The following is a 56,961-nucleotide window of genomic DNA, read 5'->3' as shown; positions in this document are numbered from 1 at the left end:
TGAAAAGAATTGCCGCTTAAGTCGAACTCACGTTCCTTATAATCGGGTTCTACATGGATCAGTACCGATGCTATAGAGGGGATTTGCTCCTGTAGGGTATCCTTGAGCCTATGGGCAATATCATGACCTTCTTTTACTGTGATATTTCCATTGACAATCATGTGAATATCCACACAATAGGACATGCCTGTTTTCCTAATATGGCATTTTTCTATAGCCAATACACCTGTTACCTCCTTGGATAACAGCTTGATTTTCTGCAACAAATCGTCATACATATCCTCATCTAAAATCTCCCCAAGAGCAGGACGGAAAATAAGATAAGCATTGACCAATATAATACCCGAGGCAATCAATGCAGCCCAATCGTCCGCCGTTTCATATCCTTCTCCACAGAGTAAAGCAATACTAATCCCGATAAAGGCTGCTACAGAGGTAATAGCATCAGCCCTATGGTGCCAAGCATCCGCCTTGAGGGAGGTACTCCCCGTCTTCTTACTGTCTCTTAGGACAATACGAAAACTTATTTCTTTCCACAGAATAATCCCCCCTAAGAGCAGCAAGGTCCAAGCCTTGGGACTTTGGTGGGGGATAAGGATATTTTGGTAGCTTTGGTAAGCAATCAGTAGGGCAGAGGCGATCAGTAGTCCTACAACGAAAAAAGTAACCAAAGGCTCTATCTTTCCATGTCCGTAAGGATGGTTCTTATCGGCTGGTTTTTCTGCATATTTCAAGCCTATAAATACCAAGAAGGATGAAAATACATCGGAAATAGATTCTATCCCATCGGCAATCAAAGCATAAGAATTTCCCCATATTCCAGCACTGACCTTCACTCCTGCCAAAACCAAGTTGGCAAAAATGCTAAAAAAGGCAGTTTGGTGCGGTACCTTCTTCTCCATGACAGGTTTTTTAGAATTAAATTTACAGCTAAAAAGCAATACAAAGGTAGCGAAAAAAATCTACTTCTCTCATATATATTTTATTTTAATATTTAAATGATTGGTTTTCATATTATTATATATAGTTATATAAACTATATATTTCATTTATTTTAAAATTAATTTACAAATAATCGATTTTATAAATATGTATTAAACTACTTGTTTTCAGTAGGTTACATATATTTTTCTGTTTAAATATGATTTTTTTATTTATATTACATGATTTAAAAACATGATAACCATACAATTAATTGAATTTTTAAAGTAAAAAATAACAAATAATAAGGGAGAAGAGCGGGCTTGTATAGGCACCATATACAGAGGCATATGTTAGGCAATAAAGAAGTTTGGCACTATTTTTGATGTACAGTTATGGAAATTAAATAAGAATTCATGAAACAAATTTTTTCACTATTTTTCCTGTTGGTAGCAATGGTAAGTTCTGCACAGGAGATCAACTGGATGAGCATGAATGATGCTTTAGCAGCACAACAGAAGACACCAAAGAAGATATTCGTAGATGTATATACTACTTGGTGTGGCCCTTGTAGATTGTTGTCAGAGAGGACTTTCAAGAATAAAGATTTTGTAAAGTATATCAATGACAATTTCTATGCTGTAAAATTCAACGCTGAAGGCAATGAAGAGGTAAGCTACAAAGGAACTACTTATACCAACAGAGGTTATGATCCTGCCAAAGCTAATACCCGCAACTATCCTCATGATTTTGCAGGAGCCTTAGGGGTGAACTCCTATCCTACCATGCTTATTTTTGATGAAAAGGGAACTCCTATATTTCCTATTGTAGGTTATATGACAGCCACTCAGCTGGAACCTGTTATCAAATTTGTTGGTAACAATACTTATCTAACAGTAACCACTCAGGAGGCTTATGATAAGTATTTGAAGACATTCAAAGGAACTTTCAAGAATTGATTTCATATTTATTACATTTTTGATTTTTATCATCTCAAGGCCTGCCTTGAGATGATTTTTTTTAACCCTCAAAACTTTCTCTAAGAAAATTTGGTTAGTAATGAGAAAAAATGTACTTTTGGCAAAAAATTAAATTATGATACAACAAGCCTCTTTCATGGATTTTTTAGGGATGTTATTTACCATCTTTTTAGTGCTTGCTTGCTTATTTTGGATAGGTATGCTGCTGATTCCTTTTGCTTTGCGTTTTCTAATCAAAAGACATATGAATACAGTAGAAAAGGAGCTGTTCCGAGATGCTCCTTTCCAAGGACAAAGTAATACCCAACAAACTTACTATCAGAGTCCCAGAAATACCCAAGCTAAATATAGTACATCCGGAGGAAATCAGCAGAAAAAAGATAAGAAAATAGTCGGAGAATACATTGATTTTGAAGAAATAGAATAACAGATGAAAGAAAAAATCCAAAAATTACTTCCTCATATGGCTTGTATATTGCTATTTATGGGGATATCCTTGGCTTTCTTCTACCCCGTTCTACAAGGTAAGGAGATCCAACAGAGTGATATAGTGCAATATATAGGCATGTCCAAGGAGCGGAATGACTTTCGTGAAGTCAGGGAGAGCTATTGGACAAATAGTGCCTTCGGGGGGATGCCTACCTACCAACTGGGGGCTGAATATCCGTACAACTATATCAAACAATTGGATAGAGCGATTCGCTTTCTTCCACGCCCTGCTGACTACTTATTTCTTTATTTCTTAGGCTTCTATGTCTTCCTATTGGCCATGAAAGTGCGCTATCGATATGCCTTCTTGGGAGCACTGGCCTTTGGGCTTTCCACCTATCTTATTATTATCCTTACGGTGGGGCACAATGCTAAGGCACATGCTATAGGCTATTTCGGGTTCGTTTTGGCAGGAATTGTCTTAGCTTTCCAGCGGAAATACCTATGGGCATTTCTGCTCACAACTTTAGCTTTAGCCTTGGAGATTAGTGCCAACCACTTCCAGATGACCTACTACTTACTGCTATTGGTTTTGGTTTTGGGAGCCTATGAGCTTTACCAAACCATTCTTAGCAAGGAGTGGAGGCCTTTTGTAAAATCTCTTTTTACACTTGTGGCAGCAGCCTTACTCGCTGTACTGATGAATGCCACTTTGCTACTAACGACCAAGGAGTACGAGGCTTTTAGTACTCGAGGAAAGTCGGACTTGTTGCTCAATGCTGACGGGACTCCTAAAGGACATACACATGGACTAAGTAAGGACTATATCACCGAATATAGCTATGGCGTGTATGAAAGCCTGAACCTGGTTGTACCACGCCTTTTGGGAGGATCCAATCATGAAAATTTGGGAGAAAAATCAGCTGTGTATGAACGACTTATACACAGTTATCCCAGAGAACAGGTACTGGAGTTCACCCGACACTTACCCACCTATTGGGGTGATCAACCCATAGTGGCTGCACCGGCTTATGTAGGAATACTCACTTTCTTTTTCTTTGTCTTAGCCCTTTTTGTAGTAAGACAAAGGGCTAAATGGTGGCTCTTGGCTGGGGTTATACTCTCTTTACTGCTTTCATGGGGGAAGAATTTCAACCTGCTCACCGACCTAATGATAGACTATTTCCCGCTTTACAATAAGTTCCGAGCCGTATCCTCTGTACAGACTATTTTAGAGTTCTGTATGCCTGTCTTGGCTATATTGGGACTTTATACTTACTTGACAGACGAGAAAAGAGCGCATTACAAACAATATCTGTACTATACTGGAGGTATCGTAGCAGGCCTTCTATTGTTACTTTGGCTTGCCAAAGGAAGTCTTTCTTTTGTAGGGGCCAGTGATGCCTATTATGCCCAAGCCTATGGAGAAGAACTGATGCAACTCATCAGGCAGGATAGAGAGGCTATGTATACAACCGATATTTTCAGAAGTTTTGCCTATGTTGTCCTTGCTTTTGGAGTGTTATATCTGTTTACTATAACTAAAATCAAAGAAAAAGTAGCCTTTGTGCTTATTTCTATTCTTTTGGTAGCTGATATAGCAGGAGTAACTACGCGCTATCTCAGTGAAGAGAATTACGCTTTCCCTTCTGAAAAAGAAAACTATTTCACCCTATCCCCAGAGGAAGAAAAAATACGAGAGGACAAGAGTTATTATCGAGTTTTTTCAGTTCAAGAAGGGCTCAATGGAGCCAGAACTTCCTATAACTTCCACTCCGTAGGAGGGTATCATGCCGCTAAGCCTAGAAGGGTACAAGAGCTATTCGATTACCAACTTTACAAAAATAAAAATAACCAAGTTCTTAATTTACTCAATGTAAAGTATATTTTACAAACAGACAGATCAGGTGCTATTCAAGTAATACAAAACCCAGAGGCACTGGGTAATGCATGGTTTGTAAAGCAACTTTCCGTCCTTGAGAATGCCGATAAGCTCATGCAGTCCTTGGATACCCTTTCTCCTAAGACACAAGCTGTAACTATAGACCGTTCTCTTAAGGATACACGCTACCCTGTAGACAGCTTGGCTTCTATTACACTAAAGAAGTATGAACCCGATAGATTGGTATATACCACTGAAAATCAAGCAGAAGGATTGGCCGTCTTCTCAGAGATCTATTACCCACATGGCTGGACAGCTGTTTTGGATGATACCACACCGCTTCCTATCCATCAGGTAGATTATATCCTCAGAGCTGTAGTTGTCCCCGCAGGGAAACACACACTTACCTTCACCTTTGCCCCCAAAATTGTGCAAACAGGTGGGTATATTTCCTTGGCTTCTACGATTGCCTTCGTACTTATTGCCATGGGCATGATTTTGACAAATAAAAAGTTACGCACAAAGGAATGAAAATATTATCTATATGGGTTCTGATAGCTATTCTATTTTCAGCTTGTGATACCCCTATTTTTACCCCTGAGGAGGACTTTGTAACCCCTTTTGAACTCTCAGAAGGTACTCCCAAGGTCTCTTATCAAGAAACAATTGATTTTTATAAAAAACTGGCCACTAATTATGGCTCTATTTCCCTTAAAACGATGGGAAAAACCGATAGTGGGATTCCCTTGTATTTGGTTGTATATAACAATGAGGGTGTTTTTGATTTCAACCGTATCAAAAAGGACAAACTCATTATCCTGATTGCCAATGGAAGTACCTCCGACGATCAGGAGGGGATTGATGCCAGTATGCAGCTCATGCGAAACTTAGCACAAAAGCAAATAGAAATCCCTGAAAATACGGTCGTGGCCACCATTCCCATGATGAATTATTTGGCACAAATAGAACAAGATCCATTTTTTAAAAATAATATCAATACCTTTATAAATAGAGACTTATCAGAGGATTTTATAGAAAATAAAAGCCTAAATACCCAATCTTTTGTAGCTATTTTCCACCAATTGTCCCCTCATATATTTGTAGATACTCGTACCCTAAAGGCTAAGAAAAATGGGGAAGTTCTCTATTTCCAAAGTGCCCCTACAGAAAATATGGGGAAGATAAGGTATTACCTTAAAGAAAATCTCATTCCACAGCTCAATGACTCCTTGGGGGGGCTTAGTAGGAGCGTGGATAGTATCGCTCAAAAAAGACTACAATATGACCCCATAGCTCTTAAAATCCCTGATACCTCTATTGGTTATACTTCTTTGTGGAACACTTTAGGGCTTTATATCGCTACACACAAGGGAATTCCTTACAAAAAGCGTGTCGAAGAACTCCATAGTGCCCTCAAGAGTATTATCTTAATTGCCAATTCACATAGGGAACTGATTAAGAATTTGCAGGAATTAGATAGTAAAGAACTACTACAACAGCAGAAATATATACTCTCTGAATCCAAAGATACAATTCATATTCCAGAGGCCTATATTATTCCTCAACTTTTTACAGATATGATAGCACATTTCAAAGATAATGCCATAGAAATGACCTCTATAGAGAAAGATTCACTTATGGATGTACGCTCTTATGTGCTAAAGACCACTAAAGATAGCTTGCCGCTACTGGATCTTCAGAACATAAGAAAGAAGCTGCTATCACAAAGGCAAAAAGTAGCTGTAAGAAAGGGAGATATACTGATTCCTACCCAACAGAGGGGACGTAAGTATCTGTTGGAAACCTTAGAACCACATGCCAATAACCGCTTTATGCGTACAAATACATTTCCTTTCTTATCTACACCTAAGGATAGCCTGTGGGTATATCCTATTTTTAGAATAGAAAATAAAAACACTAATTAAGCTTGTTTGATGAGATTATTTTATATTTTTTTATTACCTTTGTTATTCTCTTGTACTGCGACACCTCCCAAAAAACCTATGGCCAAAAAGCCTCAACCAGACTTGAAGAAAGAGGTAGAGGAGGAGCTTATCTATACACAGATTTCTGTAAATTATTCTTTTATCAAAGACACCCTTACAGGGAAAATATCTCAAATAAAGGAGGATGAACAGCTATTGATCTATGATAGAGAAGGTTATTTGCGGGAAAATTATTATACAAACAAAGATTTTCAGGAACAATTCTTGTGGTATTATGACTCCGAACATCGGATTATTGCCGAAAACTACATCTGTAAATCTCTTAATAACAATCGTACTACAAGAAAACTTATCAATCATACCTATGATACCTTAGGCTATGAGGTCAATCGATACTCTTATGAATTCTTAGATAGCCTATCCTTATTCAGTCGATATGAGATAGACTATGATAAGCATGGAAATCTCTCCAATATAATCGAATATCAATATCAGCCCCAAGATAAAAAATGGCAACCCTTTTCCAAGGAAGTCTATAAGTATAATGAAAAGGGACTCAAGCAGGAAAAAGAAACTTATTACCACTATATGTCACTATGGCTACTGAAAGAAAAAGAGAGCTTCAAATATAACAAAGACAGCCTTATAGAGGAAAAATTTGCTTACAACTATAAGCAGAGCAATGCCCCGCGCCGCATACGTTACAGCTATGTAGGGCAGGAGCAACAGCTTACCTATATCAGCGAAAAGGATAGCATCACCACCACAGAGTCCTATCTCTATAATCACCGAGGCGCCCTCTCCAAATATACATTATACAATGCAGAAGGTATGGAGCAGCTTCGCCAATTTTTCCTATATACTCCCTACGACAAGCGCTTACAGGAGATCTCTTACCAAGGAGATACAGAGCAAGAAAGAACCATTTATCAGTATGATGTCAAGGGACAACTCATTCAAAAAACCACTTATGTACAGGGTGAAATAAAACGCCAAACTCAAGTGAAGTATTCTTACCATACCTCTAACGGATTATGAAAAAAATTCTATACCTACATGGCTTAGATAGCCATTTGCAAACCGATAGGGCAGCGGTACTTTTCCCTTATGGAGAAGTGATAGCCCCTACCTTTGATTATAAGAATAATCCAGAACTATTTGGCCAATTATGCCATGAGTATAAGGATATTAGCGCTATTATTGGCTCCAGTGCTGGAGGCTTAGTGGGTTATTTTTTAGCTCAAAAGCTACAAAAGCCTTGTCTTCTTTTCAATCCTGCACTGAACTACCAGCATCAGATGCCTTTTGCCCCTTTTTGGGACAAGCAGTATAAGCAATATATGCTCCTTGTAATGGGGGTGCAGGACATGGTGATTCCCTACAAAGAAAGCCTGCCCATAGCCTTAGCCAATAAAGTTCCCGAACAACAGATAGATATACACCTGATCCAAGCTATGGAACACAGTTTTCCCATTGAGATTTTCTCTCAAGAATTGAAATTTTTCTTTGACAAAATCAGTAGTCAGTAAGCAGCTGTCAGTAGTCAGCCCCTAAACTGGCGTGAGCTTACAGCTCTTTATCTATAAAAAGCTTAAACTCAAAAATAATGAACACAGAAATCATCATCCAAGAAATACTATCAAGGGTAACTGCTACCTTTGACCGATTAGATCTCCCTAAGAAGCCTTATGGAAGAAATGAACTCTGGGAAGGTATTACTGATTATTTCAAAATAAAACAGCGAAAGGATAAAATAACGTTTAATAATACGCCTAAAGAATATTCGGGTAGTCCTTCTATTACCATCAAAGACTTTGATCAGCTTCCTGATGATTTCATAGACAATGAGTTGCTTCCTGCTTTGGAAGAACAACTTACTCAAATGTTCTTTAATCCTGAGCTTTATTATTGCTTTGGGTACAAACTTACCTTAGTGTTTGATTTTCTTTCAGCCTCAGGGCATCACGCCCGCAAGCAACTGCGATTGGAACACCCTGAGCGCAAGGCAGAACTCAAAGAAAGATTAGATGCCTATATACAAAAGGTAATCTATGAAGCGACCGAAAAAATGAAAGAGAAGGAAGTGCATACTTTCTTTAATAAACTTTTTGATTTTGAACTCACTGGCTATAGTGAGGACAAGGTGATTGAGATTCTCAGCAAAGGGATTACCCTCATAGATCCTAAGTGGAAAAAGACTTTAGAAGAGTATCAATGGTGCTTGCTTTACCATACTAGAGTTTGGAAGGAAAAGGTTTTTATGAAGCTATATTACAAAGTAGAAGGAAGTGATTGGTCAAAGAAATATACGCTCAAGGAAGGTTTGCAAGCCAAAGATATAGATAACGCCAAACTAAACCTATTTGTGGCACAAGCCCTTTGGCAGATCAAATACAAAAAATATAGTTGGGATGTAAAGTTTGCTTGTGAGGATTTAGAACGTGCCGCTAAGGAATTAGGCTCTAAAAAAGCGGCTATGTACCTCAAAGAGGGGACAGGCATCTTGCCAAACAATCTTATCCATTACAAGGATAGTGAAGTGGAATGCGATGCCAATGATGTCTTTGCTCAAATTAGTGTGAAAATCAAGCAAGAATCGGCTACGGCTTACGACAAAGCGTTGGATTTTATCATCGCCCTGCTCAAGGCTGATTTCCCTGCCAGCTACCATATCAAGTTCAGTAGCAAAGCCCCTAAACAGTTTTTACCTATCAAAGGGATTGCCAAGTCACCAACCCATCACTTTTTTGCCCAAGCGCTACAATACAAGGAGTTGTGCCCTAAATTGGTAGCTTATGCCAAGGTAGCTATGAAAGAATTCCAGTGGTACAATGATGTAGAAGAAGGAGAGAAAAACTGTATGCCAGGTAGTTATGCTGTTTTTGGATTAGGCTTGATAGGGGAGGAGTATTTCCCCTTAGTTACCAAATATTTTGAACTATTAGACGACGAGCACCAAATGGTACACAAGTATTTCGTTAGTGCCCTTATCGACCGTTACGGAGTGAATGAAAAATCCTTACCACTTATCTGCCAAGGAATCACCTCGGCACAGTTTGATATGGTATTCAAGAATTTGGAAAAAGAAATGGAAAAGCCAGAGAATAAGGAGTTACTCGCAAAATTCCTCAAGGAAAAAGAAGCCTTCTTTATGGCTAACAAAGAACCAGGTTTTTACAAATATTACGAAGAAGATATCTATTACGCCATCTACGGCAAGCAGTGGAAGAAAAAGATAAAAAATTAACTCTAACAACCATTAATAAATTAATAATTAAAAATGAAAGTAAGTAAATTAATCCTCCTTTTCCTCATAGGAATTATGATAGGAAAAGCACAAACCAAAAAACAAATGAACGACCAAACGATTTACCAATTTGAAGTAGAGGACATTACAGGGAAAGCATTTCCACTGTCAAGTCTACAAGGCAAGAAAGTGATGATTGTCAATACCGCCTCCAAGTGCGGACTAACTCCTCAATACAAGGAGTTAGAAGCACTATACCAACAGTATAAGGACAAGGACTTTGTCATCATAGGATTTCCCGCCAATAATTTCCTCAAACAAGAACCAGGAACCAATGAAGAGATTGCCACATTCTGTCAGGTGAATTATGGGGTAAGTTTTCCTATGATGAGCAAGATTTCTGTCAAGGGTAAGGATATGCACCCTCTGTATCAGTTTCTTACCCAGAAAGCTAAGAATGGTGTCATGGACTCCAAGGTAAGCTGGAACTTCCAAAAATACCTTATTGGAAAGGACGGACACTTAGAGAAAGTCATCGATCCAAAAACCCTTCCTAATGATCCAGAAGTGATAGAATGGATTGGTGAGTAATGAATTGATATTCAATGCCAATAAGGATTAATAAAATTTCCATGATCCTTATTGGCATTAATCATTATATATTCTATTTTACATAATATAAATTATAGGAATTTCCTATATACTATAAAAAGAGAGGCTAAAGTCCATTGCCTTAGCCTCTGATTGTTGTTTTATAGTGCTTATTTCAATACCTCTTTTACTTTCTCACCAATTTTTGCTGGAGAATCTACCACATGGATTCCACATTCACGCATGATACGTTTTTTCGCTTCAGCGGTATCTTCACTACCACCAACGATGGCACCCGCATGCCCCATAGTACGTCCCTTAGGGGCTGTTTCTCCAGCGATAAAGCCTACTAGAGGTTTCTTGTTACCTGTTTCCTTGATCCAGCGAGCAGCTTCTACTTCTAGCTGACCACCGATTTCACCTATCATTACGATAATTTCAGTCTCTGGGTCATTCATAAAGAGTTCTACCGCTTCTTTGGTAGTGGTACCAATGATTGGATCACCTCCGATACCTATTGCGGTAGAGATACCCAAGCCTTGGCGTACTACTTGGTCAGCCGCTTCATAAGTAAGCGTACCTGATTTAGAAACAATACCTACCTTTCCTTTCTTGAACACAAAGCCAGGCATAATACCTACTTTCGCTTCTTCTGGAGTAATAACCCCTGGGCAGTTAGGCCCTATTAGGCGACAACCTTTGTCCTTGATATAGGCGGCTACCTTTACCATGTCAGCCACAGGAATTCCCTCTGTGATGGTGATAATGACTTTAATCCCTGCTTCAGCCGCTTCCATAATGGCATCTGCGGCAAATGCAGGTGGTACAAAGATGATAGAAGTATCCGCTCCTACTTTCTCTACCGCCTCTTTTACAGAGTTGAAAACGGGCTTTCCTAAGTGTGTTTGTCCTCCTTTGTTCGGAGTTACCCCTCCTACTACATTGGTTCCATATTGAATCATTTGCTCCGCATGGAAAGTTCCTTCACTCCCTGTAAAACCTTGTACAAGGATTTTTGAATTCTTATTTACTAATACACTCATTGGTTTGAATTTTTTAGAGTACAAAGTTAATCATTTATTTTCAATTTTCCAAAGAAAAAACGAAATAATGTTCAATGATTTGTAACATTAATCATTAGTGACTTGTCATTAGTCACTATTGAAAACTTTCTCTTCCCCAGAAGAAAGGTGGCTCTATCTGTAAGGCTCTAAGATAAGTATAGCCCTGTCCCCTATGGTGACTTTCATTTTCAATAAAGTACAATATCCATTGAGCAAAGCTAAAGGTCATTTGATAGATAGTCAGAGGTTGGGTAAAATCTCCTACTTCTTTCCATTCACGATCGAGAATTTCTGTTGCTCTGTCCCATAAAGCCAATACTTCAGCTTTGGTAGTAGGAAAATTGCCTTCCAAGAAAAGCGTATGTCTCTCTTGAAATCTCTCTTTAAAAAGATAGTCCATAACTCTTAGGAACTCCTCTACCATCCCTGAAAAAGGCCGTAGATTAGCAATGTTAAACTCAAAAAATTCCTTCTCTGGAAAAGCTTCAATGACCTTACGGGTCAAAGCGCGTACATCCTTGAAATTGGTCAGTAGTGCCTCTGGTGTAAGCAATTCTTTCATTGTTGTTATATTTAAAATTCGGTGCAAAGGTAGTACTTTTTATTTTTTTAGCAAATGTACATTTTGATAAAGTTTCCTAATCTCGTCCCTTACTTCCATGAGCGCAAATCCTAACAGGTTCTTGCCACGCCATGAGGCGATGTTATGTGCTTTCTCGTTGTCTTTGCCTAAGCCTATCCCCCAAATGGTATCGAGTGGACTCGCTTCTACTAATATTTTATCACCGGTAGAGAGCAAAAAGTCCATCATTTCCTTATTCTGAGTGAATTTGTAGTAATTTCCATTCAGTACAATACTGTATTTGACTTTGTCCCACACCTGAGGGTCAAAGTTGCGCACTTTCCTCCCCAAGGCCTTCATCAGTTTAGGATCGGGGGTGTTCATGATTTCTTCCTCCACCTCTTTATCACCAAACAAACGTGCTTTCTCAGCCATCATATACTGCTCAGCACAAGAATAGTCATAAGCATTCACTTGAAAAAGAGAAGGTTGCCATTGTGAAAAACAAGATTCATCTACTACCTCTGCATTGGGCTTCCAAAAGAAAACAAACTTAGGCTTCTTTGCCGAATTGATAAAGGTCGCTATAGAGTACTTATAAGCACCTTTGGGTTGCCAAAAGGGAATACGATTATTTCCATAATAGTAATCATTCTTCTCAGAACTTAATTCTTCTAGCGAAACTCTCGGTTTCCAAGTATTTAAATGCCAAAAACAAGGACGAGGATACAGAGCTTGGTACTCCTGTTGTTGTGCTGTAGTAAGTGCTCTATACCAATCCCAGAAATCATAACCATAGGCTTCGCCATAGCCCATACGCCAGCCTATGGTAAATTCTGAAAGCTCTGGATACTTAATCCAAGGAGGAGTCATAAGTTCAAATGTTGGTTTCATTATAAAGTATTTTTTGTAACTATATATTTCTTTGGAGTAGTTCCAAATTTCTTTTTAAAGGCAGCTATAAAGTGGCTGGGCATACTATAGCCCAGCTTGAGGGAGAGTTCATTGACATTGTACTGCTCGGTGGTGAGCCACTTACGTGCCAGCTCCATTTTGTAATCAAAGAGAAAACCATAGACAGACTCCCCATAGATCTGCTTAAAACCACTTTTGAGTTTTTTTAGGGAAATACCTACTTCAGCGGCAAGCTCTTGCAAGGAAGGCGGAGAGGTCATACGCCTAAGAACAATTTCCTTAGCTTTGCGAATCTTCTGTACATTTTCCTCATTGGAGAGAAATGGACAAGCCTCACTCTCTGCCTCTTGGTTTTTATTAAAATACAAGCTCAATAGCTCATATACCTTAGCTTTAAGATACAGCGGATAGACACTTGTATGCAAGTGTGTGCTACGTATCTGGTGTAAGATTACAGAAAGCTGTGGAGAAATGGCAGAAGAAGTATAGTATTTCTGATTTTTGCGTGTAGGAGAAAGAAAATCAATCACTCCCGACTCCTCCAAGAACAGCCTGTGGAACTTTCCTATGGTAATAAAAAGTGAGAAAAGAGCTGCCTCAGGAGCCAAGCGCACTTGTACAGGGAGTAATTCCTTAGGATTATAAAGCAAAAGGCTTTCCATCTCCTTCAGTGGCAAGGTGTAGTTTCCGTCATGAAAAACAAAGGTTACCGCTCCCCTATCACAGAAATGAAACTGAATAAAATACTGCTTGATATCCAGACTAACATTCTCATAATCATTACTTTCATTTTCTTTTTGAAAAACAAAAATTCCCTCTTCCACTTCATGGAGTATGGAGGTACTTTGAGCGATATTTTCTATAGACATCATAGACTACTTTTTAAGTTTTCTTATTTAGACTTTTTCTATATTTTTATGATTGAATAATACTAAAACACTGATTTACAGTTATTAATAATTCAAAACGCAGAGAGAGTCCTTTTAGAGTAAAAAAAAGAACTTCAAGCGCTATTTTTTTTCAGAATATAACCTTATTTTTGCATTCGGTTTTATGGATATACTAATGACTAAAAATACTACTCAAAAAGAAACTTATTTTTATACCATTGGAATTAGTTACAAGAAGGCAGATGCGGATATGCGCGGGCTTTTTAGTCTTGATGAAGAACACCAAGAACAGATCCTAAAGTGTGCCCAAGAAGAGGGGATGGAGGGACTGGCCATCATCTCCACTTGTAACCGTACAGAACTCTATGGCTTTGCTCAACACCCTTTCCAACTAATCCAAAAGCTATGCACTCACTGTAAGGCAAGCCTTGAGGATTTTGAAAAAGTAGGATACATCTACAAGAATAAAGAGGCTATTAACCATCTCTTCCATGTAGGAACGGGATTAGACAGTCAAATTTTGGGCGATTTCGAGGTGATCAGCCAACTGAAGAAGTCTTTCTCTTTAGCTAAAAAATACAACCTGATTAACGCCTATATGGAACGCTTGCTCAACTGTGTGATCCAAGCCAGTAAGCGTATCAAGAACGAAACTGAACTCTCCTCTGGGGCGACCTCCGTATCTTTTGCTTCTGTACAATATATCCTACAAAATGTAGCGGATATTTCCCAAAAGAATATACTGCTTTTTGGTACAGGAAAGATCGGTCGCAACACCTGTGAAAACCTCATCAAGCATACCCAAAATGAGCACATAACCCTCATTAACCGTACTAAGGAAAAAGCACAAGAAATAGCAGAAAGGTTCAATGTATTGGTTAAAGATTTTGATACTCTAAAGCAGGAACTTACCCAAACAGACGTTTTGGTAGTGGCTACCGGTAGCAAAACCCCTACTATTACCAAGGAAATGCTCCCTAAGGACAGAGAAATGCTCGTACTTGATCTTTCTATTCCTAAAAATGTAGCGCCAGAGGTGCAGGAATTGGATAAGGTAACTCTTATCCATATGGACTACCTCTCCCAAATGACCGATGACACCCTAGAACGTAGAAAGGAATTTGTACCTCAAGCGCAACAGATTATAGAGGAGATCAAGACAGAGTTCGACCAATGGCTACAAAACCGTCGTTTTGCTCCTATTATTCAGGCACTCAAGCAATCCTTAGAAACTATCAAAGAAGGAGAAATAGACTTCCAACGCAAGAAAATAGCCGATTTCAACCAGCCACAAGCCGATATCATAGGAGAACGAATTATCCAAAAAATCACGACCCGATTTATCAACCATCTCAAAGAAACTTCCGCTCCCGAGCAGAGCCTCTCTCTTATAAAAGAAGTATTTGAGTTGTAATAGACACTAGTAGTTAGTGGTTAGTGATTAGTCTTAGAAACTAATCACTAACCACTGCTTATTAACTACAGATTTTTTCTCTTTTGGTTCTTACTAATAATAGACACTACCACATAAGTAAGCATAAGGCATACCAAGGCAAAGAGAAGGATCATCATTGTCCCATTGGTATGATTGTACAATGGGAAAAAGGATAGAATGTTCATATCAATTATTTTTACAGTTCTTTAAATACAGTGTGTAACAGGCGCTTTTTGTCGCTAATACTCTCCTCCATAGAGATCATACTTTCTGTTCTATAAACCCCCTGAATATCATCTATCATAAAGATAATTTCCTTGGCATGCTTGGTATCACGAGCACGGATTTTGCACAAAATATTGTACTTTCCACTAATGATACTTGCTTGTGTAATATAAGGAATCTCTGTGAGTCGCTCTATTACAAATTGGGTTTGGTGATTTTTCTCCAAGAAAATACCCACATAAGCCACGAAGGTATACCCTATCTTATCATAATCTACCGTAAGGGTAGAACTCTTGATAATACCTGATTCTTCCATCTTTCTCACCCGAATATGTACCGTACCGGCCGATACATCCAAAGCTTTAGCTATATCTGTGAAAGGCATACGGGTATTCTCAATAAGCATGTCTAGAATTTTGTGGTCTATTTCATCTAACTTAAATCGTGCTGCCATACTTTTTATTTTTGCGCAAAGATAGGAATTTTTTTGATATAACGACAAAGGAAGTACAAAAAAATTATATATTCTCTACTTCTTTTCGGATATACGCCAATATATCAGGAATACAACTGCGAATATTGCAATTATTTCCCAAGCAAATCTCGGATAATTGATAGGTCTTATGTGCTAAAAAATCCTTCCCTTCACTCTCTGGCACTGGTTTAGGAATAAAAATAATTTTATTTCCTTCTAATACCTCCTCTAATTGAACAAAAATCTTATCGTCAGGGTTTTTATCATCTACGATACAATAGTCCCGAAAACACTTCTTATTTTCAGGAATTTCTAAATAGTGTTTCCATCCCTCTGTACCTACCTTATTATCATTGATGTAGGAAAGTCCTACATATAGAGCCTGGGCTATATACTTACGTGTTTGCTCTCTTTGATAGTCACCTGGGTAAAAACCTGACTCTATAAGTATAGTTGGAGTACCTAAAAGCGAATATTGATCACCTGTACAATTGGGATTAAAGCTGTCGTCAAATCGACCTACAAATCCATTAATTGACAATTGTAAATAATTATTCATTTTTGTAATTATAGTAGCTGCTTTCTTTCTTACTTCAGTAACATTTCTATCTTCATCTACCGCAGGTGCTAAGAAGGATACCGTAGCTGGCTTATCTCCTACCCCAAAAATAGTCCGTTGGTCATGCAGATTAAAACAAAAATGAGGGCGCATCCTATTATATACACTTCGAAGGAACTGGCTTTCTCTCTGAGAAAGGGCTACCGCATCTCGATTCAGGTCTACGCCATTACCATTTACACGTGTATACTGTATAGCTCCATCAGGATTAAGCATTGGAATAATGTAGAGTTGGCAATTATTGAAAGGGTAGCCTTCTTCTGCAAATAGCTTGAATAAATCCAATAGGGCTCGGGTAGTAGTACTTTCATTACCATGCATCTGTGACCATAAAAGAATACACTTCTTTCCTTCCCCTATACGATACAAAGGAATAGGATATAATTTCTCTGAAAAACCTTCTGAAATATTCCAATGCTCATAATCTTTAAGAACTGTCTCTAAAAGGCCGTAAGGAAGATACTTACCTTCAACACGAGTCTCTTTGTAATAAGGAACCTCCATAATATTTTTTTACAAAAGTAAAAATAATAATATTTACTATTGTGAAATACTTAGTTTTCATTTTTGTAAAATATAGTTTGTATATCTGAAAATAATATGTTACTTTTGTAATCCTATTTAAAATCTTTGTATCATGTTCTCACAACAAGACTTTATTGCTCGTTTACAGCGTATTATGAACTATTACGATCTCAATGCGTCCGCTTTAGCTGATGGATTGGGCGTGTTACGCTCCAGTATTTCGCATCTATTATCGGAAAGAAATAAGCCAAGCCTTGATTTTATACTTAAAATAGTTGACAAATATCCTGAAGTAGATCTCTACTGGCTACTTTACGGAAAAGGTAGCTTTCCGAAGGAAGAAAAGAACCCCTCCTCTACTCCACTGCCGACTGAAATTCCTTTCCCTAAAGCTAATGATTTGGAAAACAGTGTAAAAGATGCAGTAACGATGCCTGAAAATCCTATAAAAGAAGAGAAAAAACAAATTAAAAAAATAATTTTCTTTTACGAGGATAATTCTTTTGAAATATTTGAAAATTTGTAGTATATTTGCTTTATCTAAAAATACAATAATTCACATTTGTAAATTAAATTCATCTAATGATCGAACACTTATTCTCTGCTGATGCGCTTATTGCGCTCTTGACCCTTACCTTCTTAGAGATTGTATTGGGGATTGACAATGTCATTTTTATTTCTATAGTAACAGGTAAGCTTCCCGATGATCAGCGCAAACGTGCTACACGAGTAGGACTCTTCTTAGCCATGTTTATCCGCATCGGACTACTCTTCTGCATCTCTTGGTTAGTCCAGCTCAAGGAACCTTGGATTAGCTTTGATTATGGATGGTGCCGAGCCGACTTCAACGGACAGGCGTTGATACTACTTATAGGAGGTATCTTTCTCTTGTACAAATCTACCCATGAAATCCATGCTAAAGTGAATCATATAGAACATATTACCGATTCGGCTGAGGCAGAAAAATCTCAAAAAAGTTCTTTTTGGCCTACCATCGCCCAAATTCTTATGATTGATATTATTTTCTCCTTGGACAGTATCCTTACCGCTGTAGGAATGACCAATGGCTTGGAAGGGGCTTTATTAGTGATGATTATAGCGGTGATCCTTTCGGTAGGTATTATGATGCTCTTTGCGGTACCTGTAGGAAACTTTGTAAATCGCAATCCTTCTATCCAGATATTGGCACTCTCTTTTCTCATCCTTATAGGGTTTATGTTGCTCACCGAGAGCATGCACCTTTCTCATGCCGTTATCTTTGGTCAAGAGGTGGGAGCTATTCCTAAGGGATACCTATACTTTGCCATTGCTTTCTCTTTGGGTATAGAGTTCCTTAATATGCGTATGCGAAAAAAATCTTAACTAACTTAAAAACTTAAAATAATATGGATTCCAAGTATGCTTATACCCATGGGGCTTCGGCTATACCACTATTGGGTGAAACCATTGATGAAAATTTGAAAAAAACGGTAGCCAAATACCCTAACCAAGATGCGCTTATCTGTAGCCATCAGAACTATAGGGCTACCTATCAAGAATTTTACGATCAAGTTGTACAAGTAGCCAAAGGGCTTATGGCCTTGGGGGTGAAGCGCGGTGATCGTGTAGGAGTGTGGTCTCCCAATTGTTACCAATGGACACTCTTACAGTATGCTACGGCTAAAATAGGGGTCATCTTAGTCAATATCAACCCTGCTTACCGTACCAGTGAGCTTATTTATGTGATCAACCAATCGGGCTTATCGGTGATGTTCGCTGCGCTTCAGTTCAAGAGTAGTAACTATAAGAAGATGATGGACGATGCACGTGAGTTCACCGATACCATTCGCAAGGCGATCTTCTGGGATGAGAGCTGGGATCGCTTTCTCAAGGAAGGAGAACACATCTCCGATGAAGCTTTGCGCAAACGTGAGGAAAAGGTTCAGTTCGACGATCCTGTCAATATCCAATATACCTCTGGTACTACAGGGAACCCCAAGGGAGTTACCCTCTCACACCATAATATATTGAACAATGCCTACTTTATAGGACTAAGAATGAACTATACCCATGCTGATAGAGTATGTATTCCGGTGCCTTTTTATCATTGTTTTGGTATGGTCATAGGTAATTTGGCTTGTACTGTTCATGGGGCTACGATGGTGGTACCCAATGATAGTTTTGACCCAGTCAAGACCTTGGAAGCGGTTGAGCATGAACGTTGTACTTCCCTCTATGGGGTGCCTACCATGTTCATTGCCGAGCTACAGGAAATGGAACAGAAGTCCTACGACCTCAGTTCCCTACGTACGGGTGTTATGGCAGGTTCCTTGTGTCCGCCCGAAATTATGAAAAAGGTAAAGGAACAGATGAACATGCACGAGATCACCATCTGCTATGGTATGACAGAGACTTCTCCTGTTTCTACCCAAACAATCATAGGGGCTCCTTTCGAAAAACAAATTCACTCAGTGGGTACTATACATGACCACTTGGAAATCAAGATTATAGACCCAGATACCAAGGCCATTCTCAAGCGTGGCCAAAGTGGAGAGCTTTGTACTCGTGGTTATTCGGTAATGCTCAAGTACTGGAATAGCCCCGATGCTACCCGCCAAGTGATTGACGAACAGCGATGGATGCACTCAGGAGACTTAGCCATGATGGACGAAGACGGTTACTTGCATATCTCCGGCCGTATCAAAGACCTTATCATCCGTGGAGGGGAAAACATATCTCCTAAGGAAATCGAGGACTTCCTCTATACTTACAAAGGAGTGATGGATGCCCAGGTGATAGGTGTCCCCAGCGAGAAGTATGGCGAAGAGATCATGGCGTGGATCAAGCCCAAAGAAGGGGTTACCCTCACCGAAGAGGAACTCCGCAGCTTCTGTAAGGATAGAATTGCTCACTATAAAATACCTAAATATTGGAAATTTGTCACCGAGTTCCCTATGACGATCTCAGGAAAAATCCGCAAAGTGGAAATGCGAGAGATTGCCGCTCGTGAATTAGGTCTTGAAACTGAAGAATAAAAATTTATTTTGTAAAAACAGTTCAAATATAAAATATTTTTCTTATCTTTGTGCTAATTTCAATTATAAATGTAATTATGGATCATCAACTAAAAATATTTAATTCCCTCACAGGAGAAAAAGAACTATTCACTCCTTTACACGCTAATAATGTAGGAATGTATGTCTGCGGCCCTACTGTATATAGCAATGTACACTTGGGCAATGTACGCACCTTTATGTCGTTTGACTTTATCTATCGTTCCCTTAAGTTCTTGGGCTACAAGGTACGCTATGTGCGCAATATTACCGATGCGGGACACCTCACCGACGATGGTGACGTGAATAACGATCGCTTCGTAAAGCAATCCCGCCTCGAAAAACTCGAACCTATGGAGATTGTACAGAAATACACTGTGGATTTCCATAAGGTATTGGAGTTATTTAACCTCCTCCCCCCTACTATCGAGCCTACCGCTACAGGACATATCTTGGAACAGATACAACTGACCGAAAAGCTCCTAAAGGATGGTTTTGCCTATGAGAGCAATGGTTCTGTGTATTTTGATGTCATAGAGTATAATAAGCGCGGGCTTAATTACGGCGAACTCTCTCGCCGCAATATAGAAGAGCTTTTTGCCAATACCCGTGATCTGGACGGACAAGGGGAAAAGCGTAACCCTCAGGACTTTGCCCTATGGAAAAAGGCCTCCCCTGCACATATCATGCGCTGGGCTTCCCCATGGGGGGATGGCTTCCCTGGCTGGCACTTGGAGTGTACAGTGATGAGTACCAAATATCTTGGTAATCAGTTTGATATACACGGAGGGGGTATGGATCTGAAGTTCCCACACCATGAGTGTGAGATTGCCCAAGGCAAGGCAGGACATGGAGAAAGCCCTGTACGCTACTGGATGCATGCCAATATGCTCACCATGAACGGACAACGTATGAGCAAATCTACAGGTAACTACATTCTGCCTATGCAATTGGTCTCTGGAGATAATACTTTCTTTGAGAAACCTTTCGCTCCCGCAGTGATTCGCTTCTGCTTTATGCAAGCGCACTACCGCAGTGTTTTGGACATCTCCAACGAGGCGATGCTTGCTGCCGAAAAGGGCTTTGCGCGCCTTATGGAAGCTGTAAAAACAGTCAATGAGCTTACCACTGACCTTGAACAGCCTACTTCCCTGTCTATAGCTGAGTGGAAACAAAAATGTTATGATGCCCTTTTGGACGATTTCAACTCTCCTATCCTCATTGCGCATCTCTTTGAGGCCGTCAAGTGGATCTTCCAAGTGAAAAATGGTGAGGAAAAAATCGCTATCAGCGAACTCAAAGAGCTACAAACCCTGATGAATGCTTTTGTTTTTGATGTACTGGGTCTAAGAAGTGAAGAGCAAACTGCAGGAAATAATGATAAGCTTGATGGAGTGCTCCAGCTGCTGATCAATATGCGTATGGAAGCCCGTGCTAACAAGGATTTTGCACTCTCTGACAAGATTCGCGACGAACTCTTAGCACTCGGTATCCAGCTCAAAGACGGCAAAGAAGGAACCTCTTATAGCCTTAGCTAAGAAAATTTGCTTACTATGAGAAAGTTAGTAGTCCCCTTTTTTCTATTCTGTCAGTTTGCTTTTGTTCGAGCTCAGGAAGAAGCCTTTGCGGTAATCAATGACAAAGATGGTTATGTAAATGTACGAAAAGAAAAAAGTGCCCAAAGTAAGGTACTCAAGAAACTCAATAACAAGACCATTGTTTTTGTATATAATTACGATAAGTCAACTGATGGCAATTGGATTTATACCGATGAGGAAGGGTATATTTATAATGATAGGGTCAGGTGGATACATAAATTCCCTATAATAGCCAAAGGTATTGCCAAAGGAAATATTATTGTCTTTGAAGGAAAAGAAATTCAAGTCGTCCTTACTTCTGGAAAGTTTGACAAGAGCAAACATTCATTTGAATATTTCAAGGATTCTCCCACTGGAATAGAAGTAATAGATGATCAGCTCCCCTATGGTACTGATGGCAAAATGCCAACTACAGAATATAGAAGTATTGAGGTAAACATTCACGGAAAACAAGTATCTCTTCCCAAAGATGCTTATAACGATTTGTATGAACCTACTTTCCTTACAGACCATAATTCCGTCTATTATGACAAGGAAAGCGATATTCTCTATATAGTAGCTAATAATGATTATGCCGATCGTCCTTATAAGGTTTGTTGGCAGATTGAAAAAGGAAGCTACAAAGATAGAAAAGTAAGTGAGCTTGTCTACTAAGATATTAATCATTATGAAAAAAACGCTGGAGGACTTAGAATTCCCCGCCCTTTTAGCTTTAGTGGCTGTGCACACCCTCACTCCCAAAGGAAAGGAGAGAGTGCTTGCGCTAAAGCCATTGGTTAATAGGGAGGTAATCACGACACTCCTACAACAAACCAATGAGTACCTAACCTCCTTGGAGACACAAAACTATATCCCTTCTCATAATTTTGAGGAGATTGATCATGAAATTCGCTTCTTAGAGATAGAAAATAGTTTGTTAGAACCACATTCGTTTGCCAAAATACGAGCTTTGAGCCTGACGGTCAATGCACATCTGTTGTTTTTCAAGAAGTTTTTGGACTACTACCCTACTTTGGCTACCCTCTCTGAAGATATTCCCTATACAGAAGAAATCGTAAGGGCTATTGATAGTGTCTTGGATAAGTTTGGCGAAATCAAGTCCGATGCCTCCGAGAAGCTCTACCAAGTACGTGCCGAGATAGGAACACTCAAGGGGAAAATTAACCAAAGTTTCTCCCGTGCCCTATCCGAGTACAATGCGTTGGACTACTTGGATGATATCCGTGAAACGGTAGTGGAGAATAGGCGTGTGTTGGCTGTCAAAGCGGCCTATAAGCGCAAGGTACGCGGTACTGTACTGGGAAGTTCCAAGACAGGAAGCATCATCTATATAGAACCTTTGGTTACCGAACAATATTCGCGCGAACTCTCTCACCTGCTGCATGAGGAAAGGGAAGAGATAAGGCGTATCTTGCTCCGTCTTACCAATACTTTACGCTCTTTTGCCGAGTTACTCTCCCAAGAGCAAGATTACTTAGTCGGGATAGATGTAATCGCTGCCAAAGCGTATTTCGCCAAAGAGACCCATTCTCTCTTACCTGAATTCACTCAAGAGCGGGTATTGGAGCTTCGGGAGGCTTATCACCCCTTGCTTTACCTAAGCAATGCTAAGAAAGGCAAACAGACCTTTCCACAAACCATTCGCTTGGATGACGAGCAACGTATTATCGTTATCTCTGGCCCTAATGCAGGTGGAAAAAGTATTACGCTCAAGACCATTGGTTTGCTGCAACTGATGTTCCAAACAGGGTTGCTCCTACCTGTCCATCGCCTGAGCAAATTGCCTATGTTCACTCATATCTTAACTGATATTGGAGATAACCAATCTATTGAAAATCACCTAAGTACCTATAGCTATCGTCTCAAAAATATGAATTATTTCTTGAGGAAATGTAATGAGACGACCCTTTTCCTCATTGATGAGTTTGGAACAGGAAGTGACCCAGAACTCGGGGGGGCTTTGGCTGAAATATTCTTGGAAGAGTTCTATCACCGAAAGGCTTTCGGGGTGATTACAACCCACTATGCCAACCTAAAAATATTGGCCAACGAACTCCCCCATGCTACCAATGCCAATATGCTTTTCAATGATAAGACCTTGGAGCCTATCTACAAACTCATTGTAGGGGAGGCAGGTAGCTCCTTTACCTTTGAGGTGGCTCAGAAGAATGGTATTCCTTATAGCTTGATTAATAGAGCTAAAAAGCGTATCGAAAAAGGAAAGGTACGTTTTGATGCTACTATCGCCAAGCTACAAAAGGAGCGTTCGCAAATGGAAAAAACAACTTCTTCACTTAAGGAAGAGGAGGTCAGAACCCGTGAGGAGGCCAAGCGCTTGGAAACACTCAATAATAAAATACAAAGCAAACTCTCTTCTTATCAGGAACTCTACGACCAAAATCAGAAGTTTATCTATCTCGGAAGTAAGATTAATGAGATAGCCGAACGCTATTTTGAAGACAAGAAGCGCCGCCCTCTTATTTCAGAGTTCCTCAAAATTGTAGAGACAGAGAACAGCAAGCGAAAAGCAAAAAGCAAAAAGGAAAAAGAAGCCGAAGAAGCTCAAAAGAAACTTGCCCAAGAACAGCTACACAAGGAAATAGAAGCCGTACGCCAACAGAAAAAAATAGAAAAGAAAGCCCGTGAACACACTCTGAAACAGGAGAAGATCGCACAATTACAAGCCCTAAAGGTAGGAGATCGGGTACGTATCAAGGATAGCAAGGCCGTAGGGGTCATTGATAAAATAGAAAAGGACAAAGCGCTGATTAACTATGGGATATTCACTACCCTTACCGCACTTTCCCAGTTGGAATTGGTTGAAAAAGTCAAGAAAAAATAATCACTATGAGTCGTTATATCATTCTTTTTAGTGCCTTATTACTACTTGGGTGTCAGAAAAAACAAATGCAACTCCCACAGGTACAGGACACTAAAATTACTTCCGTGGAGGACTATTCCCAAGTCTATATCTCCTATGAGGAGACTTCTGAAGAGGCTAAGCTCAACGCCAATGGCCTGATCAGCTCCACCAACTGGGTACTTCATGTAGATAAGCGAAATAAGCTCAAAGAGGTAGCTCCACTTTTTATCAAGCTACAAGAGAAGCGGACAAACCCTCGCAACCCACATAGCAATCCTGATGCACACCTCTATATTTCTTTAGCCGATATACCTCATAAGCGTTTAGGTTTCATGGATGTAACAGAGCTCAATCTCCTCCCCTACGACCCTCAGAAGATGTCCGAATATGGGAATACCCCTATATATGTGTATCCTGACGGCTTTCGCCTGAAGGAGGACAATGGAGAGAAAACACCTTGGAATAAGTTCGGTGTATATAAAAATGTTTTTTATGTTTGGATTTTCAGTGGTGATATGACTTTTCAGCAGTTTGTAGATATTTATTATACAAGGTTACATCAGCAAACCGATAGAACTATCACACAGATAATGATCAATGATTAAGATAACCAATATCTTACAATTGACAATTAATAATTAACAATTATAAAAGTGCTTGACTTTCTAAACTTTAACTTTGTAGATTTGTTAGACATCGTCTTGGTGGGACTGATGCTCTACTACATCTATCGACTGCTCAAGGGTACCGTAGCCATTAGTATCTTTTTGGGTATTGTAATCATCTTTGTCATTTGGAAACTTACAGTGATTGTCAAGATGGAGCTGGTCAGCAGTATCTTAGGCCAGTTTATCAATGTAGGTTTCTTTGCCCTAATTGTAGTTTTCCAACAAGAAATCCGAAAGTTCCTCTTGGTACTCGGCTCTACCAATGTTCTTAAGAGTAAGAATTTACTTAAGAAGCTTTCTTTAAAAAAGACTTCCGAAGATAGTGGTATTGCTGCCCTATGTGAGACCCTTGTTTCAGCTTGTCGTAAGATGGGTAATGAGCGTACAGGGGCGCTTATTATCTTGGAGCGCAACCAGTCCTTAGAATTCGTGCGTGCCACAGGTGACAAAATGAATATTGAGCTAAACCAGCCTATTTTAGAGAGTATCTTTTATAAAAATAGCCCTCTACACGATGGGGCTATCGTGGTACAAGACGGCTTTATCGTAGCAACCCGTGTGATTCTCCCTGTAGTGGGACAGAGTGTGATTCCTAAGGAATATGGACTCAGACATCGTGCAGCGGTCTCTATCACTGAGAAAACCGATGCCTTAGCCTTAGTAGTTTCAGAAGAGACAGGAAAAATATCCTATATCAATAATAGTGAGTTTGTTCCCTATAGTACAGATAGTGAATTAGTTGCTATCCTAACCGAAGCCCTTTCCCAATGATACGTGAGGATTTTTTACAATACCTATGGGCACAGCACCTGCTCCCTACCACTTCCCTATTGCTTTCCAGTGGAGAACGATTGGATATTCTCTCCTATGGTGAGACCAATCCTTATGGGGGGCCAGACTTTTTCAATGCACGCCTACGTATTGGGGCGCTCCAGTGGGCAGGAAATGTAGAGCTACATACGGCTTCTTCCCAGTGGTACGCCCATCATCATGAGCAGGATCCAGCCTACGGAAACGTAATCCTCCATGTAGTATGGGAACATGATATAGAAGTATTTGATTTTCAACAGAATATCATCCCTACTTTAGAACTTAGACCTATCATTTCTCCTGATTTGGTAGAAAAATATACACTCTTACAACAGTCGCAAGCCTCCTTTATCCCTTGCGAAAAGCAAATCAATACCCTATCCAATCACCTTATAACCAACTGGTTAGACAGACTTTATACCGAACGCCTTCAGGAGAAAGCCCAACCTCTCTTAGCTCTTCTACAGGAGACCCAACAAGATTGGGAAGCAGTCTTTTTCTTAAGGTTACTCAGTAGTTTCGGGGGCAATATCAACGGAGAAGCTTTTTGGGAGGCTGGTAAGCAGCTCCCTTTCTCGGTAATCCGCAAACAAATGCATGAGCTTTCCCAGCTCGAGGCGCTCCTCATGGGGCAGTTACGCCTATTGGAGGCTACCGACATCAGCTGTCCTTACTATCGCTCACTGCAAAAAGAATATGAATACTTAGTCCATAAATATACCCTGCCACCAGCCTTTTTCAGGGTGCAGTTTGCCAAATTGCGTCCGCCTAACTTCCCTACCATTCGCCTGGCACAGATAGCGGCACTATACCATCAGGAATTATCGCTTTTCGATAGGTGTATGTCCTTGGAATCCTATGAGCAAGCGCTTGAACTATTTGGGAAAATTACTCCATCCCCTTATTGGAAAAACCATTTTTCCTTTGGAAAAGAGAGCAAGGAAAGCAGCAAGCGCCTTACCCCAGCACAGATAGCTAACTTGTGGATCAATACAATTGTCCCTATGCAATATGCTTTTGCGCACTCTCGTTGTAAGGATAACTTAGCCGACTGTAAAGCTAAAATGCGTGCTACACCCCCTGAACACAATAGTATATTAGAGCGTTGGGAAAGGCTCCTTTTACCCAATACCAATGCTCTAGAAAGCCAAGCCATCCTTCAGCTATATAAGAAATATTGTAACAAACATGCCTGTATGGCCTGTCAAATAGGACAGAATCTCCTAAAAAAGAAACCATGAACACCACCTTTACCAACATACGTATTTTCTTTGAACGCAACGGATTCAATGTCTCCTCTCGCTTAGCCGAACGTCTTGGCTTACGAGTGAAGTATGTTCGCCTGTTCTTCATCTATATCAGCTTTATCTTAGGAGCAGGCTTTGGCCTCTATTTTGCTTTTGCTTTTGCTTTGAAGATCAAGGATTTAATTCGAAGAAAACGCAGTTCTGTTTTTGATCTATAGAAGTGGGTATTACCGTTAAGGTCATCTATGCTATTTTGTTTTTACCCTTAACAAAGTATTCCCATACAATCGATTTCACTGTATAATAGGATTTTAAGGTAGGATTTTGGCGTTTGCGATAAAAATGAAGAAAATGCCTATAGAAAGAAAAATGTGCCCGTACAATAGCCCAAGTGCTCCTTAGTCTTCCTTGAAAAAAGAAACGTATTCCTGCTACCCCATCTAAGACCATTCTAAGAAATATAGTCAGTGCCCAATAGGGTTTAGGCAGATTCTTGAGTAGCATAAAAAGGCTATTGCGAAAATTTAGATACACTTTTTGCGGACTTCCCTCGGTAAGAGTAGCACCTCCTAAGTGATATATCTGTGATTGAGGAGTATAATAGGCCTCATACCCTTTGTTATGTGCACGCCAACAAAGATCAATCTCTTCCTGATGGGCAAAAAAATCTTCATCAAAGCCCTTTAGTGTATCAAATACTTCCTTTCTAATAAAAAAACACGCTCCTGAAGCCCAAAATATAGGTTTTTGCTCCTCATATTGGCCTTTGTCTTCCTCTATACTATCAAAAACACGCCCTCTACAGTAGGGAAATCCATATTTATCAATATAACCTCCTGCCGCTCCTGCATATTCAAAATAGTTTTTTTGTTTATAAGACTTTATTTTAGGTTGTAATATACTCACCTGAGGTTGTTGAGCAAAAATTTCTATAGGCGCCTCCAACCAATGAGGAGTTACCTCTACATCTGAGTTGAGTAAGCAATATACATCGGCAGGGATATGTTTTAGTCCCTCATTATACCCCTTCGCATAACCATAATTTTCAGGGTTTTGTACAATTTTTATTTGTGGATAATGGGTTTGTAGGAAAGCTACACTCTCATCAGTAGAAGCATTATCAATTACATAAAGAGCTGCCTCCGTGGAATAGCGAACTACAGAGGGGAGAAACTGTTCCAATAAATGTTTTCCATTCCAATTGAGAATAACGACAACCATATAATGATGACTAATGTGAATGACAAATACTAAATTTTATCCTTGATAATAAGCAAATGCTTGTTGTATAAGAGATTCTTCGACCTCTATATTCCATTTAGGCTTTCCTATTTCTTCTAATAATACGAAATATATACGCCCATAGGCATTCTTCTTATCATATTTGAGTAAATCCTGTATGGTTGCTATCTCCTGTGTAGAAAATTCTTCCTTAGGAAAATAATCTAAAAGAATAGCCTTTATCTGCTCTACTTTTTCCCAAGGAAAGTGCAAGAGCTTATGAGAGAGGAAAGCGGCTAAGACCATTCCGATGGCCACAGCCTCTCCATGTAACAAACGCTTGGGACGGTGTGCCAAACAGTAAGATTCTATGGCATGACCAAGTGTATGACCAAAATTCAATATCTTGCGAAGCCCTTGTTCCCTAGGATCTTGCTCTACTACCCTATGCTTAATCAACACCGATTCATAGATGATTTCCTCCAAATCATCCGTGGTAAGATCCGAAAGCTGCTTCATCTTCTCCCAGTAATCAGCAGACTGTATCAGTCCATGCTTGAACATCTCAGCTAAGCCACTGCGGAACTCCTCTTTAGGAAGGGTATTGAGATAATTGACATCTATCAAAAGGAGTTGCGGATTGTTAATCACTCCTATTTGATTCTTGAGTACGCCCAAGTCCACTCCTGTTTTCCCGCCAATAGAGGCATCGACCATGGCCAAAAGAGAGGTCGGAATATTGATAAAATCAATCCCTCTCATAAAAGTAGATGCTACAAAACCTCCCATATCAGTCACCACGCCACCTCCTATATTGATAAGCAAGCTCTTCCGATCTCCCTCTAAGTCGGAGAGCGTTTGCCAAAGCGAAAGACAAGTCTCCAAATCCTTATGCTCTTCTCCTGCTTCTACTTCTATGACTTCCACTTCGAAAGGAAGCCTTTGCAGGAAGGCATAAACACAACACTCATGGGTATGGGTATCAGAAAGGACAAATATTTTAGAATATTTCTTCTCCTTTATATAAGCTGCTAAGTATTTGTAGCCAGCTTCTCCAAAATAGATCGTATAATCTTTGGTATCAATTTTTTTAGCTTCCATAGGTAATTATTAAGCTTTTTTGAAAGGCTTCACGTTTTCCATCACGTACTTCAATGATTCCACAATAAATATAGCCTTGTTTCTGTAGAATATGTTTCATAACATCGTTGTCAAAGTTGGTATCTACTCTTATAGACCCTATTCCTTTGAAGACAGCTGTTTTTTCTGCCTCCTGTATGAGGTAGCTTCCTAATCCTTTTCCTTTCCCTTGGGGGCTAACAGCCATTCTATGAATTACAATATAGGGAGCTTCATCAAGCCAAGCCCCCTCTATTTTTTGATAGGTAGGTTCTCCATCCCCACTGATAGCCATATAGGCGATAACCTCTCCTTGCTCCTCTACTACATAACCATAGCACCGTGCTATATCTTGTGCTATAGTCTCCCTAAAGGGATAACCATCTTGCCACTGTTGGCTTCCTCTTTGTCGCATGGTTTCCTTAGCATAAAGAATAATTTGCCAAATGGCTTCTAAGTCGCCTATTTGTGCTTGCCTGAATAACATATAAGTTTTGAGTTTTGAGTTCTGAGTTTTTAATTTTGAGTTTCTTCTAACCTTAGATGCAAAACCATTCGTCCCTACACCTGCATAATTTTAGCCCTATCTTTGCATTAGTCATTGATTACTTCTCTATTGCTAAGATAATTACGCCACTTTTCTATACATTGTTGCATATCTTGAGGAATCTCGCTATCGAAGCGGAGCATCTCTCCTGTAGAGGGTTTCTCTATACCCAAGGTTTTGGCATGAAGCGCCTGGCGAGGGAGGAGCTTAAAGCAGTTCTCTACAAACTGTTTGTACTTAGCCGAGGTAGTTCCCTTGAGTATCTTATCCCCTCCATAGCGTTCGTCATTGAAAAGTGGATGTCCTATATGGGTAAAGTGTGCCCGAATCTGGTGAGTACGACCTGTTTCTAAGCGACAAGAGACCAAAGTCACATAGCCAAAACGTTCCAATACCTTATAATGGGTAATAGCTTCCTTGCCCTCACTGCCATCGGGGAAGACTGCCATTTGGAGCCTATTTTTAGGATGCCTTCCAATATGTCCTATGATGGTTGCCTCATCCTCGGGAAGGTTCCCCCATACAAGAGCGACATACTCCCGCTCACTGGTCTTATTAAAAAACTGCTTGGCTAAGTGATTCATCGCCTCCTCTGTTTTAGCCACCACTAACAAGCCACTGGTATCTTTATCTATTCGGTGTACCAAACCAGGGCGATCAGAGCTATTCTTAGGCAAATGCTCAAAATGATAAATCAGCCCATTGATAAGTGTTCCTTGGTAGTTACCATGTCCTGGATGTACCACCAAGCCAGCAGGCTTATTGATAATAATCAGCTCCTCATCCTCATAGACTATATCCAAGGGGATAGGCTCAGGTACTAAGAGATATTCATGAGGAGGATGGGCAAACATCACCTTGACTTCATCATTGGCCTTCACCCTATGATTGGCCTTCACAGCTACTCCATTGACAAATATATTTCCATCCTTGGCGGCCTGTTGTACCTTGTTACGAGAAGCATTCTCGACGAAATTCATCAAAAACTTATCCACGCGTAGTGGCTCTTGTCCTTTTCCTGCCTTGAAACTATAATGCTCGTATAGCTCATCATCCGTTATTAGTTCTTCCTCTGCCATTTGTTCGTTTTGAATTATTAGTTATTCTTTATTATTCACTTAACAGTATTCTCCTCCATCTTTTTCTTGTATTTATATATTTTTCCAATTCTTGTTTGGCATTTTTCTCTAACGCACGAGCTTCATACTCCTGCATCACTTCCTTCTGATATCTGGTTTTAAGTTTTACAGAGGGCTCTTTGTAAGAGATTCTATGTTTTTCATCAGAAATTAGGATTGTATCACACCTAAATATTCCTTCTTTGGTATTATCAGAGAGAAGAAGTTGGAAGAAAGCATCTTTGCGCTTCCCTCTTAAGTTTCCTTCAAAGAAAGTCATAAATAAAATACGCCCTTTTCCTTTTTTTCTTAGACCAAAGAAGAGGCTTATCTGCTCTTTTTTATCTTTGATGGGGATACTTTGCAGCATCTTAGCATAAGCCTCCTTGAGTGGCTCCTCTTTTGAAGGATCTGCTATTATCAAGCTCTTAGTCATCGCTTCAAAATTCTTCGTAACAAAATCATATATCAAGTCTGTAAGTTCATTTTCTCTGTAGGCCCATTGTTTTTCTCCTTCTACATAGAGCCTATAGCCTTGTTGAGCCAAGCATGAAGTACTTATAAGCAAGAATAGAGATAAATAGTATATTTTTTTCATAGCTGTATATGTAAAAAACACCAATTGCATTGTATAACAAATGTAATTGGTGTGAATCAAAAAGGTAAATTTCGTTAGCTTAAAGCATTGATTTTTGCTATAATTGTATTTACTTCTCCTTCAAAATTTTTAAGAAGTTGTTTGTAGAAAGCTCCTTTATTTTCAGTAGGATGGTTGATTTGTTCAAGATATTTGTCATAAGTGCGATAGATTTCATCTACAATTGCTCTTGATTCTTCATTTTTTTTATCAGTAACCAATTCCCAAATAATAAGGGTTTCTACCAATTCTCCCAATACAGAAGCTACATTCTTTTTTAAACGTCTTACGCTTGCCATAAAATTTATTTTTACAAGATTATTTATTCATTTCCTTTTTGGAAAAGGACATCTTTCATTGAGAAGACTCCTTTTTTACCTATAATCCATTCGGCGGCCAATACTGCTCCCAAAGCGAATCCATCTCTGCTATGTGCGGTATGCTTGATTTCAAGTGTATCTACCACACTTTTATAGGTAACAGTATGAGTACCTGGTACATTTTCTATACGCTTGGCCGTAATAGGGATTTTATCTTCAGTAGTTTCACCCAACTCCCAACCTACCTTATCTGTCTGCTCGATAATCTCTTGAGCTAAGGTAATGGCGGTTCCACTGGGGGCATCGAGCTTCTGAGTATGATGTATTTCTTCTATGGAAATAGCATATTCAGGATGCCGTTGCATCAGTTGTGCCAAGGTCTTGTTCAGCTCAAAGAAGATATTCACTCCTATACTAAAATTGGAGGCGTATAGGAAAGCCGTATTATGTGCCTTGCACAAGGCGACGGCCTCTGGATATTTCTCAAGCCAACCTGTGGTACCTGCTATGGTAGGTACTCCCAAGGATAGCGCCTTTGTGATATTGGCAAAGGCACTCTGAGGGGTACTGAACTCTATTGCTACTTGTACTTGTGAGAGATCATAATCCCCTGGGGCATCTACCTTTAGGGCTATTTCATGACCTCTTTCCAAGGCAATACGTTCGATGGTTTTACCCATTTTCCCATAACCTAATAGGGCTATCTTCATTCTTTGTAAGATGTTAATTTGTTTTTTATTGAAAACAGGGCAAAGGTAAGGAAAAAAATACTATACAACAAATTTTCTTATCAACAATTTAGAATTTTTGCTTGATATGTCTCCAGCGATAATCTCGTATCCATTTACCCTCTTCTGGGGTTACCAGAAAGGGTTGTTTTTCCTTTTTGGCCTTAAGGTATCCCTTCATATAATCCCAAAACAAGCGCAAGCTTTTCTTACGGTAAGCCAGCTTAGCACTTGCTAAAAGGGAAAGCAGCCCACCATAGCGCAATCGGTAGAACATTCCTCCTTGCATATACAGAGCTTGGGCATTGTAGCGGCTTGCCGTAGGGCGTAAGTGCTTCACTACCAAGTCCTCTATAACCAACAACTCCCATCCGTGATATTGAGCCAATAGCTCATCCAAGGTATCCCATCCCATGGCTTCTCGAAGCCCGCCGATAGCCTCAAAACATTCTTTTCGATAACTCTTCAGCGCTCCACGAAGATGATTTTTATTGGTTAAGTTCTCCTTGATCCATTTTCCTTCTTTTTCTATACTACAAACCCCTCCACACATCCCCAAATGAAGATTTTGAAGATAGTGAGTTTGCAAGGTTTCTAAGTATTGAGGAGGGAAAATGAGGTCTGCATCGAACTTACAGATAATATCTACCTCTTCCAAGAACTCCAAACCAGCATTAAAGGCTTGTACGATCTTAGCACCTGGAAGGCGTTGCTCACTGGAACTACGGTAAAGGGTTCGAACAGATGGATATCTTTGGCAATAAGTAGCCAATATTTCGGCAGTAGAATCGGTAGAATTGTCATCTACCACCACAATTCTATAAGCAGGGAGCGTTTGTCCTAGAAGAGAATCTAAGGTCTGTGCCAAGACAGCTCCCTCATTATGGGCAGGGATAATAATTCCAAATCGTATAGGCTGTTCTTTCAAATCTATGGGAGTAAAGTAAAATTAGGATAGGTTATAAGTTCCTTTTTTTGATTTTCAAACTGATCTTTGCTGATGGCACGGGTACAGTGTTCATGTAAAAAGACCTTATAGCCTAAGTTAAGCGCATCTATCATCGAGTAATAGACACAATAATCTGCTGCCAAACCAGCAAAATGGAGCTCGTCCAAGTGCAAGCCCTTTAGATAACCATCGAGGCCTGTTTCCTTGAGTTTTTGATTATCAAAAAAAGCACTATAGCTATCTATATCAGGATTCGTTCCTTTTCGGAAAATAGCATTTATGGCCTTTGTATGTAGCTCTGGGAAAAAATTTGCGCCTTCGCTCCCCTGTACACAATGGGGAGGCCAAAGAGTTTGCTGGTAATCATCCTTAGTGATAGATTCAAAAGCCTTCTTACCCGCATGAAGTGTAAAGAAGCTAAAATGATTTCCTGGATGCCAATCTTGGGTAGCGATCACATGAGAAAACTGTGGAATGAGTTGATTGACAGGCTCTATGATAGACCTACCATCAGGAACAGGAAGTTCTCCTGTAATAAAATCATTCTGAATATCTATAAGTATCAATACGCTATTCATAATGTATAGATTTTATTTAATTTCAAATATGACTGTATATTCTGTCTGTAATTCTATAGGAAAGAAGTCAGGTATATAGAGCGATAATGAACTTCACATGAGAATATGTGAAATTCATTATCTAAACTCCTTTTAGGTAAGTATAAGTATCAAGGCAATCACTATCCCTGTAAGTGCGCCCCATTGAAGCCCCATTAGGAACTGTTTCTTGTTTTTCTCAGTCATAACAATAGATTTAGCGAGTTTCTTTGTATTTTTTCAAGAATCTCTCAATAGGGTTATCACAAGCATCAACCCCTTCTTCGAAGCTCTTGAATTGTTTTTTTACCACGAAGCTATCTCCGGGTACATTTACCTTTATCTCCACTATTTTATTCTCTTTGGCAGTGGTATTATCTAACTTTAAATAGACATCAGCATCTATGATCTTATCATAGAAAAGATCCAATTTGTCCATTTTTTTCTGAATGAAGTCTACCAACTTTTGGTCTACTGTAAAACCGACATTGTGCAAATTTACTTTCATAATCTGAAAAATTTAAAATTAGTACTATTTTTTTGTCATCCTCGGATGCGCATTTTGGTATTGATTCTTGAGCTCAGCTATACTGCTATGCGTATATACCTGAGTGGCTGCCAGCCCTGCATGGCCTAATAGCTCTTTTACAGCATTAAGGTCTGCCCCATTGTCCAAAAGGTGTGTAGCAAAGGAATGTCGCAGTACATGCGGGCTTTTCTTCTGCTTTGTTGTGGCACTGCTAAAATACGAATTTATTATATTATACACAAGTTTTGGATACATTTTTTTTCCTGTATCCGTGAGAAATAAATATATTTCATTGGTTTCTAAAGACTTACGTGAGAATAAATAGCTCTGTAGGCTTTCTATCACTGAAGGAATTAAGGGTATTATACGCTCCTTACTGCGCTTTCCCAGTACTTTTATTGTTTGTTGAGAGAAGTCTATGTCACTTATTTTCAGCTCTATAAGCTCTGCCCGACGCATTCCTGTAGCATAGAATAGTTCTATTATGGTTCTATTTCTTACTTGAGGATAGGCTTCCCCTTGCTCCACTTGAGAGAGTACAGCCTCTATTTCCTTCTCAGAGAAGGGAATAGAGATTTTTTTCTGTGTTTTCAGTGGAATATGTTGCAGAAATGGACTACTACTAATCTTCAAAGTACGTACTAAAAAAGCATAATAGGCCTTCAGAGAGGCTATCTTCCGATTGATAGTTCTATTGGTTATCCCACTTTCTACCAAATGGATGATCCATGAACGAATCAAAGGATAATTCACCTGAGAGAGTTCCATCGTGGCATCTTTCTCTTTTAGGTAAGTGGCAAATTCCTCCACATCTGCAAGGTAAGCCGTTACAGTATGTAGGGAATACTTCTTCTCCAAAGATAAGTAATTCTTGAATGTTTCCATTTCACTTTAGAATAAGAAACCACCATTGCGAATAGTACTGCCCAAGATAAGTAAGGTGACCGCAATCAAGGTTACACATAGGATATGTATCGCCATCTCAGGGAGCTTTTGAATTTGCCCCTTGGCGAGCTTGGGGAGCACCCTTGTTTGGGCACTGATGGCAAAGCAAATGGTAGTGAGTAGCCCAATGATTTTCAATGACACCACCGTCTCCACTCCTGAGGCAAAGGAAAACCACGAAGACAGTGGTGCATTGAGGTCATAGGCCATCAAAATCCCTGTAATGACCAGAAGGAGCAATGAAGGCATCCCTATAGGTTCATAAGTCTTCTCAAAACGAGAGATAAAATCAAAATTCTTATGCTTAAGCGCCTTAGGCAAAAAGCCCAAGAGCAAGACCAAATGCCCTCCTACCCAAACAGTTGCACTGATCAGGTGAATGATGAGTAGTATATGATGTTTGTCCATATAACAGCTTATTACTATTTGTTCTTAATAGAAGAGCAAATGTACGAAATAATTTAGGATAAACGAAACTTTTTCTTGAAAAAATTCTTCCTTGATTATTAGTCAATTATTTATATCTTTTTTGTATATTTGTCCCTTGATAAGAAATATTCCACTTATAATGAACAGACCTCTTCTTTTGCTGCTGTTATTTGCTTGCTCTTGGGCAAGTAGGGCTAATATGGCAGAGCCAACTATGAGAGGGACTTCTCATTCTTGTCTTATTCTTACCGATGCTTGCAGCGTAACCCATGAGAAGATTTTTGCTGAAATCATCAAAGATAATAAGGATTCCTTTAATGATTATATCATCCGCTTTAGGGCAAAATATCATATCTCCTCTGCTAAAGAACAATCTATACCGCTGCTCTTTATGGCTTCTAACTATCTAAATGACCAGCAGGTTTTTGTAAATGGACAAGCCATTCCTACAAGCCCCATTGACCAGGAACAGGACTATCCTTTTCTAAGACAAAAGGAAATTACCGATACCCTGCAATATACTAATGTCCCCACTGAATACCATACCTATACCAAGTACTATGTTTCCTATGATGGAGAAGAAGAGCTTGAGGTCATTCCCTCTCAGCTCATTTACTTTACAGCTCCTCTTAAGGCAGGAGAAAATGTGATAGAGGTTAGCTATAGTGCTTTCCCTACTACTTTCCGTTATGGGTTTCTGCCCCCTTATATCTTCGAATACAGCTTATATCCTTCCAAATTTTGGAAAACTTTCCCTGAGATAGAAGTTGAAATTCACTTCCCCAAGGAATTAGAATTCAAGCAATCCTCTATGGAAGAAGATGAATATACAGTAAATAACCAACTTTTTCAAGGAAAAATCAAGGATATTCGCACCTCTGGTGATTGCTATTGGCGATTTACTCCCAAGCCTTCTTGGATAGGTCGCCTCCTCCTTACCATAGACCCTTTTGGAATTGGGGTTCTTTTCTTTTTAGTTGCCGCAGGGCTACACCTCTATACTATTAGAAGAAAAAGCAAATGGGGCTTATGGTTAGGTGCCTTTTTAGTACCACTGCTTTTTTATGTAGGTTTCTTAGGGGCTTATCCTTTTATTGATTGGGTCTTAGGAAAAAGATCGTTACACGGATATATTTTCTTAATAGTATTCACTTATCCTATTTTTCTTATGTTCTATGGGATATTCACTTTTCTTTACTATAAACATGAAAAAAATAAAATTTAAAGATATATGTCATTAATCAAATCTATTTCAGGTATTCGCGGTACCATAGGAGGCAAGGTAGATGATAACCTTACCCCTATTGATGCAGTCAAGTTTGCCGCTGCTTACGGCTCTTGGCTCAAAGGACAATCAGGCAAAGAACATGTCAAGGTAGTCATCGGGCGAGATGCACGTATCTCTGGTGAGATGATCCAAAATTTAGTACAGTACACCCTTATTGGCTTGGGAATTGATGTGGTCAATATAGGCCTTAGTACCACCCCTACCGTGGAAGTAGCCGTCCCTTTGGAAAAGGCCGATGGAGGCATTATCCTCACTGCTAGCCATAATCCTAAGGAGTGGAATGCCCTAAAACTCCTTAATGACAAAGGAGAGTTTGTCTCTGACCAAGATGGCAAGGCTATTTTGAAAATTGCTCAAGAGAATGATTTTTCCTTTGCCTCAGTAGATCACTTAGGCAAACTAACGCATGATGATCGATATATTGACCTTCATATAGAAAAGGTACTTGCCCTCCCTTTAGTTAGTCCCGAAGCCATCCAGAAAAAGAAATTCCGTGTAGTAGTGGATGCAGTCAATTCCACCGGTGGGATAGCCATTCCAAGCCTCTTGGAGCGATTGGGCGTGGAGGTTGTCAAGCTCTATTGTGAACCTAATGGACACTTCCCTCACAACCCCGAACCTCTAAAGGAACACTTGGGGGATATTTGCAAAAGAGTGGTAGAAGAAAAAGCAGATTTCGGTATCGTTGTGGATCCTGATGTAGACCGCTTGGCCTTTATTACCGACCAAGGAGAGATGTTCGGCGAGGAATATACCTTGGTAGCTTGTGCGGATTATGTACTGAGCAAAGCCAAAGGCAATGTAGTCTCCAATCTTTCTTCCTCCCGTGCCTTGCGCGATATTGCCCAAAAGCATGGCGTTAGCTATTCAGCGGCAGCAGTAGGGGAAGTGAATGTCGTGACTGAGATGAAGCGCGTAGAAGCTATCATCGGTGGTGAAGGCAATGGGGGGATTATCTACCCTGAGCTACACTATGGACGTGATGCCTTGGTAGGGGTTGCCTTATTCCTATCCCTTTTGGCTGAGAGAGGCGGCAGCGTACAACAACTCCGTGAGAGCTATCCTGCTTACTTTATGAGTAAGAACAAAATACAACTCACAGAACAGATCAATCCTGACCAAATCCTCAGGGCCATGGAACAGAAATACGCTCATGAACAGACCACCACTATTGATGGCCTTAAAATAGACTTTGCCGATAGCTGGGTACACCTTAGAAAATCCAATACAGAACCCATTATCCGTATCTATACCGAGGCAAAAAGTCAGAAAGAAGCCGATGCCTTAGCCCAACGCTTTATTCAGGAGATGCAGGCTCTTATCTAACCCAATCCCTTGCTTATGAATATGTATATTACCTTGGCTATCTTAGTGATTGCCTCTGCTTTCTTTATGGCAGGGAAAATCCGTTCGGACTTGGTAGCACTTTCCTCCCTACTCCTATTAGTCCTCTTTGGTATCTTATCGCCTGAGGAAGCCTTATCAGGCTTCTCCAATTCGGTGGTGGTGATGATGATAGGGCTTTTCGTAGTGGGAGGGGCTATCTTCCAAACAGGACTGGCCAAAATGATTAGCAACAAACTGCTCAAGCTCGCTGGCAAGAGTGAGCTGAAGCTCTTCGTTCTGGTCATCTTGGCCACCTCCTTCATCGGTGCCTTTGTGAGTAATACAGGGACGGTTGCCCTGATGCTTCCCGTTGTAGTAAGTATGGCTATGAGTGCCAATATCAACTCCTCTCGCCTACTCATGCCGCTGGCTTTTGCCAGTAGCTTAGGGGGGATGATGACCCTTATTGGGACACCGCCCAATCTAATCATCAATGAAGAGCTAATTAAGCATGGTTTCCCTTCCCTGACCTTCTTCTCCTTTACCCCTGTAGGATTAGTTGCCCTTGCGGTAGGGCTGTTATACCTTATTCCTGTAAGCAAGCGCTTTCTGAACAAGACAGACCCACACAAGGAAAGCAAGAAGGATGGCAAATCCCTTTCTGACCTTATGGACGAATACCAACTCTCCAAGGATATCCACTTGGTGATGATTGGGAAAAATGCCCCTTTTGTAGGAAAAACACTTTTGGAGAGCCATATAGCCGACAAATATGAGGTCAATGTCACCGAAATCCTACGCAAACCCAGCCTCAATAGCTCTATTTTCCAAAATCCCAATCGTGAATTGGCACAAGCTGGTACGGTTCTCAACGAAGGAGATATCCTTTTTGTTCAGGGGGATATTCGCAAAATAGAGGCCATGGCCTGGGAGAAGTCCTTGAGCCTGATAGAAGACAAGTTTACCTCTCAAGAGGAGCTGATGAACTCTCAAAAGCATGGAATTGCCGAGGTACTGATTACCTCTACCTCACGCCTGGTGAATCTACCTATCAAGAAATCAAAATTCAGAGAGCAATTCTCCCTCAATATTCTGGGTATGCAACGCAATGAGAGCTATATCCTTAAGAACTTAAAAGACCAACGTATCCATTCGGGGGATATCCTCTTAGTACAGGGCTCTTGGAAGGATATTGCCCGACTCAATGACCAACATAGACACCTGATTGTACTGGGACAACCTCTCAAGGAAGCCTCCAAGGTAACCCTAACTCATAAGGCTCCCATAGCAGGAATCATTATGTTGCTTATGGTCATGAGCATGATGTTTGATTTTATCCCTATACAACCAGTAACAGCTGTATTGGTTGCCTCCCTACTGATGGTCTTCTCTGGAGCACTTCCCAACGTAGAGGCCGCCTACAAGACCATCAACTGGGAAAGTGTCGTCTTGATTGCCGCTATGCTCCCTATGGCCTTAGCCTTAGAAAAAACAGGGGCTTCGGCATGGGTGTCTCAAATGCTTGTAGGAAAATTGGGAGGCTATAGCCCTTATATCCTTTTAGCAAGTATCTACTTTACCACTTCGCTACTTACCATGTTTATTAGCAATACGGCTACAGCCATCCTAATTGCCCCTATTGCTATGAGTGCAGCTACCAGTATGGGGATCAATCCTTTGCCGCTACTCATTGCCGTATCAGTAGGTGCCAGTATGTGCTTTGCCTCTCCCTTTTCTACACCTCCCAATGCCTTGGTGATGTCGGCCGGACGCTATACTTTTATGGATTATGTAAAAGTGGGGCTTCCCTTACAGATACTCATGGGAATTGTAATGATTTTATTTTTACCACTATTATTTCCTTTCTAATACAAAGAGAGCGGCAATCCTGTAGGATTGCCGCTCTCTTTGCAAAAAACACTATTTAATATCATCAAAGTCATCAATAGTGAATGATGCCCCTTCTTTATCTTTATTAGCAGGAGAAAACGTCTTTTTGAAATCTTTTTGATGTTTCTCAGAGATTACTTCTTCACCTTTTTCTTCGAATACATAAGAGGTCATCTCATCCAAGATTTCTCTAAATGCATTAAAGTCTTCTTTATAAAGATAAATTTTATGTTTTTGATAATGAGAAGACCCATCATCATGAGTGAACTTTTTGCTCTCTGTTATCGTCAAATAATAATCACCAGCCTTGGTGCCGCGAATATCAAAGAAATAAGTTCTACGGCCTGCTCTTAGAGCTTTTGAGAAAATTTCATTGTTTTCTCCTTCATTTTCATACATATGTTCTATATTTTTAAGTATAACAATTATTTTATTGTATCATATTCTATAATGAAGATATCTTCATTTTCTTTTTTAAAGTAATAGTTCTCTCGACCAAATTTTTCTCTCCCTTCATCTGTACTAATCTCCTTGATCGCCTTCCTATCTTTAACTATTTCCTTCTGAAGAAATTCTTTTTGTCGCCTTAGTGATTCTATTTCTCTATTAAGTTTTATATGAGAGAGCAGAGAGTTCGAATCAAAGAATAGCATCCATATTCCAAAGATGAGTATGTAAAGCAAATAAGCATATTTCTTTTTATAAGCCTGAAAATCTATCATCATTATTGGATTCTATTATGGACAATGGTTTTAACAATATCAATAGCTACCTTATTATGTCGATTATTGGGAATAATAAGATCGGCAAACTCCTTGGTAGGCTCTATAAATTGCTGATGCATGGGCTTGAGCATATTCTGATAGCGATTGAGTACCTCTTGTATATCTCTTCCCCTCTCTGTGGTATCTCTTCTGATGCGCCTTATCAAACGTTCATCAGAGTCGGCATGTACGAATATTTTAATATCAAAAAGGTCTCTTAGGTCTTGATGGGAAAAAATCAAAATTCCCTCTACAATAATGACTTTACAAGGCTCAATAGGCACCACCTCTGGCATTCTATTATGCTCAACAAAGGAATAAGTAGGTTGCATAATTGTTTTCCCTTGCTTAAGCTGGAAGAGATGCTCCTTGAGCAAATCAAAATCCAAAGATTTAGGGTGATCAAAATTCACCTTGGTTCTCTCCTCAAAACTCAGATGCGACAAGTCCTTATAATAAGCATCTTGTGAAATTACATTTACTTCTCCCTGTGGTATTTCCTCAATGATTTGATTAACTACTGTTGTCTTACCACAACCCGTACCTCCTGTTATTCCTATAAGTAACATCCCATGTAAATTTGTGCAAATGTAATTATTTTTCTCGACTTGAAAAAATTGTTTTTCTTAAAATATAGTTCTAATTAAGGTTAAAAATCCTCCTTGAAAAAGTCCTCATATTCTTGCCAAAATGCCTCTACTTGGTGCATATTAGTACTTAAAAACTCCATAACTTGTTGCCACGTATCTTTATTATAAATACATACTTGCTGTTTTTCTACCCATATACGTGCTATTTCTTTCCCATTTTCTAAGAAATAATGTTGTTCGAAATTGTTTTCAGGAAGAAAATCCGTCAATATACGCTTCAAAGACACGAATTTATTAAAATACTTCTCTCTTTCTTCGCTATCTCCTTCTATATCTATACAGATCATGGCTTTTTTATTATCAAAATAAAATCTGAATTGGATAGCCTTAACTCCTGTACGATATAAGCTCCACTTATGAGGAAAAGATTTTCCAAAAGACACCCAAAATTCTTGTCTGAGCTTAGCTGCTTCCTCTTTACTATACATTTATTGATGGTGATAAGGTTCATTATTGAGTATGGTAAAAGCTCTATAGAGCTGCTCCACAAAGAATAATCGTACTATCTGATGCGAAAAAGTCATCTTGGAGAGCGAACATGTACTATTGGCTCTTTGATATACTTTTTCTGAAAATCCATAAGGCCCTCCTATGACAAATATACACTGCTTAGTCCCTGTGTTCATTATTTTTTGTAAGTAAGAAGCAAACTCCATTGAAGTATATTCCTTTCCTTTTTCATCCAAAAGAATTAGTAGATCGTTATGGGCTATTTGTTTTAAAAGTAATACTCCTTCCTTATTTTTTTGCTCCTCTTGAGAGATATTCTTTGTATTTTTAAGATCAGGAATGATTTCGATCTCAAATTTTATATAGAATTGTAGTCTTTTTCTATAGTCTTCAATTATTTTTTCTAACAACGATACATCGGTTTTACCTACTACAAGTAACTTTATAGTCATGTTAAGTTATTTTTTTCTCATCATCATCCAATATACGCTTTATTGCATAGATTGTATGGGTGATTTCTTGTGCATCTACATCATAAATTCCCTTTGGAATAATACGATCAACACGAACCTTTCCATAAGCATGAATAATATACCCTGTTTGAATCAGGATACCTACATGAATAATCTGTCCCATATTATTATTGAAAAAAATCAGATCACCTACCTCGGCATCATCTAAGGTAGGAATACTTTTCTCAATAGCTTCATACTGTGAGAAAATATCACGAGGAATCGGAATACCCATAATTTTATAGACCATTTGTACAAAGCCTGCTTCATCAATCCCAAAAGGAGATTTTCCTCCCCATATATAAGGTGTATTGAGGTATTTCAATGCTATTTCTACTATATTCTTTCGCAATATTTTCCTTTGTACCTCTCCAGAGAACAGATGCCCTATGAAGGGGGCATTACTCACTGTGGCTCCTATACAAATGGGCAAAAGATCATAGTCTTTCTCACTAACTTGTACATAATCCACCATATCCGATGCGTATCTTGGAATTACTTTTTTAGCTTCCTCATAAGTTGTTTCACTTATGGGGCACAATTGCCTGGCTTCGACCCAGCCTTCGTACTTATCATAATCAGTACGCACATAACACCAATCATCTTCTTCTTTTATTATGAAGCATAGTTCACCATATAATAATTGAGAAATCTGTTCACTTTTGTGGGAGGCTTCATCCCGCAGAGGTACTATACTCAAATGACATATAGCATACATAATTTATTTCTTATAAGAGTACAATATTACGATATTTTTTCTGATTAAGCAAATTTATTTTGCATGTAAAAGAAAAGAGGCATGTGGGATTATGCCTCTTTTCAATAAACTTATGCTATCAAGTACTATTATGCTAACATAGTAACTGGATTTTCTATATAAGCCTTTAAGGTTTGTAGGAACTGTGCTCCTGTGGCACCATCTATAGTACGGTGATCACAAGCCAAGCAAAGCTTCATTGTATGCCCCACTACGATCTGTCCGTTCTTCACGACTGGCTTTTCAATGATAGCTCCTACAGAGAGAATAGCAGAGTTAGGCTGATTAACAATAGAAGTAAATTGCTCTACGCCGAACATACCCAAGTTGGAAACGGTAAAGGTGCTACCTTCCATTTCAGCTGGAGTTAGTTTCTTATTACGAGCTTTTCCTGCCAAGTCTTTTACCAATACCCCTATTTGAGAAAGACCTAAGCTATCTGCAAATTTAAGTACTGGTACTACCAATCCATCTTCTATTGCTACAGCAACTCCAATATGGATATGTTTGTTATATACAGTTACATCTCCCTTCCAAGAAGTGTTTACTTGTGGGTGTTTTCTAAGCGCCATAGCACAAGCCTTCACTACCATATCATTGAAAGATACCTTTGTATCAGGTAAGTTATTGATTTGGCTACGTGAAGCCATTGCATTTTCCATATCTACCTCAATGGTAAGGTAGTAATGAGGTGCAGTAAACTTAGATTCAGAAAGACGTTTTGCAATGGTCTTACGCATTTGAGAGTTCTTCACCTCTTCGGTAACTTCCACTCCTACAGGAACATAAGCTGCTGGAGCAGCTGCTTTTTCAGCAGAGACAGTTGCCGCAGCCGGTTTGGCTGATGGCGTAAATCCTTCTACGTCTTTGCGTACAATACGTCCATTTTCACCACTTCCTTTTACTTCAGAGAGGTTAATTCCCTTATCTTGGGCGATTTTCTTAGCTAAAGGAGAGGCAAATACACGTCCGTCAGTAGCTGTTGCAGCTGGGGCTGCAGGAGCAGCCGCTTTAGGTGCTTCTGCCTTAGCAGGAGCAGCCGCAGGTACTGCACTACCTCCTTGAGCTGCCGCTAATACTGCATTTACATCAGTACCAGCAGGACCTATAATAGCCAATAAGGAATCAATAGGAGCTGATTCTCCTTCTTTGATACCTATATATAATAGCGTACCTGTATAGAAAGATTCAAACTCCATAGTGGCTTTGTCTGTTTCTATCTCAGCCAAAATATCTCCTTCTTTTACGGTATCTCCTACTTTCTTAAGCCAAGAGGCTACAGTACCTTCTGTCATAGTATCGCTTAGGCGAGGCATGGTGACGATCTGTACTCCTTCAGGCATAGCTGCTGGAGCACTTGCAGGAGCAGCGGCTGGTGCCTCTGAGGCAGCAGGGGCTGGTGCAGCGGCAAAAGCAGCAGCGGCTCCACCACCTATAAGAGCTGATATATCTTCGCCTTTCTCACCAATAATAGCCAAAAGGGTATCCACAGGAGCGGTTTCTCCTTCTTTTAGTCCAATATATAATAAGGTACCTGCATAGAAAGATTCAAACTCCATAGTAGCCTTATCGGTTTCTATTTCAGCGAGAATATCACCTTCTTTTACAGTATCACCTACTTTTTTGAGCCATTTTGCTACGACTCCTTCTTCCATGGTGTCGCTTAATCGCGGCATATTTACTATTTCTGCCATTTTCTTTTATAATTTATGAGGTAAAAAAGGATAATTTTCTTGTTCGTATACTACATCATACATCACATTCTTTTCAGGGAATGGAGACTCGTTGGCGAATTTTTCGCACTCTGCCACCAAGTTCTTCACACGCTCATCAATAGCTTCTATTTCTGCATCAGTGGCGTATTTCTTTTCTTTGATGACATTGAGTACTTGAGTGATAGGATCTATTTTTTTGTATTCTTCTACTTCCTCTTTGGTACGATAGTGTTGGGCATCGGACATAGAGTGACCACGATATCTATAGGTTTGGATATCCAAGAAGGTAGGCCCTTCTCCACGACGTGCACGCTCTACCGCTTCATATACTTTTTCAGCTACTTTCACTGGATCCATACCATCGACAGGCTCACAAGGCATCTCATACCCCAAACCTAACTTCCAGATATCAGTATGGTTTGCCGTTCTTTCTACGGAAGTACCCATAGCATAGTGATTATTCTCACAGATAAAAATTACAGGCAGTTTCCAGTTCATAGCCATGTTAAAGGTCTCATGAAGGGTACCCTGACGTGTAGCACCATCTCCCATAAAAGTAAGGACAACTCCCCCTGTCTCATTATACTTCTCAGCAAAAGCCAAGCCAGCACCTAGGGCGATTTGTCCTCCTACAATCCCATGACCTCCGAAGAAGTTATGTTCTTTTGAGAAAATGTGCATAGAACCTCCCAAACCTTGTGAAGTTCCTGTTCCTTTTCCAAAAAGCTCTGCCATAATCCTACGTGGATCTACCCCTAAAGCAATAGGATGCACGTGGTTACGATAGGCAGTAATCATTTTGTCTTTCTTAGGGTCAATCACATGCATACAGCCCGCTACGATTGCCTCTTGTCCATTGTACAAATGTAGGAAACCTCTTACTTTTTGTTGGATATAAGCAGAAGCCAATTTGTCCTCGAACTTTCTCCAAAAGAGCATTTCCTCATACCATTGTAAGTACGTCTTTTTATCTATTTTTTTCATTATCACGAAATGAATTAGTATTCCTTAAAATCATAACTTTCTAAAGCGCAAATTTACGAATTTAAATTTACTTTGCAAAGGTATAAAAACTTTTTTAATTATAGCAATTTTTTTTTTACTTTTCTCGTCTAAGAAGTAAAATCGCAAAATACACTTCCAAAGAAAGAGCTACGAAGAAAGCCATCATGAAAGATAATATATCCCATTCATCTACCTTTGGCTGAGAAAGAACTTGAGGAAGCAAAAAAGCCAAGCAGGCGAGCATCTGTAAGGAAGTCAGTCCTATGAAGCGATATCCTATATAATTGCCTCCTCCTATAGGGACAAGTAATAAGCCTGAGACTATCACTGCACATAGGGCATGAAAGCTATAGAACCATCTCAAAGGAAAGAACAACAACCTATCATAACACACCTCTACTACATAGCTATGTAACAAAAGAGCAACTCCCATACATAGGAGTATTCTAAGAATTTGTTTAGGATAAAATAAAGAGGGCTTAGAACCCTCTTTGTTTTTGAATGCTTTCATAAGCCTCCTGTATACGTTTAAACTTCTGCTCAGCTCCTCTACGCACAGCCGCATCATTCGTATCAATACGGTCTGGATGATATTTTTTCACCATATCACGATATGCCTTCTTAATATCAGCCTCTGAAGCATCCTTGGTAAGACCAAGAATTGTATAATCATCATCTTTTTCCTGACGGAACATGGCTTTGACACTCTCAAAATCAGACTGATTTATGAGTAGGTTTTTATTAATTCGCTCTATCAAAGCCATTTCTGCTTCCTTAACTCGCCCATCCAAGCTCGCTACATCGAACAAGAAGTGTATAATTGATAAGCGTGCCTCATAGTTGGTATGCACTCTCAAATCCATACAAATACGAGTCAGTGGCACCTCATTCTGCTTTACCTGATTGTAAGTACGAAATATATCATTTGCTTTCTCCTTCCCATAGAGAGAGATGAACTTATAACGCACGTAATCCAACTCTTTTTGAGTAGGATTAGAACCATCTGCCTTGATCACCAATGCACAAAGAGAGAGTAGATTAAGCTCAAAATCAGAAGGATTATAACCTCCCCCCTCTGAAGCTCCCTGCTTAGAATTGGACGATTGGTTCCCCTTCTTCTTTAGAGCAAAATAAATAAGTAGTACTAAGCATACTGCTGCGATACCTATTGCTATTATAAATCTTGACATATTCCTTTTTTGAGTGCAAAGGTAATAATTATATTTTTTATAAACAAATAGAAAACTAATTTTTTTTTAATTTTAATTCAATCTTTTCTATCTTAGAAAACTTGAGAGATGATTTGAATAATATTCTCTGATTTTCCCATAGAATAATAGTGAAGAGATGGAACGCCCGCTTTTTTAAGTTCTATGCTTTGTGCTATAGCCCACTCTATTCCTACTTTTCTTACAGCTTCATTATTCTTACATTTCTCTATTTCTTTGACCAACTCCTCTGGAAAATCCAAAAAGAAGGCTTGTGGAAGAAGATTTAGATGTTTTTTGACACTGATAGGCTTTATTCCTGGGATAATAGGCACATTTATACCCATCTCCCGTGCTTTTTTTACAAAATCAAAGTACTTTTGGTTATCAAAAAACATTTGGGTTACCACATAATCGGCTCCATTGTCTACTTTTTCTTTTAGCTTCTCCAAATCAAAAGTCTTAGAAGGAGCTTCTAAGTGTTTTTCTGGATAACCTGCCACCCCTATACAGAAATCCATCCCGACATTCGTCTCCAAGGTGTCATGTAAGAAAATTCCTTTTCTTAGGTTATCTACTTGCTTGACAAGATCCAAAGCATATATATTCCCATTCTTGGTAGGTCGGAAATATTTTTCTTCCTTCATCGCATCTCCCCTTAGTGCCATGATGTTATCTATCCCTAAATAGAAACAATCCACCAATAAGTCCTCTGTTTCTTCCTTAGTAAAACCTCCACAGAGAACATGAGGTACCGTATCTACATTATACTTGTGTTGTATAGCCGAGCAGATTCCTACCGTACCAGGACGCATACGAATGAGTTTCTTTTCCAATAATCCATTAGGGTGTTCTTTGTAAATATACTCCTCACGTGAGGTGGTCACATCAATAAAAGGTGGCTTGAACTCCAATAGAGGTTCTATATTTTTGTATAGTTCCTCTATGTTATTTCCTTTCTTAGGAGGGACTATCTCAAAGGAAAATAAAGTCTCCCCTTTAGCTTTTGCTATATGCTCTGTTACTTTCATTTTTCTACTTTAAGCGGCAAAAATACAAAAAAATAATGGTAAATGCTTAATGGTTAATGGTAAATTAACTATCATTCATGTTTCCTAGATTTTCTATGAATATAAAAACACCTATAATTCACTTCAAATCAATCTTTTATGAAAATAAAAAATTATCATTTATCACTTGTCATTTGTTATTAAAAATTGTATCTTTGCACACCATTGCGTATTTTTATAAAATTAGGTATGTATACAATGGCTTTTGCTATGAAATAGCTACTTGGGGGCATATTCATAGCAAATCTAACAAATAAAGTAAAGAAAAAGCAACAAATCAATAAAAATTTACACAATAATATATGTTACTAATTAAGTTTGGAGGCTCCTCGGTGGGGTCTGTAGAGAATTTGCATCGTGTGGTACAGATTGTAAAAAAACAAACAGAACCCTTTACGATGGTGGTATCCGCCTTCTCTGGGGTGACCAATACCTTGCAATCCTTAGGAGAAAATGCGCTTAACAACACGCACCAACCTATCCTTGAAGCGCTTAAGGAAAGGCATATCTCAATGGCCAAATCACTTCTGCAAATCAACAAACAAACCAACGCATTAGTACATATTGGAAAAACGGTACTCACTCTTGAAAATCTGTGCAATAGTATTTGTACCTTAGGAGAACTCTCCGATCGCACCAAGGCTCGCATCATGGCACAAGGCGAGTTGCTCTCGGCCTTTATCATAGGGGAATACCTCAATCAGGAAGGAGTGACAGTGAGCTATTTACCTTCAGAAAACTATATCGTAGCCGAGGGAGATCCGCTCAATGCTGTAGTGAATTTCACTGAGACACAACAGCGTATCCAGCAACTTGACACTACCACCTCCTATATTGCCCCTGGTTATATTGCGGCCTCCCCCTTAGGAGAGTTGGTAGTCTTGGGCAGAGGAGGGTCTGACTATACCGCCTCTATCTATGGTTATTGCTTGAATGCCAAGCAAATAGAGCTTTGGAGTGATGTCAATGGTATGCAGAATGCTAATCCTAAATTGGTCAAGAATACTAAGGTCATTTCCCAAATGAGTTATGAGGAAGCCTTTGAAATGGCGTATTTTGGAGCTAAGGTAATCTACCCTCCTGCTATCCGCCCCGCTATGGAAAAGAAGATTCCTGTATTGTTGCTCAATACTTTAGCCCCTGAAGAAAAGGGAACGCGTATCCATATAGCAGCCCAAGAACATACGGATAAGGTACTTGGGGTCTCTACCCTGAGTGATATTAGTATGATTACCATTTCTGGGATTGGTTTGGCTGGCACCAAGGGAAGTGCCCGCCGTGTATTTCAGGCCTTGGAACAGGCTGATGTGAATGTGATTCTCATCACTCAAAGCTGCTCGGAACAGAGTATCTGCTTTGGTATCAAAACCAGTGATGCCCAAAGTGCCAAAGAGGCCTTGGAACATGAATTTGCTCAAGAAATTGGAGCTCTCATCAATCCTATTGAACGTACTGATAACCATGTGATCTTAGCCCTTATCGGGGATAACATGAACCACCAAACAGGGCTTAGTGGTAAGGTATTCAGTGCCTTGGGTGCTAATGGTGTTAATATTCAGGCCATTGCCCAAGGGGCATCTGAACGTAATATCTCGGTGGTAATCGATGCCCATGATGAGCACAAGGCGGTCAATGTCGTACACGAACGACTCTTCCAAGAGGTCATCAAGCGTGTGCACCTCTTTATTATCGGTGCTGGTAATGTAGGAGGTCAGTTTATTGATATTGTCTATAAGCAACAGGAGTATTTCCGCAAGCACCATAAGATAGATCTTAGAGTAGTGATGGTGGCCAACTCTCGTCAGTATGTTTTTTCTGACGAAGGACTACCTCAAGAGGCCTTAGCCCCTCTCTCCTTAGATAAGGCAACGCCTTACACTTCGCCAACGGCCCTAGCTGAGCTGATTATTGCTACTAATAGGCGTAATAGTATTGTGGTGGACAATACAGCTTCTGCTGAGGTGGCAGCCCTCTATCCACAACTAATTCGCAAAGCTATCTCTGTGGTTACCTGCAATAAGATCGCCGGTAGTGCCCCTCTGCAACAATACACTGCCCTTATGGAATTGGTCAAAAACCAAAACTGTGATTTCCAATACGAAACTTCCGTAGGTGCTGCGCTACCCATTATCAAAACAATACAAAACCTATTGCTCAGTGGAGATACCATCCATCGCATTGATGCGGTAGTTTCCGGTAGTCTGAACTTCATCTTTAATCATTACAATGCAACCACTCCTTTTGTAGAGATTGTAAAACAGGCACAAAAAGAAGGCTACACCGAGCCTGATCCTCGTATAGACCTTAGTGGTCTGGATGTGATCCGAAAGATCTTAATCCTCTCTCGTGAGGCAGGATACCGCAAGGAAATGAGTGAGGTAGTTTTTGAGAGCTTCCTCCCTGAAAAATCCTTGGAAACCCCTTCAGTAGAGGCCTTTTATGAGGTGTTAGAAAAGAATGAAGCCTTCTTTCAAGACCTCTATCACAAGGCACAAAGCAAGGGAGCCAAACTCAATGTAGTGGCACAACTCTTGGAAGGAGATATCAAGGTTTCCCTTCAGCAAATCCCTGCTTCGTCTCCTTTCTATCAATTGGATGGAAAGGATAATATCGTTGCCTTCTATACCGATATGTACCCTACAGAACCCCTTGTGATCAAAGGAGCTGGTGCAGGAGCTAAGGTAACTGCCAGTGGTGTCCTCTCCGATGTGATGTATGTTGCTAACAAACAGAAATAACTTAGAATAGTATGAACCAATCGCTTAGAAAAGCCCATCCAATACAAGAGACCGTGTGTGGTTTCGCCCCTGCTACTATTGCCAATGTAAATGTAGGCTTTGATGTCTTAGGGATCTCCCTCTCTTCGGTAGGAGACAGGGTAGAGGTAACGCCCAATGGTAGCCAAGAGAACAAAATTACCTTTATTGAAAGTGCTACTCCTCTGCCTTATGCCGTAGAGAAAAATTCCTGTACGGTAGTGATCGCAGCTATGCAAGCACAGTTGGAAAATCCTGTATATGTAGACGTCCGCATCCGCAAGGGCTTTGCTTCAGGCAGTGGCTTAGGCTCCAGTAGTGCCAGCAGTGCGGCAGCAGCCTTCGCTTACAATACCCTGATGGGCAATCCTTTTACTCTGGAGGAGCTATTACCCTTCGCTGCCGAAGGCGAACGCGCTGCTTGTGGTTCTGCTCACTACGACAATGTATCCCCTGCTATCTTAGGAGGTATAGTCCTCTTATATCAGAACAAACCCATACGTTTGCCGCTGCCTAAGGGCCTACATGCGGTGTCCTTCTTTCCTAATATAGAAGTCAATACCGCTTCGGCGCGTAGCATCGTCTCCCGACATGTTTCCTTGGACATCGTTGCCAAGCAGGTTTCTGCCATGGGAGCTTTTGTAAGTGGTTTATACCAAGAGGATTACAAACTATTAAGAAAAGCTACTAAAGACTTCTTGGTAGAGCCGTCTCGCAAAATTCTCATCCCTTATTTTGATGAAATGAAGGAAGCCACCCTTGAGGCAGGAGGAATTACCTTTGGTATTTCTGGCTCGGGACCTTCCGTTTTTGCCCTCGCTGAATCTTATGCTGTAGCCGAGCGTATCCTTGCCGAATTACATAAGATATACGCCGGACAAGGCATAGAGACCCTTTCCTTTATAGAAGACTTGGCCAATGGAAAAGGTTGTAGGATTGCACAATTTAATGATTAAATGATCAATAGTTAATACAAAACATTACCTAAAACCTAAAAAATAGAATTTCTCCTTTGCTGGTTCAGAAAAAAATTGTATCTTTGCACCCGCAAAATCGCCGGTATAGCTCAGTTGGCCAGAGCACGTGATTTGTAATCTCGGGGTCGTGGGTTCGAATCCCTCTACCGGCTCTAAGACAAAAAGCTGTCAATTCTTGACAGCTTTTTGTTTTTAGTCCATTTGTTAGTCACTATTGTTATAGTAATTATGAATCGCTTCTTGTGAAGACTGTCCTTGTTGTAGAGTGCGATAAGCGTTCTGTTGGTCTTTGTCTATGATACGGGCTTTTACTGGGTCATTCCAAGCTAAGTGGAAGGTATCCCACAACTGTTGTTGGATATCCTTTTGATAGATGGGACAAGATACCTCTACCCTATTGTTCAGGTTGCGAGACATCCAGTCAGCTGACGATATATAATAAAGTGGATGCCCCTCATTGCCAAAGATATACAATCGCGAATGCTCTAAAAATCGATCCAATATACTAATAACTTCTATATGATCACTAAGTCCCTCTACTTGGGGTAACAAACAGCATACTCCACGAACAATCATTTGTATTTTAACCCCTGCTTGGCTGGCCTCATATAGCTTTTCTATCATCTCTTCATTGGTAAGTCCATTCATTTTGAGTTTCAGAAAAGCCTCTTTCCCTTCTTTGGCCAAGGCTATTTCCCTATCTATAAGCGATAAGAAAGTGGATTTTGTATTATAAGGAGAGACTAACAGATGTTTGTATTGGAATACCTGAAAGGGTGTATCAAAAAACTTAAATACCTGATGAATCTCTTCCAAAATCTCCTGATGTGCTGTAAATAGGGTATAATCGGTATATATCTTTGCTGAGGACTCATTGAAGTTTCCCGTACTAATAAAGCCATAACGCCTTATTTTACCAGCTTCTTCTCGTTCTACAACCCCTATTTTGCTATGTACTTTAAGCCCTCGAATACCAAAGATGGTATTAACCCCTTCTCTTTGAAGCAATTCGGCATAATGAATATTGGCCGTTTCATCAAAACGGGCTTGAAGTTCTATTTGAACGGTTACCTTCTTGCCATTTTTTACCGCATTAATCAGCGAATTAATCACTTGTGATTGTTTTGCCAATCGATAGATGGTAATTTTGATACTCTTGACCTTGGGATCAAGAGCAGCTTCCCGAAGGAAGCGAATAAGATAAGAAAAACTATGATAAGGAGTATATTGCAGAAAATCTCGCTCGGCTATCTGTGAAAATAAGCTCTTTTCTACCTTAAAATCCTTAATTGGATAAGCAGAGAAGGGTTTATACATCAGTTCTTTGCATCCGCAATGAGGAAAATTCATATAGTCTCGCCTGTTATGATAACGTCCTCCCGCAATGACACTATCGGTGGATTGTATCCCCATTTTTTCCTTAAGAAAGCGAAGCATCTTTTCATCTATGAGTTTGTCATAGATAAATCGCACAGGCTCCGCACGCTTACGCCCTTCTACGCTATTGGAAATCTTCTCTATAAAACTTTTATTCAAATCCGTATCCAAGTCCAATTCCGCATTTCGAGTAATCTTAATCATATAGGCTGAAATCTCTCGACAAGGGAAGATATAGAAATGAGAACAAAGACAAAAACGTATTACATCATCCAATAGGATAATATAGTTATTATTCCCTATCTTAGGCAACACAATAAAGCGTTCTAAGGTCTTGGGAAGTTCTATGAGTGCATACTGGATCTTCTCTTTCTCTGTAGAATCTGTATCCAATAGCATACGAACGGCCAAATAGGCTACATCATCCTTCAGAGGAGGAATAGCCTCTACTTCACTAAGAATGATGGTAAAGAGTGCAGGACTTATGGTATTGATGAAATATTCCTTCACATAGTCCACATGCTCAGCAAGTATCTCCTTTTCATTAATAATATAGATATCTTCCTCTTTGAGTTCCTCCTTAATACGTTCTAAGATAGAGAGACTTTTCTGCTGGAGAAGTACCACTTGACTATTGATTTGCTCCAATAATAAGTGGGCTCTTGCTATTTGTTGTTCATCCTTGAGAAGTCTAAAATCACGCCTTGCAATGGCGTAACGCACTCGAAAGAATTCATCCAAATTATTAGAAAAAATACCGACAAATCGCATCCGCTCTATCAGGGGATTTCTCGGGTCACTGGCCTCCTGCAATACGCGTTCATTGAATGAGAGCCAGCTTAGGTCTCGATTTAGAATTGGGATTTTGGGCTGTAATTTCATTTTTCATAGTATTATAATTGTTTGTCAAGCAAAGCAATGATGGCAGCTGCCTGCTGGTAATCATTGTCTATATCTGTCTGGGTATAAGGTGCGTAGCGTGCCATTTCACAATTGGTAAGCAGTTGTACAAAGTCCTGTAAGGTATCAGGAGCTACTTGTTTTTCGCTCAAGAGTTCTTGTACTTTCTCCTTACTTAGTTCGCTGGTTTCAATATGCAACTTTGCCTTAAGATAGGTGTGCAACCCACGTTCCAAAGCTTCGTAGAAAGCTTCTTTGTTGGTAAGATTCTTCTTGGCTGCTGATAGATATTTCTTAGCCAAGCGACTTGTTTTACGACTTCTATTCTCTATCGTATTATCATTTCGTTTTTGGTAGCTATACCATAGGATAAGCACCAAAGGAATGAGACATAGAGGCAAGAGCCAGCAAAGATAAAAGCCTGTAGAAGCAAAGAAGATTGGCTTATAGATAGGCAAGAGTTCAGAAGCCTCCTTCAGAGGTTGGAATTGGGCTTGCTGTGAAGTAGCACCTTGTGCCTGCTCTTGATGAGCTGACTTATATTCCTCTCCGCTAAGCACCTCTATGGTCATATTCTCCGAAGAGAGTGTCTCATATTGTTGCGTATCAGGATTGAAAAAAGAAAAATTCAATGCTGGAACTGGGAACTTACCTTTATACTGGGGGACAATGGTATAAGTATGGGTAATATCCCCATTGATACCCGAGGCACTATTGGTCAGATGTTCTTTTTCCTTAGGTGCATATACCTCAAGAGCTGGAGGGAACGTCAGCTTAGGCATATCAAAAAGTTTGAAGTTTCCTTTTCCTGCAATAACCACCTCGCCTTCGGCGGTCTCACCAGCGTTAAGCGAACGAGTAGGAAAGTTCATCGACAAAGAAAAATGACCTACAGCTCCAGAGAAATTAGCTGGTTTCCCTTCCTCCGGCAAGGGGAGAACTTTTATCTTGGTAGCGGTCGTCTGCAAGGTACGAGTACTGGTTATATAAGAACGGTTTCCAAAGAAATCCACTTGGTTGGATGGCAATTGCAATACCAACGAACATGAGAAAGGATCTATCTGTTGTTCTCCTACCTGTTGTGGATAGAGGAGTATCTGCTTGAGGGTGATACAACGAAAAGGTCGTCCGTTACGGTTTACTTCAGAAATTTGTACTTTTTCCAAAAGCTGTTGGCTCCAAAAGTTAGCATAGCGGGGTTCATCCACCTTCTCCAGACCTGCAACTCCAAAGCGTGCATCTATATAGATGCGGTAGGTAATGGTCAAGGGCTGATTGACATACAGTTGCCTATCAGATACTTCTGCAGTCATGAAAAGCTGCTCCTTAGTCGGTTCTATAATCTGTGCAGGTTGTGCCTCCTCATTACCAAAAGGATCAAAGCCAAATGGAAACCCACTGAAAGGATTGGAAGGAGGAGGTGTAGCTTGCGCATTACGAGGATGAGAAACTGCATCGGTTACCTCTATGGTAAAAGGCCTTGTTTTGTACTCCTTCCCTTCTATAAAAATAGAAGCTGCTCCTACGGTAAGTTTTCCTTTGCGCTTAGGATGAAGCATATAGGTATAAGTCTTGGAAAAACTTCGATTCCCATTGATCCAAGAATGAGAGATAGATTGGGTTGGTCCTGTAACTTCAAAACCTTCAAAAGCAGGAGGAGAGAAGTTGTCTCCTTCTTTATTCATCGTAAAATCTACTCGAAGGTATTCATTCTCACCTAAGGAAGTACGAGAAGGCTGCGCCTTGAAAGAAACCTCTTGTGCAGAGGCTACAGTTGTAAAAAGAAATAGTATATAAAATAAAAAACTACGCATAGACTTACTTTTTCTAAAAGCATTTCACTACAAAAAAAGCTATATGATAAGAGATTACCAATCTTTTCTATCAGTACGGGTTGCTTTCCCTTTCATTTTATTAGCATTTATCTTTTCTTGTGTTTTTTTCTCTTCGCTATTGATAGCATTTAGGATACGATTAATTTGTTCAGGAGAGAGTTCTCCGGATGGTTTTTCTTGGTTACCATTTCCCTTATTGTTTTGAGGATTATTTTTATCTTCAGGTTGTTCTGAATTTTTTCCTGAATCATTTTGTTTGTTATCCTTGTTGTCTTTATTGTCTTTATTGTCTTTGTTATCCTTATTGTCTTTGTTATCTTTATTATCCTTTCCGTCTTTATCTTTATTATCCTTGTTATCCTTATTATCTTTGTTATCCTTATTGTCTTTGTTATCCTTATTATCTTTGTTATCCTTAT

57 protein-coding genes, 1 tRNA gene and 1 pseudogene are annotated in these 56,961 nt (G+C 39.7%); 25 read left to right on the top strand and 34 right to left on the bottom strand.

Annotation, left to right across the window (positions count from 1 at the left end):
- Window positions 1-902 (bottom strand): cation diffusion facilitator family transporter (locus HMPREF1551_RS07820; protein ID WP_021628554.1); only part of this gene is annotated, 902 nt, incomplete at its 3' end.
- A gap of 435 nt (window positions 903-1,337) precedes the next feature.
- Here HMPREF1551_RS07820 and HMPREF1551_RS07815 point away from each other — a divergent pair.
- The 8 genes from HMPREF1551_RS07815 (at window position 1,338) to HMPREF1551_RS07780 (ending at window position 9,996) form a co-directional block, all read left to right on the top strand.
- Complete coding sequence (locus HMPREF1551_RS07815) at window positions 1,338-1,880, top strand: thioredoxin family protein (protein ID WP_021628553.1); 543 nt, start codon at window positions 1,338-1,340, stop codon at window positions 1,878-1,880.
- Between the two features lie 136 nt (window positions 1,881-2,016).
- Entirely contained in the window at window positions 2,017-2,328 is a 312-nt protein-coding gene (locus tag HMPREF1551_RS07810) for a DUF4834 family protein (RefSeq protein WP_021628552.1), read from the top strand.
- A 3-nt stretch (window positions 2,329-2,331) separates the two neighbouring features.
- Window positions 2,332-4,743, top strand: a complete 2,412-nt coding sequence (locus HMPREF1551_RS07805) for a hypothetical protein (RefSeq protein ID WP_021628551.1) — start codon at window positions 2,332-2,334, stop codon at window positions 4,741-4,743.
- Window positions 4,740-6,137: a hypothetical protein gene (locus HMPREF1551_RS07800; RefSeq protein ID WP_021628550.1), complete on the top strand. Its 1,398-nt coding sequence runs from the start codon at window positions 4,740-4,742 to the stop codon at window positions 6,135-6,137. The genes HMPREF1551_RS07805 and HMPREF1551_RS07800 overlap by 4 nt, the downstream gene beginning before the upstream one ends.
- A gap of 78 nt (window positions 6,138-6,215) precedes the next feature.
- Window positions 6,216-7,196 (top strand): hypothetical protein, encoded by a 981-nt coding sequence (locus tag HMPREF1551_RS07795; protein ID WP_021628549.1) that lies wholly within the window; start codon window positions 6,216-6,218, stop codon window positions 7,194-7,196.
- Complete coding sequence (locus HMPREF1551_RS07790) at window positions 7,193-7,687, top strand: YqiA/YcfP family alpha/beta fold hydrolase (RefSeq protein ID WP_021628548.1); 495 nt, start codon at window positions 7,193-7,195, stop codon at window positions 7,685-7,687. The genes HMPREF1551_RS07795 and HMPREF1551_RS07790 overlap by 4 nt, the downstream gene beginning before the upstream one ends.
- 77 nt (window positions 7,688-7,764) lie before the next feature.
- Window positions 7,765-9,405, top strand: a complete 1,641-nt coding sequence (locus HMPREF1551_RS07785) for a DUF6138 family protein (RefSeq protein WP_021628547.1) — start codon at window positions 7,765-7,767, stop codon at window positions 9,403-9,405.
- Window positions 9,406-9,480: 75 nt separating this feature from the next.
- Window positions 9,481-9,996 (top strand): glutathione peroxidase, encoded by a 516-nt coding sequence (locus HMPREF1551_RS07780; protein WP_196800720.1) that lies wholly within the window; start codon window positions 9,481-9,483, stop codon window positions 9,994-9,996.
- A 170-nt stretch (window positions 9,997-10,166) separates the two neighbouring features.
- On the opposite strand, the gene sucD is transcribed toward HMPREF1551_RS07780, so the two are convergent.
- The 4 genes from sucD to HMPREF1551_RS07760 form a co-directional block, all read right to left on the bottom strand.
- Window positions 10,167-11,039 carry a succinate--CoA ligase subunit alpha gene (sucD, locus tag HMPREF1551_RS07775; RefSeq protein WP_021628545.1) on the bottom strand — a complete coding sequence of 291 codons (873 nt, stop codon included), beginning with the start codon at window positions 11,037-11,039 and terminating at the stop codon, window positions 10,167-10,169.
- Between the two features lie 115 nt (window positions 11,040-11,154).
- Window positions 11,155-11,622 (bottom strand): DinB family protein, encoded by a 468-nt coding sequence (locus tag HMPREF1551_RS07770; protein WP_021628544.1) that lies wholly within the window; start codon window positions 11,620-11,622, stop codon window positions 11,155-11,157.
- A 39-nt stretch (window positions 11,623-11,661) separates the two neighbouring features.
- Entirely contained in the window at window positions 11,662-12,516 is an 855-nt protein-coding gene (locus HMPREF1551_RS07765) for an NADAR family protein (RefSeq protein ID WP_021628543.1), read from the bottom strand.
- Window positions 12,516-13,406, bottom strand: a complete 891-nt coding sequence (locus HMPREF1551_RS07760; RefSeq protein ID WP_034544486.1) for a helix-turn-helix transcriptional regulator — start codon at window positions 13,404-13,406, stop codon at window positions 12,516-12,518. Before HMPREF1551_RS07760 ends, HMPREF1551_RS07765 begins: the two co-directional genes overlap by 1 nt.
- Before the next feature lie 196 nt (window positions 13,407-13,602).
- Between HMPREF1551_RS07760 and hemA the strand changes: the two genes are divergently transcribed.
- A complete protein-coding gene (gene hemA / locus HMPREF1551_RS07755; RefSeq protein ID WP_034544485.1) occupies window positions 13,603-14,841 on the top strand; it encodes a glutamyl-tRNA reductase in 1,239 nt (412 codons plus the stop codon).
- Window positions 14,842-14,906: 65 nt separating this feature from the next.
- On the opposite strand, the gene HMPREF1551_RS13975 is transcribed toward hemA, so the two are convergent.
- The 3 genes from HMPREF1551_RS13975 to HMPREF1551_RS07745 form a co-directional block, all read right to left on the bottom strand.
- A complete protein-coding gene (locus HMPREF1551_RS13975) occupies window positions 14,907-15,047 on the bottom strand; it encodes a hypothetical protein (protein WP_021628540.1) in 141 nt (46 codons plus the stop codon).
- 11 nt (window positions 15,048-15,058) lie between these two features.
- On the bottom strand, window positions 15,059-15,541 hold the full coding sequence (locus HMPREF1551_RS07750) for an Lrp/AsnC family transcriptional regulator (RefSeq protein WP_021628539.1): 483 nt from the start codon (window positions 15,539-15,541) through the stop codon (window positions 15,059-15,061).
- 64 nt (window positions 15,542-15,605) lie between these two features.
- Entirely contained in the window at window positions 15,606-16,685 is a 1,080-nt protein-coding gene (locus tag HMPREF1551_RS07745) for a M14 family zinc carboxypeptidase (RefSeq protein WP_021628538.1), read from the bottom strand.
- Window positions 16,686-16,818: 133 nt separating this feature from the next.
- Here HMPREF1551_RS07745 and HMPREF1551_RS07740 point away from each other — a divergent pair, with 133 nt between their 5' ends.
- From HMPREF1551_RS07740 to HMPREF1551_RS07695, 10 genes are all read left to right on the top strand, one after another.
- Window positions 16,819-17,232, top strand: coding sequence for a helix-turn-helix domain-containing protein (locus tag HMPREF1551_RS07740; protein WP_021628537.1), 414 nt, complete (start codon window positions 16,819-16,821; stop codon window positions 17,230-17,232).
- 59 nt (window positions 17,233-17,291) lie between these two features.
- Window positions 17,292-18,068, top strand: a complete 777-nt coding sequence (locus tag HMPREF1551_RS07735) for a TerC family protein (protein WP_196800719.1) — start codon at window positions 17,292-17,294, stop codon at window positions 18,066-18,068.
- A gap of 23 nt (window positions 18,069-18,091) precedes the next feature.
- A complete protein-coding gene (locus HMPREF1551_RS07730; RefSeq protein ID WP_021628535.1) occupies window positions 18,092-19,720 on the top strand; it encodes an AMP-binding protein in 1,629 nt (542 codons plus the stop codon).
- Window positions 19,721-19,797: 77 nt separating this feature from the next.
- On the top strand, window positions 19,798-21,276 hold the full coding sequence (gene cysS, locus HMPREF1551_RS07725) for a cysteine--tRNA ligase (RefSeq protein ID WP_021628534.1): 1,479 nt from the start codon (window positions 19,798-19,800) through the stop codon (window positions 21,274-21,276).
- Between the two features lie 15 nt (window positions 21,277-21,291).
- On the top strand, window positions 21,292-21,990 hold the full coding sequence (locus HMPREF1551_RS07720) for an SH3 domain-containing protein (RefSeq protein ID WP_021628533.1): 699 nt from the start codon (window positions 21,292-21,294) through the stop codon (window positions 21,988-21,990).
- A 13-nt stretch (window positions 21,991-22,003) separates the two neighbouring features.
- Entirely contained in the window at window positions 22,004-24,178 is a 2,175-nt protein-coding gene (locus HMPREF1551_RS07715) for an endonuclease MutS2 (protein WP_021628532.1), read from the top strand.
- Between the two features lie 5 nt (window positions 24,179-24,183).
- Complete coding sequence (locus HMPREF1551_RS07710; protein WP_021628531.1) at window positions 24,184-24,804, top strand: hypothetical protein; 621 nt, start codon at window positions 24,184-24,186, stop codon at window positions 24,802-24,804.
- Window positions 24,805-24,852: 48 nt separating this feature from the next.
- The gene (locus HMPREF1551_RS07705) at window positions 24,853-25,638 is read left to right on the top strand and encodes a diadenylate cyclase (RefSeq protein ID WP_021628530.1); all 786 of its coding nucleotides are present in this window, start codon (window positions 24,853-24,855) and stop codon (window positions 25,636-25,638) included.
- Window positions 25,635-26,918: a DUF2851 family protein gene (locus tag HMPREF1551_RS07700; RefSeq protein WP_021628529.1), complete on the top strand. Its 1,284-nt coding sequence runs from the start codon at window positions 25,635-25,637 to the stop codon at window positions 26,916-26,918. Before HMPREF1551_RS07705 ends, HMPREF1551_RS07700 begins: the two co-directional genes overlap by 4 nt.
- Complete coding sequence (locus HMPREF1551_RS07695; RefSeq protein WP_021628528.1) at window positions 26,915-27,142, top strand: PspC domain-containing protein; 228 nt, start codon at window positions 26,915-26,917, stop codon at window positions 27,140-27,142. The genes HMPREF1551_RS07700 and HMPREF1551_RS07695 overlap by 4 nt, the downstream gene beginning before the upstream one ends.
- Window positions 27,143-27,167: 25 nt before the next feature.
- On the opposite strand, the gene HMPREF1551_RS07690 is transcribed toward HMPREF1551_RS07695, so the two are convergent.
- The 12 genes from HMPREF1551_RS07690 to HMPREF1551_RS07635 all read right to left on the bottom strand — a co-directional run bounded on the left by HMPREF1551_RS07690 (window position 27,168) and on the right by HMPREF1551_RS07635 (window position 36,041).
- Window positions 27,168-28,145 carry a glycosyltransferase family 2 protein gene (locus tag HMPREF1551_RS07690; protein ID WP_021628527.1) on the bottom strand — a complete coding sequence of 326 codons (978 nt, stop codon included), beginning with the start codon at window positions 28,143-28,145 and terminating at the stop codon, window positions 27,168-27,170.
- A gap of 36 nt (window positions 28,146-28,181) precedes the next feature.
- Entirely contained in the window at window positions 28,182-29,246 is a 1,065-nt protein-coding gene (aroB, locus tag HMPREF1551_RS07685; RefSeq protein WP_021628526.1) for a 3-dehydroquinate synthase, read from the bottom strand.
- On the bottom strand, window positions 29,236-29,751 hold the full coding sequence (locus tag HMPREF1551_RS07680; RefSeq protein ID WP_021628525.1) for a GNAT family N-acetyltransferase: 516 nt from the start codon (window positions 29,749-29,751) through the stop codon (window positions 29,236-29,238). Before HMPREF1551_RS07680 ends, aroB begins: the two co-directional genes overlap by 11 nt.
- Window positions 29,752-29,858: 107 nt before the next feature.
- Window positions 29,859-30,890 carry an RluA family pseudouridine synthase gene (locus HMPREF1551_RS07675; RefSeq protein ID WP_021628524.1) on the bottom strand — a complete coding sequence of 344 codons (1,032 nt, stop codon included), beginning with the start codon at window positions 30,888-30,890 and terminating at the stop codon, window positions 29,859-29,861.
- 31 nt (window positions 30,891-30,921) lie between these two features.
- Window positions 30,922-31,527, bottom strand: a complete 606-nt coding sequence (locus HMPREF1551_RS07670; protein ID WP_231374967.1) for a hypothetical protein — start codon at window positions 31,525-31,527, stop codon at window positions 30,922-30,924.
- Between the two features lie 74 nt (window positions 31,528-31,601).
- On the bottom strand, window positions 31,602-31,865 hold the full coding sequence (locus tag HMPREF1551_RS07665) for a hypothetical protein (RefSeq protein ID WP_021628522.1): 264 nt from the start codon (window positions 31,863-31,865) through the stop codon (window positions 31,602-31,604).
- Window positions 31,866-31,888: 23 nt separating this feature from the next.
- Window positions 31,889-32,596, bottom strand: a complete 708-nt coding sequence (gene dapB / locus HMPREF1551_RS07660) for a 4-hydroxy-tetrahydrodipicolinate reductase (protein WP_021628521.1) — start codon at window positions 32,594-32,596, stop codon at window positions 31,889-31,891.
- Between the two features lie 88 nt (window positions 32,597-32,684).
- Window positions 32,685-33,527: a glycosyltransferase family 2 protein gene (locus HMPREF1551_RS07655; RefSeq protein ID WP_196800717.1), complete on the bottom strand. Its 843-nt coding sequence runs from the start codon at window positions 33,525-33,527 to the stop codon at window positions 32,685-32,687.
- A gap of 17 nt (window positions 33,528-33,544) precedes the next feature.
- Window positions 33,545-34,141, bottom strand: coding sequence for a bifunctional nicotinamidase/pyrazinamidase (pncA, locus tag HMPREF1551_RS07650; RefSeq protein WP_021628519.1), 597 nt, complete (start codon window positions 34,139-34,141; stop codon window positions 33,545-33,547).
- Between the two features lie 235 nt (window positions 34,142-34,376).
- A complete protein-coding gene (locus HMPREF1551_RS07645) occupies window positions 34,377-34,667 on the bottom strand; it encodes an HPF/RaiA family ribosome-associated protein (RefSeq protein WP_021628518.1) in 291 nt (96 codons plus the stop codon).
- 24 nt (window positions 34,668-34,691) lie between these two features.
- Window positions 34,692-35,573, bottom strand: coding sequence for a tyrosine-type recombinase/integrase (locus HMPREF1551_RS07640; RefSeq protein WP_021628517.1), 882 nt, complete (start codon window positions 35,571-35,573; stop codon window positions 34,692-34,694).
- A 6-nt stretch (window positions 35,574-35,579) separates the two neighbouring features.
- Window positions 35,580-36,041, bottom strand: coding sequence for a hypothetical protein (locus HMPREF1551_RS07635; protein WP_021628516.1), 462 nt, complete (start codon window positions 36,039-36,041; stop codon window positions 35,580-35,582).
- A 160-nt stretch (window positions 36,042-36,201) separates the two neighbouring features.
- On the opposite strand from HMPREF1551_RS07635, the gene HMPREF1551_RS07630 reads away from it, so the two are divergent.
- Genes HMPREF1551_RS07630 through HMPREF1551_RS07620 form a run of 3 tightly spaced genes read left to right on the top strand, consistent with a single transcriptional unit; the run spans window position 36,202 to window position 40,545 of the window.
- A complete protein-coding gene (locus HMPREF1551_RS07630) occupies window positions 36,202-37,287 on the top strand; it encodes a hypothetical protein (RefSeq protein ID WP_021628515.1) in 1,086 nt (361 codons plus the stop codon).
- A gap of 6 nt (window positions 37,288-37,293) precedes the next feature.
- Window positions 37,294-38,676 (top strand): phosphoglucosamine mutase, encoded by a 1,383-nt coding sequence (gene glmM, locus HMPREF1551_RS07625; RefSeq protein WP_021628514.1) that lies wholly within the window; start codon window positions 37,294-37,296, stop codon window positions 38,674-38,676.
- Between the two features lie 21 nt (window positions 38,677-38,697).
- The gene (locus HMPREF1551_RS07620; protein ID WP_034544480.1) at window positions 38,698-40,545 is read left to right on the top strand and encodes an SLC13 family permease; all 1,848 of its coding nucleotides are present in this window, start codon (window positions 38,698-38,700) and stop codon (window positions 40,543-40,545) included.
- 51 nt (window positions 40,546-40,596) lie between these two features.
- On the opposite strand, the gene HMPREF1551_RS07615 is transcribed toward HMPREF1551_RS07620, so the two are convergent.
- The 11 genes from HMPREF1551_RS07615 to metF all read right to left on the bottom strand — a co-directional run bounded on the left by HMPREF1551_RS07615 (window position 40,597) and on the right by metF (window position 48,658).
- Complete coding sequence (locus tag HMPREF1551_RS07615; protein ID WP_021628512.1) at window positions 40,597-40,965, bottom strand: PUR family DNA/RNA-binding protein; 369 nt, start codon at window positions 40,963-40,965, stop codon at window positions 40,597-40,599.
- A 26-nt stretch (window positions 40,966-40,991) separates the two neighbouring features.
- Window positions 40,992-41,288: an FtsB family cell division protein gene (locus HMPREF1551_RS07610; RefSeq protein ID WP_034544511.1), complete on the bottom strand. Its 297-nt coding sequence runs from the start codon at window positions 41,286-41,288 to the stop codon at window positions 40,992-40,994.
- Between the two features lie 2 nt (window positions 41,289-41,290).
- A complete protein-coding gene (udk, locus tag HMPREF1551_RS07605) occupies window positions 41,291-41,899 on the bottom strand; it encodes a uridine kinase (RefSeq protein ID WP_021628510.1) in 609 nt (202 codons plus the stop codon).
- A gap of 80 nt (window positions 41,900-41,979) precedes the next feature.
- The gene (locus HMPREF1551_RS07600; protein WP_021628509.1) at window positions 41,980-42,408 is read right to left on the bottom strand and encodes a DUF4268 domain-containing protein; all 429 of its coding nucleotides are present in this window, start codon (window positions 42,406-42,408) and stop codon (window positions 41,980-41,982) included.
- Window positions 42,409-42,882 carry a 23S rRNA (pseudouridine(1915)-N(3))-methyltransferase RlmH gene (gene rlmH / locus HMPREF1551_RS07595; RefSeq protein WP_021628508.1) on the bottom strand — a complete coding sequence of 158 codons (474 nt, stop codon included), beginning with the start codon at window positions 42,880-42,882 and terminating at the stop codon, window positions 42,409-42,411.
- 1 nt (window position 42,883) lies between these two features.
- Window positions 42,884-43,660 (bottom strand): C40 family peptidase, encoded by a 777-nt coding sequence (locus HMPREF1551_RS07590; RefSeq protein WP_021628507.1) that lies wholly within the window; start codon window positions 43,658-43,660, stop codon window positions 42,884-42,886.
- Between the two features lie 128 nt (window positions 43,661-43,788).
- Window positions 43,789-45,393, bottom strand: coding sequence for a 2-oxo acid dehydrogenase subunit E2 (locus HMPREF1551_RS07585; RefSeq protein WP_021628506.1), 1,605 nt, complete (start codon window positions 45,391-45,393; stop codon window positions 43,789-43,791).
- Between the two features lie 6 nt (window positions 45,394-45,399).
- Entirely contained in the window at window positions 45,400-46,398 is a 999-nt protein-coding gene (pdhA, locus tag HMPREF1551_RS07580) for a pyruvate dehydrogenase (acetyl-transferring) E1 component subunit alpha (protein WP_021628505.1), read from the bottom strand.
- 115 nt (window positions 46,399-46,513) lie between these two features.
- The gene (locus HMPREF1551_RS07575) at window positions 46,514-46,930 is read right to left on the bottom strand and encodes a hypothetical protein (RefSeq protein ID WP_021628504.1); all 417 of its coding nucleotides are present in this window, start codon (window positions 46,928-46,930) and stop codon (window positions 46,514-46,516) included.
- Window positions 46,899-47,609 carry a TerB family tellurite resistance protein gene (locus HMPREF1551_RS07570; protein ID WP_021628503.1) on the bottom strand — a complete coding sequence of 237 codons (711 nt, stop codon included), beginning with the start codon at window positions 47,607-47,609 and terminating at the stop codon, window positions 46,899-46,901. Before HMPREF1551_RS07570 ends, HMPREF1551_RS07575 begins: the two co-directional genes overlap by 32 nt.
- 92 nt (window positions 47,610-47,701) lie before the next feature.
- Window positions 47,702-48,658, bottom strand: a complete 957-nt coding sequence (gene metF, locus HMPREF1551_RS07565; protein WP_021628502.1) for a methylenetetrahydrofolate reductase [NAD(P)H] — start codon at window positions 48,656-48,658, stop codon at window positions 47,702-47,704.
- 341 nt (window positions 48,659-48,999) lie between these two features.
- On the opposite strand from metF, the gene thrA reads away from it, so the two are divergent.
- The 3 genes from thrA (at window position 49,000) to HMPREF1551_RS07550 (ending at window position 52,582) form a co-directional block, all read left to right on the top strand.
- Entirely contained in the window at window positions 49,000-51,435 is a 2,436-nt protein-coding gene (gene thrA, locus HMPREF1551_RS07560) for a bifunctional aspartate kinase/homoserine dehydrogenase I (RefSeq protein ID WP_021628500.1), read from the top strand.
- Window positions 51,436-51,446: 11 nt separating this feature from the next.
- Window positions 51,447-52,409 (top strand): homoserine kinase, encoded by a 963-nt coding sequence (locus HMPREF1551_RS07555; protein ID WP_021628499.1) that lies wholly within the window; start codon window positions 51,447-51,449, stop codon window positions 52,407-52,409.
- A gap of 99 nt (window positions 52,410-52,508) precedes the next feature.
- A tRNA-Thr gene (locus tag HMPREF1551_RS07550) sits at window positions 52,509-52,582 on the top strand.
- 52 nt (window positions 52,583-52,634) lie between these two features.
- On the opposite strand, the gene ppk1 is transcribed toward HMPREF1551_RS07550, so the two are convergent.
- The 3 genes and pseudogenes from ppk1 to HMPREF1551_RS13970 form a co-directional block, all read right to left on the bottom strand.
- Entirely contained in the window at window positions 52,635-54,689 is a 2,055-nt protein-coding gene (ppk1, locus tag HMPREF1551_RS07545; protein WP_021628498.1) for a polyphosphate kinase 1, read from the bottom strand.
- Between the two features lie 11 nt (window positions 54,690-54,700).
- Window positions 54,701-56,521 carry a BatD family protein gene (locus HMPREF1551_RS07540; protein ID WP_021628497.1) on the bottom strand — a complete coding sequence of 607 codons (1,821 nt, stop codon included), beginning with the start codon at window positions 56,519-56,521 and terminating at the stop codon, window positions 54,701-54,703.
- Between the two features lie 54 nt (window positions 56,522-56,575).
- Window positions 56,576-56,961, bottom strand: a pseudogene (locus HMPREF1551_RS13970) (aerotolerance regulator BatC); the annotation flags it as partial.

Origin of the sequence: Capnocytophaga sp. oral taxon 863 str. F0517 (genome assembly GCF_000466425.1) — a bacterium.
GTDB lineage: Bacteria > Bacteroidota > Bacteroidia > Flavobacteriales > Flavobacteriaceae > Capnocytophaga.
Note: the sequence above shows the minus strand (reverse complement) of the source record. Positions and strands in the feature narration are given on the sequence as shown.

What these genes read in the sequence shown, in the direction of transcription:
- HMPREF1551_RS07815 (WP_021628553.1), top strand. Translation starts at nt 1,338, where the DNA reads ATGAAACAAATTTTTTCACTATTTTTCCTGTTGGTAGCAATGGTAAGT.
- HMPREF1551_RS07810 (WP_021628552.1), top strand. Translation starts at nt 2,017, where the DNA reads ATGATACAACAAGCCTCTTTCATGGATTTTTTAGGGATGTTATTTACC.
- HMPREF1551_RS07805 (WP_021628551.1), top strand. Translation starts at nt 2,332, where the DNA reads ATGAAAGAAAAAATCCAAAAATTACTTCCTCATATGGCTTGTATATTG.
- HMPREF1551_RS07800 (WP_021628550.1), top strand. Translation starts at nt 4,740, where the DNA reads ATGAAAATATTATCTATATGGGTTCTGATAGCTATTCTATTTTCAGCT.
- HMPREF1551_RS07795 (WP_021628549.1), top strand. Translation starts at nt 6,216, where the DNA reads ATGGCCAAAAAGCCTCAACCAGACTTGAAGAAAGAGGTAGAGGAGGAG.
- HMPREF1551_RS07790 (WP_021628548.1), top strand. Translation starts at nt 7,193, where the DNA reads ATGAAAAAAATTCTATACCTACATGGCTTAGATAGCCATTTGCAAACC.
- HMPREF1551_RS07785 (WP_021628547.1), top strand. Translation starts at nt 7,765, where the DNA reads ATGAACACAGAAATCATCATCCAAGAAATACTATCAAGGGTAACTGCT.
- HMPREF1551_RS07780 (WP_196800720.1), top strand. Translation starts at nt 9,481, where the DNA reads ATGATAGGAAAAGCACAAACCAAAAAACAAATGAACGACCAAACGATT.
- sucD (WP_021628545.1), bottom strand. Translation starts at nt 11,039, where the DNA reads ATGAGTGTATTAGTAAATAAGAATTCAAAAATCCTTGTACAAGGTTTT.
- HMPREF1551_RS07770 (WP_021628544.1), bottom strand. Translation starts at nt 11,622, where the DNA reads ATGAAAGAATTGCTTACACCAGAGGCACTACTGACCAATTTCAAGGAT.
- HMPREF1551_RS07765 (WP_021628543.1), bottom strand. Translation starts at nt 12,516, where the DNA reads ATGAAACCAACATTTGAACTTATGACTCCTCCTTGGATTAAGTATCCA.
- HMPREF1551_RS07760 (WP_034544486.1), bottom strand. Translation starts at nt 13,406, where the DNA reads ATGTCTATAGAAAATATCGCTCAAAGTACCTCCATACTCCATGAAGTG.
- hemA (WP_034544485.1), top strand. Translation starts at nt 13,603, where the DNA reads ATGACTAAAAATACTACTCAAAAAGAAACTTATTTTTATACCATTGGA.
- HMPREF1551_RS13975 (WP_021628540.1), bottom strand. Translation starts at nt 15,047, where the DNA reads ATGAACATTCTATCCTTTTTCCCATTGTACAATCATACCAATGGGACA.
- HMPREF1551_RS07750 (WP_021628539.1), bottom strand. Translation starts at nt 15,541, where the DNA reads ATGGCAGCACGATTTAAGTTAGATGAAATAGACCACAAAATTCTAGAC.
- HMPREF1551_RS07745 (WP_021628538.1), bottom strand. Translation starts at nt 16,685, where the DNA reads ATGGAGGTTCCTTATTACAAAGAGACTCGTGTTGAAGGTAAGTATCTT.
- HMPREF1551_RS07740 (WP_021628537.1), top strand. Translation starts at nt 16,819, where the DNA reads ATGTTCTCACAACAAGACTTTATTGCTCGTTTACAGCGTATTATGAAC.
- HMPREF1551_RS07730 (WP_021628535.1), top strand. Translation starts at nt 18,092, where the DNA reads ATGGATTCCAAGTATGCTTATACCCATGGGGCTTCGGCTATACCACTA.
- cysS (WP_021628534.1), top strand. Translation starts at nt 19,798, where the DNA reads ATGGATCATCAACTAAAAATATTTAATTCCCTCACAGGAGAAAAAGAA.
- HMPREF1551_RS07720 (WP_021628533.1), top strand. Translation starts at nt 21,292, where the DNA reads ATGAGAAAGTTAGTAGTCCCCTTTTTTCTATTCTGTCAGTTTGCTTTT.
- HMPREF1551_RS07715 (WP_021628532.1), top strand. Translation starts at nt 22,004, where the DNA reads ATGAAAAAAACGCTGGAGGACTTAGAATTCCCCGCCCTTTTAGCTTTA.
- HMPREF1551_RS07710 (WP_021628531.1), top strand. Translation starts at nt 24,184, where the DNA reads ATGAGTCGTTATATCATTCTTTTTAGTGCCTTATTACTACTTGGGTGT.
- HMPREF1551_RS07700 (WP_021628529.1), top strand. Translation starts at nt 25,635, where the DNA reads ATGATACGTGAGGATTTTTTACAATACCTATGGGCACAGCACCTGCTC.
- HMPREF1551_RS07695 (WP_021628528.1), top strand. Translation starts at nt 26,915, where the DNA reads ATGAACACCACCTTTACCAACATACGTATTTTCTTTGAACGCAACGGA.
- HMPREF1551_RS07690 (WP_021628527.1), bottom strand. Translation starts at nt 28,145, where the DNA reads ATGGTTGTCGTTATTCTCAATTGGAATGGAAAACATTTATTGGAACAG.
- aroB (WP_021628526.1), bottom strand. Translation starts at nt 29,246, where the DNA reads ATGGAAGCTAAAAAAATTGATACCAAAGATTATACGATCTATTTTGGA.
- HMPREF1551_RS07680 (WP_021628525.1), bottom strand. Translation starts at nt 29,751, where the DNA reads ATGTTATTCAGGCAAGCACAAATAGGCGACTTAGAAGCCATTTGGCAA.
- HMPREF1551_RS07675 (WP_021628524.1), bottom strand. Translation starts at nt 30,890, where the DNA reads ATGGCAGAGGAAGAACTAATAACGGATGATGAGCTATACGAGCATTAT.
- HMPREF1551_RS07670 (WP_231374967.1), bottom strand. Translation starts at nt 31,527, where the DNA reads ATGAAAAAAATATACTATTTATCTCTATTCTTGCTTATAAGTACTTCA.
- HMPREF1551_RS07665 (WP_021628522.1), bottom strand. Translation starts at nt 31,865, where the DNA reads ATGGCAAGCGTAAGACGTTTAAAAAAGAATGTAGCTTCTGTATTGGGA.
- dapB (WP_021628521.1), bottom strand. Translation starts at nt 32,596, where the DNA reads ATGAAGATAGCCCTATTAGGTTATGGGAAAATGGGTAAAACCATCGAA.
- pncA (WP_021628519.1), bottom strand. Translation starts at nt 34,141, where the DNA reads ATGAATAGCGTATTGATACTTATAGATATTCAGAATGATTTTATTACA.
- HMPREF1551_RS07645 (WP_021628518.1), bottom strand. Translation starts at nt 34,667, where the DNA reads ATGAAAGTAAATTTGCACAATGTCGGTTTTACAGTAGACCAAAAGTTG.
- HMPREF1551_RS07640 (WP_021628517.1), bottom strand. Translation starts at nt 35,573, where the DNA reads ATGGAAACATTCAAGAATTACTTATCTTTGGAGAAGAAGTATTCCCTA.
- HMPREF1551_RS07635 (WP_021628516.1), bottom strand. Translation starts at nt 36,041, where the DNA reads ATGGACAAACATCATATACTACTCATCATTCACCTGATCAGTGCAACT.
- HMPREF1551_RS07630 (WP_021628515.1), top strand. Translation starts at nt 36,202, where the DNA reads ATGAACAGACCTCTTCTTTTGCTGCTGTTATTTGCTTGCTCTTGGGCA.
- glmM (WP_021628514.1), top strand. Translation starts at nt 37,294, where the DNA reads ATGTCATTAATCAAATCTATTTCAGGTATTCGCGGTACCATAGGAGGC.
- HMPREF1551_RS07620 (WP_034544480.1), top strand. Translation starts at nt 38,698, where the DNA reads ATGTATATTACCTTGGCTATCTTAGTGATTGCCTCTGCTTTCTTTATG.
- HMPREF1551_RS07615 (WP_021628512.1), bottom strand. Translation starts at nt 40,965, where the DNA reads ATGTATGAAAATGAAGGAGAAAACAATGAAATTTTCTCAAAAGCTCTA.
- HMPREF1551_RS07610 (WP_034544511.1), bottom strand. Translation starts at nt 41,288, where the DNA reads ATGATAGATTTTCAGGCTTATAAAAAGAAATATGCTTATTTGCTTTAC.
- udk (WP_021628510.1), bottom strand. Translation starts at nt 41,899, where the DNA reads ATGTTACTTATAGGAATAACAGGAGGTACGGGTTGTGGTAAGACAACA.
- HMPREF1551_RS07600 (WP_021628509.1), bottom strand. Translation starts at nt 42,408, where the DNA reads ATGTATAGTAAAGAGGAAGCAGCTAAGCTCAGACAAGAATTTTGGGTG.
- rlmH (WP_021628508.1), bottom strand. Translation starts at nt 42,882, where the DNA reads ATGACTATAAAGTTACTTGTAGTAGGTAAAACCGATGTATCGTTGTTA.
- HMPREF1551_RS07590 (WP_021628507.1), bottom strand. Translation starts at nt 43,660, where the DNA reads ATGTATGCTATATGTCATTTGAGTATAGTACCTCTGCGGGATGAAGCC.
- HMPREF1551_RS07585 (WP_021628506.1), bottom strand. Translation starts at nt 45,393, where the DNA reads ATGGCAGAAATAGTAAATATGCCGCGATTAAGCGACACCATGGAAGAA.
- pdhA (WP_021628505.1), bottom strand. Translation starts at nt 46,398, where the DNA reads ATGAAAAAAATAGATAAAAAGACGTACTTACAATGGTATGAGGAAATG.
- HMPREF1551_RS07575 (WP_021628504.1), bottom strand. Translation starts at nt 46,930, where the DNA reads ATGAAAGCATTCAAAAACAAAGAGGGTTCTAAGCCCTCTTTATTTTAT.
- HMPREF1551_RS07570 (WP_021628503.1), bottom strand. Translation starts at nt 47,609, where the DNA reads ATGTCAAGATTTATAATAGCAATAGGTATCGCAGCAGTATGCTTAGTA.
- metF (WP_021628502.1), bottom strand. Translation starts at nt 48,658, where the DNA reads ATGAAAGTAACAGAGCATATAGCAAAAGCTAAAGGGGAGACTTTATTT.
- thrA (WP_021628500.1), top strand. Translation starts at nt 49,000, where the DNA reads ATGTTACTAATTAAGTTTGGAGGCTCCTCGGTGGGGTCTGTAGAGAAT.
- HMPREF1551_RS07555 (WP_021628499.1), top strand. Translation starts at nt 51,447, where the DNA reads ATGAACCAATCGCTTAGAAAAGCCCATCCAATACAAGAGACCGTGTGT.
- ppk1 (WP_021628498.1), bottom strand. Translation starts at nt 54,689, where the DNA reads ATGAAATTACAGCCCAAAATCCCAATTCTAAATCGAGACCTAAGCTGG.
- HMPREF1551_RS07540 (WP_021628497.1), bottom strand. Translation starts at nt 56,521, where the DNA reads ATGCGTAGTTTTTTATTTTATATACTATTTCTTTTTACAACTGTAGCC.